Consider the following 53538-nt stretch of genomic DNA (forward strand, 5'->3'; position numbering starts at 1 on the left):
GCTGCGCAACATCCCCGTCGGTACGACGATCCACTCCGTGGAGCTTCGTCCGGGCGGCGGCGCCAAGTTCGCCCGCTCCGCCGGTGCCTCCGTGCAGCTGCTCGCGAAGGAGGGCCAGATGGCCCACCTCCGCATGCCCTCCGGTGAGATCCGCCTGGTCGACGTGCGCTGCCGCGCCACCGTCGGCGAGGTCGGCAACGCCGAGCAGAGCAACATCAACTGGGGCAAGGCCGGTCGCAAGCGCTGGCTGGGCGTCCGCCCGACCGTTCGCGGTGTGGCGATGAACCCGGTCGACCACCCCCACGGTGGTGGTGAGGGCAAGACCTCCGGTGGTCGCCACCCGGTCAGCCCCTGGGGTCAGAAGGAAGGTCGTACTCGTTCTCCCAAGAAGGCGAGCAACAAGTACATCGTCCGCCGCCGCAAGACGAACAAGAAGCGCTAAGGACGGGTTGAGATGCCTCGTAGCTTGAAGAAGGGGCCCTTCGTCGACGACCACCTCATGAAGAAGGTGGACGCCCAGAACGAAGCCGGCACCAAGAACGTCATCAAGACCTGGTCCCGCCGCTCCATGATCGTGCCGGCCATGCTGGGCCACACGCTGGCGGTGCACAACGGCAAGACCCACATCCCGGTGTTCGTCACCGAGTCGATGGTCGGCCACAAGCTCGGCGAGTTCTCGCCGACGCGCACCTTCCGGGGTCACGTCAAGGATGACCGGAAGTCGAAGCGCCGCTAACGCGGATCGCATTCAGACACGTAAGTAACTGAAGGGACAACCATGGAAGCCAGGGCCCAGGCGCGGTACATCCGCGTCACGCCCATGAAGGCCCGCCGCGTGGTGGACCTCATCCGTGGCATGAACGCCACGGAGGCCCAGGCAGTCCTGCGATTCGCTCCGCAGGCTGCTTCCGTGCCGGTCGGCAAGGTGCTCGACAGCGCCATCGCCAACGCCGCGCACAACTACGACCACACCGACGTCGACGACCTGTTCGTCTCCGAAGCGTTCGTCGACGAGGGCCCGACCCTGAAGCGGTTCCGTCCGCGTGCCCAGGGCCGTGCCTACCGGATCCGCAAGCGGACCAGCCACATCACCGTGGTCGTCGCCAGCAAGGAAGGAACCCGGTAATGGGCCAGAAGGTAAACCCGCACGGGTTCCGGCTCGGTGTCACCACCGACTTCAAGTCGCGGTGGTACGCCGACAAGCTGTACAAGGACTACGTCAAGGAAGACGTCGCCATCCGTCGGATGATGACGTCCGGCATGGAGCGCGCCGGCATCTCGAAGGTGGAGATCGAGCGCACCCGTGACCGCGTGCGTGTGGACATCCACACCGCTCGTCCGGGCATCGTCATCGGCCGCCGTGGTGCCGAGGCCGACCGCATCCGCGGCGACCTCGAGAAGCTCACGGGCAAGCAGGTCCAGCTGAACATCCTCGAGGTCAAGAACCCCGAGACCGACGCTCAGCTCGTGGCCCAGGCCGTCGCCGAGCAGCTCTCCTCCCGCGTCTCCTTCCGTCGGGCCATGCGCAAGAGCATGCAGTCCGCCATGAAGGCCGGCGCCAAGGGCATCAAGATCCAGTGCGGTGGCCGCCTCGGCGGCGCCGAGATGTCCCGCTCGGAGTTCTACCGCGAGGGCCGCGTGCCCCTGCACACGCTCCGCGCGAACGTGGACTACGGCTTCTTCGAGGCCCGTACGACCTTCGGCCGCATCGGTGTGAAGGTCTGGATCTACAAGGGCGACGTCAAGAACATCGCCGAGGTCCGCGCCGAGAACGCCGCCGCCCGTGCGGGCAACCGCCCGGCTCGCGGTGGCTCCGACCGCCCGGCCCGTGGTGGCCGCGGTGGCGAGCGGCGCGGTCGCAAGCCGCAGCAGGCTGCCGGTGCCGAGGCCCCCAAGGCCGAGGCCCCCAAGGCCGACGCTCCGGCTGAGAGCACCGGAACGGAGGCCTGACCGTCATGCTGATCCCCCGTAGGGTCAAGCACCGCAAGCAGCACCACCCGAAGCGCAACGGCATGTCCAAGGGTGGCACGCAGGTTGCTTTCGGTGAGTACGGCATCCAGGCGCTGACGCCGGCGTACGTCACGAACCGCCAGATCGAGGCGGCTCGTATCGCCATGACCCGTCACATCAAGCGTGGCGGCAAGGTCTGGATCAACATCTACCCGGACCGCCCGCTGACCAAGAAGCCCGCCGAGACCCGCATGGGTTCCGGTAAGGGTTCCCCGGAGTGGTGGGTCGCGAACGTCAAGCCCGGTCGGGTGATGTTCGAGCTGTCCTACCCGAACGAGAAGATCGCCCGTGAGGCGCTGACCCGTGCGGCCCACAAGCTGCCGATGAAGTGCCGGATCGTCAAGCGCGAGGCAGGTGAAGCGTGATGTCGGTCGGCACCAAGGCGTCCGAGCTGCGCGAGCTGGGCAACGAGGAGCTTCTGGGCAAGCTCCGCGAGGCCAAGGAAGAGCTGTTCAACCTCCGCTTCCAGGCGGCGACGGGTCAGCTCGAGAACCACGGCCGTCTCAGGGCGGTCCGCAAGGACATCGCCCGGATCTACACCCTCATGCGTGAGCGTGAGCTCGGCATCGAGACGGTGGAGAACGCCTGATGAGCGAGAGCAACGTGACTGAGAAGCAGGAAGACCGCGGATTCCGCAAGACCCGTGAGGGTCTGGTCGTCAGCGACAAGATGGACAAGACCGTCGTCGTCGCCGTCGAGGACCGTGTCAAGCACGCGCTGTACGGCAAGGTCATCCGCCGTACGAACAAGCTCAAGGCGCACGACGAGCAGAACAGCTGCGGCGTCGGCGACCGCGTCCTCCTGATGGAGACCCGGCCGCTGTCGGCGACCAAGCGCTGGCGCGTCGTCGAGATCCTCGAGAAGGCCAAGTAATTCCCGCGAGGGAGTTGCGCAGGCAAGCACATCCCTCCTAGGGGGACCCCCTAGGCATCGTTCCGCCAGGCTCGGGGCGGGGTCGCGTGTCCCACACCGACTCCGCCCCGGGAACCGGCAGACATCCAGGAGATAGACGTGATCCAGCAGGAGTCGCGACTGCGTGTCGCCGACAACACTGGTGCGAAGGAGATCCTTTGCATCCGTGTGCTCGGTGGCTCCGGTCGCCGCTACGCGGGTATCGGTGACGTCATCGTCGCCACCGTCAAGGACGCGATCCCCGGTGGCAACGTGAAGAAGGGTGACGTCGTCAAGGCGGTCATCGTTCGCACCGTCAAGGAGCGCCGCCGTCCCGACGGCTCGTACATCCGCTTCGACGAGAACGCCGCCGTCATTCTCAAGAACGACGGCGACCCTCGTGGCACCCGTATCTTCGGCCCGGTGGGCCGTGAGCTGCGCGAGAAGAAGTTCATGAAGATCATCTCCCTCGCGCCGGAGGTGCTGTGAGCATGAAGATCAAGAAGGGCGACCTGGTCCAGGTCATCACCGGCAAGGACAAGGGCAAGCAGGGCAAGGTCATTGCCGCTTTCCCGCGCGACGAGCGCGTCCTGGTCGAGGGTGTCAACCGGGTCAAGAAGCACACGAAGGCCGGGCCGACCGCTCAGGGTTCGCAGGCCGGCGGCATCGTGACCACCGAGGCCCCCATCCACGTCAGCAACGTCATGCTGGTCGTGGAGAAGGACGGCCAGAAGGTCCCGACCCGCGTCGGCTACCGCTTCGACGACGAGGGCAACAAGATCCGCGTTGCCAAGCGGACGGGTGAGGACATCTGATGACGACCACCACCGTGACCCCGCGTCTGAAGCAGAAGTACAGGGGCGAGATCGTCCAGAAGCTGCGTGACGAGTTCCAGTACGAGAACGTCATGCAGGTTCCGGGCCTCGTCAAGATCGTGGTCAACATGGGTGTCGGCGACGCCGCCCGTGACTCGAAGCTGATCGAGGGCGCGATCCGCGACCTGACCACGATCACCGGTCAGAAGCCGGCCGTCACCAAGGCCCGCAAGTCCATCGCGCAGTTCAAGCTGCGTGAGGGTCAGCCGATCGGTGCCCACGTCACGCTCCGTGGCGACCGCATGTGGGAGTTCCTGGACCGCACCCTGTCGCTCGCGCTGCCGCGCATCCGCGACTTCCGCGGCCTGTCCCCCAAGCAGTTCGACGGCCGTGGCAACTACACCTTCGGTCTCACGGAGCAGGTCATGTTCCACGAGATCGACCAGGACAAGATCGACCGCGTCCGGGGTATGGACATCACCGTGGTGACCACGGCGACCAACGACGAAGAGGGCCGTGCCCTTCTCCGTCACCTCGGCTTCCCGTTCAAGGAGGCGTGAGCGAGATGGCGAAGAAGGCTCTCATCGCGAAGGCTGCTCGCAAGCCCAAGTTCGGTGTGCGTGGCTACACCCGCTGCCAGCGCTGCGGCCGTCCGCACTCCGTGTACCGCAAGTTCGGCCTCTGCCGCGTGTGCCTTCGTGAGATGGCTCACCGTGGCGAGCTGCCGGGCGTGACCAAGAGCTCCTGGTAGTCCCGCCCAACCGTCGCCCGACCACCGCCCCTTGAGGGCGGCCCCTCGGGCCGGCCGGTTGGACCGGAACACCTGGACCTCTCGGTAAGCAACCGGGACGGCAGGGGCTCCCGCCCTCATGGCGTAGGCTGGGAGGGTTGGGCCTCTGCCGCCCCGAACGCACGCGGACTAGTCCGCCAGTAATTGCTTACTACGCCGTAGGTCCCCGCGCCGCACCCGTCCCGTCCCTGTACGGGGAGAGGGATGGCGCATATAGGAAACCCCGGCGAGAAAGGCCACAGGCCAATTCATGACCATGACTGATCCGATCGCAGACATGCTCACGCGTCTGCGGAACGCGAACTCGGCTTACCACGACTCGGTGTCGATGCCGCACTCCAAGATCAAGTCTCACATCGCGGAGATCCTCCAGCAGGAGGGCTTCATCACGGGCTGGAAGGTCGAGGACGCCGAGGTCGGCAAGAACCTCGTCCTGGACCTGAAGTTCGGTCCCAACCGTGAGCGCTCCATCGCGGGCATCAAGCGGATCTCCAAGCCCGGTCTCCGGGTCTACGCGAAGTCCACCAACCTGCCGAAGGTGCTCGGCGGCCTGGGCGTGGCGATCATCTCCACGTCGCACGGGCTCCTCACCGACAAGCAGGCCGGCAAGAAGGGCGTGGGTGGGGAAGTCCTCGCCTACGTCTGGTAGCAGAAGGGAACGGAGGAAACAGCTATGTCGCGCATCGGCAAGCTCCCCATCGCGGTTCCCGCCGGCGTGGACGTCACCATCGACGGCCGTACGGTCTCGGTCAAGGGCCCCAAGGGCGCTCTGACCCACACCGTCGCGGCGCCGATCGACATCGCCAAGGGCGAGGACGGCACCCTGGAGGTGACCCGCCCCAACGACGAGCGTCAGAGCAAGGCCCTGCACGGCCTGTCCCGCACGCTGGTGGCGAACATGATCACCGGCGTGACCCAGGGTTACGTGAAGAAGCTCGAGATCAGTGGTGTCGGTTACCGCGTGACCGCCAAGGGCTCGAACCTCGAGTTCGCGCTCGGCTACAGCCACCCGATCACGGTCGAGGCCCCCGAGGGCATCACCTTCAAGGTGGAGAACCCGACCCGTTTCTCGGTCGAGGGCATCGACAAGCAGAAGGTCGGCGAGGTTGCGGCCAACATCCGCAAGCTGCGCAAGCCCGACCCGTACAAGGCCAAGGGCGTCAAGTACGAGGGCGAAGTCATCCGCCGCAAGGTCGGAAAGGCGGGTAAGTAAGCCATGGCATACGGGCAGAAGATCCTCAAGGGCGACGCCTACAAGCGCGCCGCGATCAAGCGCCGCCACGTCCGGATCCGCAAGCGGATCTCCGGTACGGCGGAGCGTCCCCGTCTGGTCGTGACCCGCTCCAACCGCCACATCGTGGCGCAGGTGATCGACGACCTGAAGGGCCACACCCTGGCGTCGGCGTCCACGCTGGACGCGTCGATCCGTGGTGGCGAGTCCGACAAGTCCGCGCAGGCCAAGCAGGTCGGCGCCCTGGTCGCCGAGCGTGCCAAGGCCGCCGGTGTCGAGGCCGTCGTGTTCGACCGTGGTGGCAACCAGTACGCCGGGCGCATCGCCGCCCTGGCGGACGCCGCCCGCGAGGCCGGGCTCAGGTTCTGAGCCGCCGTAGCTAGCGGAAAAGAGAGAGGTAAATCCAATGGCTGGACCCCAGCGCCGCGGTGGCGGTGCCGGTGGCGGCGAGCGGCGGGACCGGAAGGGCCGTGACGGCGGCGCTGCTGCCGCCGAGAAGACCGCGTACGTTGAGCGCGTCGTCGCGATCAACCGCGTCGCCAAGGTTGTGAAGGGTGGTCGTCGCTTCAGCTTCACCGCGCTGGTCGTGGTGGGCGACGGTGACGGCACCGTGGGTGTCGGTTACGGCAAGGCCAAGGAGGTGCCGGCCGCCATCGCCAAGGGCGTTGAGGAGGCCAAGAAGCACTTCTTCAAGGTCCCCCGGATCCAGGGCACCATCCCGCACCCCATCCAGGGTGAGAAGGCTGCCGGCGTCGTGCTGCTCAAGCCGGCTTCCCCGGGTACCGGTGTGATCGCCGGTGGTCCGGTGCGCGCCGTGCTCGAGTGCGCCGGTATCCACGACGTGCTGTCGAAGTCGCTCGGCTCCGACAACGCCATCAACATCGTGCACGCGACCGTGGAGGCCCTGAAGGGCCTGCAGCGTCCCGAGGAGATCGCGGCCCGCCGTGGTCTGCCGCTGGAGGACGTCGCCCCCGCGGCTCTGCTGCGTGCGCGTGCCGGGGCGGGTGCGTAGTCGTGGCGCAGCTCAAGATCACGCAGGTGAAGTCCTACATCGGCAGCAAGCAGAACCACCGTGACACCCTGCGGTCGCTTGGTCTCAAGGGGATCAACACCGTGGTCGTCAAGGAGGACCGCCCCGAGTTCCGCGGCATGGTGCACACCGTCCGCCACCTCGTGACGGTCGAGGAGGTCGACTGATCATGGCGGAGCAGAACCCGCTCAAGATCCACAACCTCCGTCCCGCCCCCGGCGCCAAGACCGCCAAGACCCGTGTCGGTCGTGGTGAGGCGTCGAAGGGTAAGACGGCCGGTCGTGGTACCAAGGGCACCAAGGCCCGCTACCAGGTTCCGGAGCGCTTCGAGGGCGGCCAGATGCCGCTGCACATGCGCCTCCCGAAGCTGAAGGGCTTCAAGAACCCGTTCAAGACCGAGTACCAGGTCGTGAACCTCGACAAGCTGGCCGCGCTCTACCCCGAGGGTGGCGAGGTCACCGTCGAGGGTCTGGTGGCCAAGGGCGCCGTTCGCAAGAACGCGCTCGTCAAGGTCCTGGGTCAGGGCGAGATCTCCGTGGCGCTGCAGGTGACGGTCGACGCCGTCTCCGGCTCCGCCAAGGAGAAGATCACCGCCGCCGGCGGCACGGTCACCGAGCTCGTCTGACGCGCGAGACGCCCGCCGCTTCCGTGACGGGCGCTTGGCCGCACTCAGCCCCACTCCGCCACGGCGGAGTGGGGCTGAGGCCGTCTGTGGGGGCGTTCGGCTTCAACTGCCCGTGCGTGCGGGAGGCTTGGGGCCGGCCGGGTGGGTTTTGAGTTATCTTGAACATGACACCCGGGTGAACTGATGTTCCCACGCTCACCGCTGTGGAGGGAGATCCGCTGGAACGGCGGCGGTGAGTCCCGCGCGCTCTCGGCGTGGCGCAACGGGTGGCCGGCGCCACACCGGCACTCACCTCACCGTGCGGCCCCCCGTCCCCGACCGTTCACACGCATCGGTGACCCCGGGCCGCGGGCGCGGCGTACGACGACGGGGCCCCGGAAGGCGGCGGCGGGCCGGAGCCCCCTTCAGGGGCCCGTTGGCACGCGTCACCGGCCGCGTCCCGGGACGCCCGGCTCCCCGGGGCAGGGCGGGCATCCCGTTCCGTCCGCGATATGGGTAGGCTGTGCTGTCGGCGCCCGGCGCCGTGTCGCCATGCCGTAACCTCTTTCACCAACCCGTCAATCACCTTAGCCATCTACCTCACGTGCGCACGCGCGGGGGTCGCAGGAGGCACCGTGCTCACCGCGTTCGCCCGGGCGTTCAGGACGCCCGACCTGCGCAAGAAGCTGCTCTTCACGCTCGGCATCATCGTGGTCTACCGGGTCGGCACCCACGTCCCGATCCCGGGTGTCGACTACAAGTCCGTCCAGCAGTGCGTGGACGAGGCGTCCGGCAACCAGGGGCTCTTCGGCCTCGTCAACATGTTCAGCGGCGGTGCGCTGCTCCAGATCACGGTCTTCGCGCTGGGCATCATGCCGTACATCACGGCGAGCATCATCCTGCAGCTGCTGACCGTGGTGATCCCGCGTCTGGAAGCCCTGAAGAAGGAGGGCCAGGCCGGTACGGCGAAGATCACCCAGTACACCCGGTACCTGACGGTGGCGCTGGCCGTCCTCCAGGGCACGGGCCTGGTGGCCACCGCCCGCAGCGGCGCGCTCTTCTCCGGTTGCACGGTCGGATCGCAGATCGTCCCGGACCGCACGATCTTCAGCACGATCGTCATGGTCATCTGCATGACCGCCGGTACGGCCGTCGTGATGTGGCTCGGTGAGCTGATCACCGACCGCGGTATCGGCAACGGCATGTCGATCCTGATGTTCATCTCGATCGCCGCCACCTTCCCGTCCGCCCTCTGGGCCATCAAGAAGCAGGGCAACCTGGCGGACGGCTGGATCGAGTTCGGCACCGTCATCGCCGTCGGCCTGGCCATGGTCGGACTGGTGGTCTTCGTCGAGCAGGCACAGCGCCGCATCCCCGTGCAGTACGCGAAGCGGATGATCGGACGCCGTTCGTACGGCGGCACGTCCACGTACATCCCGCTGAAGGTGAACCAGGCGGGTGTGATCCCGGTCATCTTCGCCTCGTCGCTGCTCTACATCCCGGCGCTGGTCGCGCAGTTCTCCGGTGGCAACTCGGAGTGGAAGCAGTGGGTCACTGCCAACCTGACCAAGGGCAGCCACCCGATCTACATCACCCTGTACTTCTTGCTCATCGTTTTCTTCGCGTTCTTCTACGTGGCGATCTCCTTCAACCCCGAGGAAGTCGCCGACAACATGAAGAAGTATGGTGGCTTCATCCCGGGCATCCGGGCTGGCCGACCGACCGCTGAGTACCTCTCCTACGTGCTCAACCGGATCACCTGGCCGGGTTCGCTGTATCTGGGCCTGATCGCTCTCGTACCGACAATGGCGTTGGTCGGCTTCAACGCGAGCCAGAACTTCCCGTTCGGCGGGACCAGCATCCTGATCATCGTGGGTGTCGGCCTCGAGACGGTGAAGCAGATCGAGAGCCAGCTTCAGCAGCGCAATTACGAAGGGTTCCTCCGCTGATGCGAATCGTCCTCGTCGGGCCGCCCGGTGCCGGTAAGGGTACGCAGGCCACGCGCCTGGCCGAGAAGCTGCGCGTCCCGCACATCTCCACGGGCGACCTGTTCCGCGCCAACATCAGCCAGCAGACGGAGCTCGGGAAACTCGCGAAGTCCTACATGGACGCCGGCAACCTCGTCCCCGACGAGGTGACCATCGCGATGGCCAAGGACCGCATGGAGCAGCCCGACGCCGAGAACGGCTTCCTGCTCGACGGCTTCCCGCGCAACGTCTCGCAGGCGGAGGCGCTGGACGAGCTGCTGACCACCGAGCACATGAGGCTCGACGCGGTGCTCGACCTGGAGGCCCCCGAGGAGGAGGTCGTCAAGCGGATCGCCGGCCGGCGCATCTGCCGCAACGACGGCTCGCACGTCTTCCACGAGACGTACAAGAAGCCCACCGCGGCCGGCGTCTGCGACGTCTGCGGGGGTGAGCTCTACCAGCGCGACGACGACTCCGAGGAGACGGTCCGCAAGCGGCTGGAGGTCTACCACACGCAGACCGAGCCGATCATCGACTACTACAAGGCCCAGGGCCTCGTGGTGACGATCTCGGCGATGGGCCCGGTGGACGAGGTCACCGAGCGGGCTCTGGGGGCGCTGAAGCGCGAGGGCGACGGCAAGTAGGCAGTGGCCGCCGTCAGGCTTTCCGGCCGTGGCGTCCCCAGGGACGCCACGGCCGTAGTGTTGTGTGTGCACGCGTGTGCGTGCAGGTGACCGGTTGACGTGAGTGACGGAGAGCGCAGGCTTTTCATGGTGCAGATCAAGACGCCCGAGCAGATCGCGAAGATGCGGGCGGCGGGCCTGGTCGTCGCCGCCATCCACGCGGCCACGCGCGAGGCCGCGGTGCCCGGCGCCACGACCAAGGACCTGGACGAGGTCGCCCGCAAGGTCCTCGCCGAGCACGGCGCGAAGTCGAACTTCCTCGGCTACGGAGGCTTCCCCGCGACGATCTGCACCTCCGTGAACGAGGTGGTCGTCCACGGCATCCCGTCCGAGGACGTCGTGCTCAAGGACGGCGACGTCATCTCCATCGACTGCGGCGCGATCATCGACGGCTGGCACGGGGACGCCGCGTACACGGCCTTCGTCGGCTCCGGCCACGCCCCGGAGCTGGTCGAGCTCTCCCGGGTGACCGAGGAGTCGATGTGGGCCGGCATCGCCGCCATGAAGCAGGGCAACCGGCTGGTCGACATCTCCCGGGCGATCGAGACCTACATCCGCCGCCAGCCGAAGCCGGGTGGCGGCCGCTACGGCATCATCGAGGACTACGGCGGCCACGGCATCGGCACCGAGATGCACATGGACCCGCACCTGCTGAACTACGTGGAGCGCAGGAGGGGCAAGGGCCCGAAGCTGGTCCCCGGGTTCTGCCTGGCCATCGAGCCGATGGTCTCCCTCGGCACTCCGCGCACGGAGGTCCTGCAGGACGACTGGACGGTCATCACGACCGACGGCACCTGGTCCTCGCACTGGGAGCACTCCATCGCCCTCACGGAACAGGGCCCGCTGGTGCTGACCGCTCCCGACGGCGGCCGGGCGAAGCTCGCCGAGTACGGCATCACCGCGGCACCGGATCCCCTTGCGTGACGATCGGCATGACGATCTCGTCCGCTGGGCACACTTTCTCAATTCGTCTTTCCGGGTGTGCTGACGTAGACTGACTCGTCGGCTCTTGTGCACCCGCATGTCCGCATGCTCACCAACGGTGCACGCCAGAGTCGATCAAGGTAGTCGATTCGAAGGGCGAAGCGTGGCCAAGAAGCAAGGTGCCATCGAGATCGAGGGCACTGTCGTCGAGTCTCTGCCGAACGCCATGTTCAAGGTCGAGCTCCAGAACGGCCACCAGGTCCTGGCACACATCAGCGGCAAGATGCGTATGCACTACATCCGCATCCTCCCTGACGACCGGGTCGTGGTGGAGCTGTCTCCGTACGACCTGACGCGTGGCCGGATCGTCTACCGCTACAAGTAGATCTTGCCCACGTCCCGCGCCCGTCGCGGGGCCGCCGGCAACTGACCCGGAGAACCTCACATCCCATGAAGGTCAAGCCGAGCGTCAAGAAGATCTGCGACAAGTGCAGGGTGATCCGCCGCCACGGTCGGGTCATGGTCATCTGCGAGAACCCGCGCCACAAGCAGCGCCAGGGCTGACGCACGACCACACCCTCTGCACCTCTGTGGCAGAGACTTCGCGCGACGCGAGCTGAATATGTACATACGCAGGGCCCGAGCCGTCCCCGACGACTCGACACCCCCGGCTCGGAGGCCGGGGACCCAGTCCGTACCTGACACGGCGGCTGGGAACCGGCTCTGCGGAAGACCTCCGAAGATCACCAGGAGCCATTGAATGGCACGCGTTTCCGGTGTCGACATCCCGCGCGAAAAGCGCGTGGAGGTCGCCCTCACCTACGTGTTCGGCATCGGCCGGACCCTTTCCCAGCAGACGCTGGCTGCCACCGGCGTCGACCCGAACACCCGCGTGCGCGACCTCTCCGAGGAGCAGCTCGTCGCGATCCGCGAGTACGTCGACAACAACGTCAAGACCGAGGGTGACCTCCGTCGCGAGATCCAGGCCGACATCCGCCGCAAGGTCGAGATCGGCTGCTACCAGGGTCTGCGGCACCGCCGCGGTCTGCCCGTCCGCGGTCAGCGCACCAGCACCAACGCTCGTACCCGCAAGGGCCCGCGTCGCGCCATCGCCGGCAAGAAGAAGCCGGGCAAGAAGTAGTCCGCAGCGGACACCTGTCCACGGTCTTCGCTGTAGGACCGACCACCTCCTCAGGAGTTAAGACATGCCCCCCAAGGGACGTCAGGGCGCTGCCAAGAAGGTGCGCCGCAAGGAAAAGAAGAACGTCGCTCACGGCCACGCCCACATCAAGAGCACGTTCAACAACACCATCGTGTCGATCACGGACCCGTCCGGCAACGTGATCTCCTGGGCCTCCGCCGGCCACGTCGGCTTCAAGGGCTCCCGGAAGTCCACGCCGTTCGCCGCGCAGATGGCCGCCGAGTCGGCTGCCCGCCGCGCCCAGGAGCACGGCATGCGCAAGGTCGACGTGTTCGTCAAGGGTCCGGGCTCCGGCCGTGAGACCGCGATCCGCTCCCTGCAGGCCACGGGCCTCGAGGTCGGCTCCATCCAGGACGTCACCCCGACCCCGCACAACGGCTGCCGCCCGCCGAAGCGCCGCCGCGTCTGACGCACGGCTGCCTCAGGGCTTTTCCGGGCGGTACGTCCCCTCGTGGGCCGTACCGCCCGTACCCTTGCAGTACCCCCGTGCTTTCCGGGCGCGGGTTCCGTCGGGCGTCATATAGCGGGCGTCCACGACTGAAGGATCTGATCCACACATGCTGATCGCTCAGCGTCCCTCGTTGACCGAAGAGGTCGTCGACGAGTTCCGCTCCCGGTTCGTGATCGAGCCGCTGGAGCCGGGCTTCGGCTACACCCTCGGCAACTCCCTGCGTCGTACGCTCCTCTCCTCGATCCCGGGTGCGGCGGTCACGTCCATCCGCATCGACGGCGTTCTGCACGAGTTCACCACCGTGCCGGGTGTCAAGGAGGACGTCACCGACCTCATCCTCAACATCAAGCAGCTGGTCGTCTCCTCCGAGCACGACGAGCCGGTCGTGATGTACCTGCGCAAGCAGGGTCCGGGTCTCGTCACCGCCGCCGACATCGCGCCCCCGGCCGGTGTCGAGGTGCACAACCCCGACCTCGTCCTCGCCACGCTCAACGGCAAGGGCAAGCTGGAGATGGAGCTGACCGTCGAGCGCGGTCGCGGCTACGTCTCCGCCGTGCAGAACAAGCAGGTGGGTCAGGAGATCGGCCGCATCCCGGTCGACTCGATCTACTCGCCGGTTCTCAAGGTCACCTACAAGGTCGAGGCGACCCGTGTCGAGCAGCGCACCGACTTCGACAAGCTGATCGTCGACGTCGAGACCAAGCAGGCGATGCGTCCGCGTGACGCCATGGCCTCCGCCGGCAAGACCCTGGTCGAGCTGTTCGGTCTCGCCCGCGAGCTGAACATCGACGCCGAGGGCATCGACATGGGTCCGTCCCCGACGGACGCCGCACTCGCCGCCGACCTGGCACTGCCGATCGAGGAGCTGGAGCTCACGGTCCGCTCCTACAACTGCCTCAAGCGTGAGGGCATCCACTCCGTGGGTGAGCTCGTCGCCCGCTCCGAGGCCGACCTGCTGGACATCCGCAACTTCGGTGCGAAGTCCATCGACGAGGTCAAGGCGAAGCTGGCCGGCATGGGCCTGGCCCTGAAGGACAGCCCGCCCGGATTCGACCCGACCGCCGCCGCCGACGCCTTCGGCGCCGACGACGACGCGGACGCCGGGTTCGTGGAGACCGAGCAGTACTGACGGCTCGGGACCCACGGTCCGTACCCGGGGGCGCCGGGCGCAGAGCCCGGCGCGCCCACGTGGCGGAGCCGCACGATCGAGTGGCTCCGCACCCCTTCCGGGATCGCCCCTGCGGGGCGCTCCCGGATCTCCGACAGGCGACCGCCTGCTCGGATACTGACTCCGGTACCTGATACGGCCGGGGCAGACCCACAGGAGAAGAACCATGCCGAAGCCCACCAAGGGTGCCCGTCTGGGCGGCAGCGCCGCGCACGAGAAGCTGCTCCTCGCCAACCTGGCGAAGAGCCTCTTCGAGCACGGCCGCATCACCACCACCGAGGCGAAGGCCCGCCGCCTGCGCCCGTACGCCGAGCGTCTGATCACCAAGGCGAAGAAGGGCGACCTTCACAACCGCCGCCAGGTGCTCCAGGTCATCACGGACAAGGGCGTCGTCCACACGCTCTTCACCGAGATCGGCCCGCGCTACGAGAACCGTCCGGGTGGCTACACCCGCATCACCAAGATCGGCAACCGTCGTGGCGACAACGCGCCCATGGCGGTCATCGAGCTGGTCGAGGCGCTGACGGTGCAGCAGAAGGCCGTCGGCGAGGCCGAGGCCGCCACCAAGCGTGCGGTCAAGGAGGCCGAGGAGGTCAAGGCGGAGGAGACCACCGAGGCTCCGGCCGAGGAGGCCGCCGCCGAGGAGTCCAAGGACGCCTGAGGTCACGCCTCGCGCTGAGCGGGTCCGCCCTTTTGGGCGGGCCCGCTTTCGCGTACCTGAGAGGATTCCGGTGTGAGTGACGAAGTACAGCCCGGGCATGTCCGCATCCGCCTCGACCTGGCCTACGACGGCACCGGCTTCCACGGCTGGGCCAAGCAGGCCGGCGGGAAGCGGACCGTGCAGGGCGAGATCGAGGACGCGCTGCGCACGGTGACCCGGTCCCCGCGGACGTACGAGCTGACGGTCGCCGGGCGGACGGACGCCGGGGTGCACGCGCGGGGACAGGCGGCGCACGTCGATCTGCCGCGCGAGGTGTGGGCGGAGCACAAGGAGAAGCTGCTCAAGCGGCTCGCAGGGAGGCTCGACCGGGACGTGCGGGTGTGGGCGCTGCGCGAGGCGCCGGGCGGCTTCAACGCCCGGTTCTCGGCGATCTGGCGCCGCTACGCCTACCGGGTCACCGACAACCCGGGGGGCGTGGACCCGCTGCTGCGCAACCACGTGCTGTGGCACGACTGGCCGCTCGACGTGGACGCCATGAACGAGGCGGCCCGGCACCTGCTCGGCGAGCACGACTTCGCCGCGTACTGCAAGAAGCGGGAGGGCGCGACCACCATCCGCACGCTCCAGGAGCTGAGCCTGGAACGCGGCGACGACGGGATCGTCACCGCCACCGTGCGGGCCGACGCCTTCTGCCACAACATGGTCCGCTCGCTGATCGGCGCCCTGCTGTTCGTCGGCGACGGGCACCGGGGATCCGAGTGGCCGGGCAAGGTGCTCGCTGCGGGTGTGCGGGACTCGGCCGTGCATGTCGTACGGCCGCACGGGCTGACGCTGGAGGAGGTCGGTTACCCGGCCGACGAGCTGTTGGCCGCGCGCAGCCGGGAGGCCCGGAACAAGCGGTCGCTGCCGCCGCGCGGGGGCTGCTGCTGAGCGGTGCGCCGGGCGGCCCGCGCCGCTGCCCCGGCTTCCCGCGCGGGGCCGGCCGCCGCGCCCGCCCGACGGTGCCCGGGTGCGGTGCCGTCGGGCCGCGCGGGCGCCGGTCCCGGCACTACTGCTGGGCCGACGCCGACGCCTGGGCCTCGCCGCGGCGGTGGATCTGGCGGAAGGCGAAGTCGGCGAGGTCGTCGCCGGTGCCGAAGACCTTGGTGTCCTTCGCCGTCACGTCCTCGCCGCTGGTGAAGCCGGAGAGTGTGAAGTAGGCGTAGCGGCCGTAGGCGTTGGTGGTGGAACGGCACACGGCGCCGTTGCAGAAGTTCTTCACGCCCTTGCCGGACAGCGCCGTCACGATGCTCTTGGTGTCGGCCTGCTTCTTGGCCTTCAGGGCCTGTGCCTCGGTGTCGAACACGGCCACGCCGACGGTCGACGCGATGCCGTCGACGGAGTAGGTGACGCGTATCAGGCGGGTGCAGCCGTTGGCGGTGAGCACCCTCGGCAGGGTGCCTCCGGCGGCCGTGGCGCACTTCGTGGTGTCGGCCTCCGGGCCCTTCTTGTAGACCGTGGAGCCGACGGTCAGCTGCGTGCCCGGGAAGAGCAGGGCGGGGGAGAGCGGCGCGGTGTCCTTCTGCCTGCTGGAGACGAAGTCCTTCGGGTCCAGCGGCGGTGGCGCACTGGTCGGCTCGAAGGAGGGCGCGGTGGCGGTCTCGCTGGGCAGGGACGCGGTGGACGGCAGGGCGACGGGGCCGTCGGGGTCCGGGCTGCCGTTCGCCGACACCACGGCCACGGCGACGGCCGCGCCGACGGCCAGCGTGGCGGCCACGCCGCCCCCGACGAACAGCATCCGCCGCCGCTTGGTGCGGGCCTCGGACGCATCGGCGAGCGCCGCCCAGTCCGGTGTGTCGCCGGCGCCCTCGCCGCTCCAGCCCTGCTGGGACTGCGGTTTCCAGGGATCCCACTGGGACTGCTGAGGTCCCCCCTGCCCAAAGCTCATGGGGCGCATCCTAGACCGGTGTCCCGACGCGCCATGTCCGGGCTGGACGACGGGGCCGGCCCCGCGGTACCGGGGGCGGCCCGGGCGGGGCAGCAGCGGGGCGGGGCGCCGTGCGTGGTGAGGGGCCGTTTTGACCCCTCAGGGGCGCCCCGGTATTCTGCTTGTTCGTTGTGTATTGGCTTGCTCATTCTCACGGGACGGGCCCTTACACCGGTCCACCGGGCCGATGACCAGCGATCCCACGTTTGCGGTATGCGTCGCCGCCGTGCGATCGAGGCTGTCGTGATCGTTTCGGTGACCTGTTCAGGACCATTCACTCGAAGCGAAGGCTACGAACCGTGCGTACGTACAGCCCCAAGCCCGGCGATGTGACGCGCCAGTGGCACGTCATCGACGCTCAGGACGTCGTCCTGGGTCGTCTCGCCACCACCGCCGCCACCCTTCTGCGGGGCAAGCACAAGCCGATCTACGCGCCGCACGTCGACGCTGGTGACTTCGTCATCATCATCAACGCCGACAAGGTGCACCTCTCCGGCAACAAGCGGACCCAGAAGATGGCGTACCGCCACTCCGGTTACCCGGGTGGTCTGCGCTCCGTCCGTTACGACGAGCTGCTCGAGAAGAACCCCGAGAAGGCCATCGAGAAGGCCGTCAAGGGCATGCTCCCCAAGAACTCCCTGGGCCGTCAGATGCTCTCGAAGCTGAAGGTCTACAAGGGTGACCAGCACCCGCACGCTGCGCAGCAGCCGGTGCCGTTCGAGATCACCCAGGTCGCGCAGTAAGTCCGGCCACCCCCTAAGACTGAAGAGAATCTGAGGAGAATCGTGGCCGAGACCACTGCCGAGCAGCCGCTCGAAGAGCTTGACATCGACAGCTACACCACCGAGTCCGAGGTCCCCGTCGAGGGTGAGTACACCTCGGAGTCCCTCGCCTCCGCCTTCGGCGAGCCCCAGCCGGCCGCCGGCCTGGGCCGCCGCAAGAACGCCATCGCCCGCGTCCGGATCATTCCGGGCACCGGCAAGTGGAAGATCAACGGTCGCACCCTTGAGGACTACTTCCCGAACAAGGTGCACCAGCAGGAAGTGAACGAGCCCTTCAAGGTGCTCGAACTCGACGGCCGTTACGACGTCGTCGCCCGGATCTCCGGCGGCGGTGTCTCCGGCCAGGCCGGCGCGCTGCGTCTCGGTGTCGCCCGCGCCCTGAACGAGGCGGACGTGGACAACAACCGCGGCCCGCTGAAGAAGGCCGGCTTCCTGAAGCGCGACGACCGTGCGGTCGAGCGGAAGAAGGCCGGTCTGAAGAAGGCCCGCAAGGCTCCGCAGTACAGCAAGCGCTAAAGCTTCGCTGCCTGCTCGTACGTTCTCGGGGATCTGGAGCCGACACCTCGTATCCTGGTCCCCTTGCGTACTCCGAACGCCCCGGCGGCACGCCCATGTGCCGCCGGGGCGTTCGTCTATCACAGCCTTCGGGCGTATAACAGCACAAGACGTTGAGCTGCTTGTGCGATCGGATGTCCGGGCGGTGCAGGCCCGGAACGGGACCCCTGTGCACGGGCCGCACCCGCACGGGCGACCGTGACTGACGCTTCCTGTAGGAGGACACGTGGGACGACTCTTCGGCACGGACGGCGTGCGTGGTGTCGCCAACGCGGATCTGACGGCCGAGATGGCACTCGGACTGTCCGTCGCGGCGGCACACGTACTGGCCGAGGCGGGTACTTTCGAGGGCCACAGGCCGACCGCCGTGGTCGGACGGGACCCGCGTGCGTCCGGGGAGTTCCTGGAAGCCGCCGTGGTCGCGGGCCTGGCGAGCGCGGGCGTGGACGTCCTGCGGGTCGGGGTGCTGCCGACGCCCGCGGTCGCCTACCTGACCGGCGTGCTCGGCGCGGACCTCGGCGTCATGCTGTCCGCCAGCCACAACGCGATGCCCGACAACGGCGTCAAGTTCTTCGCCCGCGGCGGCCACAAGCTCGCCGACGAGCTGGAGGACAAGATCGAGTCCGTGTACGAGGAGCACCGCCGCGGCGAGCCGTGGGAGCGCCCGACCGGCGCCGGTGTGGGCCGCGTCCGCGACTACACCGAGGGCTTCGACCGGTACGTCGCCCACCTCGTCGGTGTCCTGCCGAACCGCCTCGACGGCCTGAAGATCGTCCTCGACGAGGCGCACGGAGCCGCGGCCCGGGTCTCCCCGGAGGCGTTCTCGCGGGCCGGTGCCGAGGTCATCACGATCGGTGCGGAGCCGGACGGGCTCAACATCAACGACGGCTGCGGATCGACCCACCTCGGCCAGCTGAAGGCCGCGGTCGTCGCGCACGGCGCCCACCTCGGCATCGCCCACGACGGCGACGCCGACCGCTGCCTCGCCGTGGACCACACCGGCGAGGAGATCGACGGTGACCAGATCCTCGCCGTCCTCGCGCTGGCGATGCGCGAGCGGTCCGCGCTGCGCGCAGGCACCGTCGTCGCGACCGTCATGTCCAACCTCGGCTTCAAGCTCGCCCTGGAGCGGGAGGGGCTGAGCCTCGTCCAGACCGGGGTCGGCGACCGGTACGTGCTGGAGGAGATGAAGCAGCACGGCTACGCCCTCGGCGGCGAGCAGTCCGGGCACGTCATCATCCTCGACCACGCCACGACCGGCGACGGCACCCTCACCGGCCTCATGCTGGCGGCACGGGTCGCGCAGACCGGACGGACGCTGCGCGAGCTGGCGTCCGTGATGGAGCGGCTGCCGCAGGTGCTGGTCAACGTTCCCGACGTGGACAAGGCGCGGGTCGGCGAGTCGGTCGACGTCGCCGCCGCCGTCGCCGAGGCGGAGCGCGAGCTGGGGGCGACCGGGCGGGTGCTGCTGCGTCCTTCCGGCACCGAGCCGCTGGTCCGGGTGATGGTCGAGGCCGCCGACATCGACCAGGCCCGGTCGGTGGCCGGGCGGCTGGCCGACGCGGTGAAGTCGGCGCTCGGCTGATCCACGCCCGCAGGCCGGCACCCGGCCGCCGCACAGCCGTACCGCACGGCGCCGCCGAGCCCCCAGGGGGGTGGGCGGCGCCGTGCGTGCTGTGGACGCGAACCGCCCGTGATCACCGGGAGACCCCCTAGTCTAGGGCGCCTGCCGCTGCGGGCGCCTCGCCGCCGCCCGGCGTACGCGGTGGGACCACAGCCACTTCTGCATCAGCAGCGTGAGGGTGCCCGCGAGCAGGATGCCCCCGAGGTTGGCCAGCAGTTCGCCCGCCGAGCCGTAGGTCTGGCCGAGGTCGCCGTAGCTCAGTGCCACGGCGGCGTTCCCGGCCGCGGGGACGGTCGTCACCGAGATCGCCACGCCGATCAGCGCGGTGGACTTCGCCGAGGTGAGGGACAGCGTGCCCGCGATGCCCGCGAGGAAGGCCACGACGAAGGACATCCGGTCGGGCTTCCAGATGAACGCGGTGTTCGACCGCGGCCGTTCCAGCATGATCTCCCGGAACAGCCCGGCCGCGTCCATCAGCACGCTGAACAGGACGGTCAGCGCGATCGCCAGGGCGAACCCGGCGAGCAGCGCGTACAGGGAGCGTCCGGCGAGGCGCGGGGCGCGTTGCACCACGGCGGTGCAGATGCCCGCGAGGGGCCCGAACTCCGGGCCCACGGCCATGGCGCCGACGATCAGGATGGCGTTGTCGAGCATCACACCGCAGGCGGCGAGTATCACCGCCAGCGTGATGAAGGCGACGTAGGTGATGCTGAACGTCGACTCCTCGTGGGTGACCTCCGTCAGCTGCTCCCACACCACCGCGTCCGCGCTCTCGCCGGGTGCCTCGTGCTCGGCCTGCTCGGCCCGCTGGGACAGCTCCAGGTCGACGGTCTCCACGGCGATGGAGCCGCGCTCCTGGATGCCGAGCGCACGCAGCTCCCGCAGTATCTCGTCGCCGGCCTCGCGCACGACGTCGCACAGGATCATGTCGCCCGCCGGTTCGCGGGCGGCGCCGGTCAGCACGGCCAGGTTGGCGGTGCCGACGCTGTTCTCCAGCAGGCCCACCACCGCTTCGGTGCGATCCGCGGGGGTGATCAGGCGCAGATGCAGCATGTGGCTGTTGTAGCAGGGCGGGCGTTCACAACTTGCGCAGGCTGAGCCTTTGCACCTTGTGGTCGGGGCCCTTGCGCAGGACCAGTGTGGCCCGGCCGCGGGTGGGGGCGATGTTCTCCACCAGGTTGGGCTTGTTGACGGTCCGCCACATGGTGCGGGCGTAGTCGAGGGCCTCTTCCTCGGAGACCTGGGTGTACTTGCGGAAGTACGACGACGGGTTCTGGAACGCGGTCTCGCGCAGCTTGCGGAAGCGGTTGAGGTACCAGTGCTCGATGTCCTCGGCGCGGGCGTCGACGTACACGCTGAAGTCGAAGTAGTCGGCGAGGCCGACCCGGGTCCGGCCGTCCTGGCCGGGCAGGGCGGGCTGGAGGACGTTCAGGCCCTCGACGATGAGGATGTCGGGGCGGCGCACGGAGAGCTTCTCGCCGGGGACGATGTCGTAGATGAGGTGGGAGTAGACGGGTGCGGTGACCTCGTCCTTGCCGGCTTTGATGTCGGCGACGAAGCGGGTCAGGGCGCGGCGGTCGTAGGACTCGGGGAAGCCCTTGCGGGACATCAGGCCGCGCGCCTGGAGTTCCCCGGTGGGCAGCAGGAAGCCGTCCGTCGTGACCAGTTCGACCCGCGGGTGCTCGGGCCAGCGGGAGAGCAGCGCCTGGAGCAGGCGTGCGACGGTGGACTTGCCGACGGCGACGGATCCGGCGACCCCTATCACGAACGGCGTGCCGGACTGGGTGCCCTGCTCCCCGAGGAAGGTGTTCAGCGCCCCGCGCAGGCCGTCGGTGGCGCCGACGTAGAGGTTGAGCAGGCGGGACAGGGGGAGGTAGATGTCACGCACCTCGTCGAGGTCGATGACGTCACCCAGACCGCGCAGCTTCTCCACCTCCTCGGCACTGAGTGGCAGCGGCGTCTTGTCGCGCAGGGCGCTCCACTCGGAGCGGGTGAGGTCGACGTAGGGAGTCGCCTCCGGGCGCTGCCGGTGGGCGCTCCGGGGCATCGAGGAGACCGGAGAGATCACAGTTCATTGTTAACGGACTTCGCACGGTCGGCGGGGTGGCCTCCGTCACGTGGTGCTCTCGGACAGGGGTGGTATGTCACGCGCATGTCACGGGTGGATACCAGCTCCGGTGCCTGTTGATCATGCGTGCCCTTGATGCGCGTAAAGTGCGGGCAAAGCCCCCGGCGGGTATGCGCCGCGGGCCCGACAGGAAGAGCCGTACCCCGTGACATCCACTGCCGTGCGCCGCACTGCCCTCGCTGCCTCCGCCGCCGCCCTCGCCCTGCTGGCCACTGCCTGCGGCGGCTCCTCGGACGACGCCGGCAAGTCGGGCGATGGCAAGACCGCCGAGGCCGGCGGGTCCGCCTCCGCGGCCGCTTCCGCCGATGCCTCCGCAGCCCCCTCGACCGCCGCCGCGAAGGCGCTCACCGCCGCCGAGCTGCAGAAGGCCGCGCTGACGCAGGCGGACGTCAAGAGCGGCACGATGATGGAGAAGCTCCCGGCGCAGGACCAGGTGGCCCAGGACAAGGTGAAGGCCGGCAAGGCGGAGTGCGCGCCGCTCGCCCAGCTCCAGGCCGGCTCCTACGTCGGCAAGCCCGCGGCCACCGTGTCGCGCAAGTGGATCGGCGACCCGAAGAAGCCCGCCGCGGGCGCGAGCGAGGAGGAGAAGTTCCTCGCCGGTCTCAACAAGTCGATGGTCGTGCTGACGCTGGCGTCCTACGCCGACGGCGGTGCCGAGAAGGCGATGAAGGAACTGACCACGGCCGCGACCCAGTGCGCCGGCGGCTTCGAGTTCTCCGTGAGCGGCGCCTCGACGAAGGACGTCAAGGTCGTCAAGACCGACGCGCCCCAGGGCGCCGACGAGGCCCTGGCCGTGACCATGACCATGGACGCGGAGGGCACCCGCGCCCCGGTCAAGGGGGTCGTCGTGCGCAAGGGCGCGACCCTGGCCTACCTCCCCGCCGTGAACATGGCCTCCGCGGCCAGCGGTGACGACTTCGACTTCCCCGCGGAGCTCGTCCAGGCGCAGCTCGCCAAGCTCGGCTGATCCACCGTCGCCTTTCCCACCGGGTCGTCGTCGCCCGGTGGGAGCCGCGCCGGCGCTGACGCCCGGTGGGAGTCACGCCGGGCTTCGGCGCACGGTGGTGGGCGTCCGGCGCCGGGTGGGTGACCGTCCGGTGCCGGTCGTGTGCCGAGTTCCGACACGCCGGGCCGCGGAAAGGCCCCCGGGTGGTGGGGGATGCGAGCCTGCCGTTCGTACGAGCGGGTCGCCGGCCTGCACCGCACGAGGCGACGACGGACGGTGAGCGAATGAGCCAGGCGGACGGTACGGAACTCCTCGACGCGCCCACGGGCCGCAGAGGTGGGGACGGGGGCGCCGCGCGGGCGGTCCTGCCGGCCCCGTCCCTCGCACCGGACGCCGACCGGACGAGCGGGCAGCGGCTGGCGGCGCTGGACGGACTGCGCTTCGCCGCGGCCCTGTCCGTGGCGCTCTTCCACTTCATCGGCCAGAGGCCGTCGACCGTGGTGCGGATCTGGGGCCGGCCCTATCAGAGCGTCTTCCCCGAGGCGCACGCCTACTTCGCCTACGGCCGGCTCGGTGTCGACCTGTTCTTCCTGATCAGCGGGTTCGTCATCTGCATGAGCGCATGGGGCCGCAGCCCGCGCTCCTTCTTCATCTCCCGTGTGACCCGCCTGTATCCGATGTACTGGATCGCGATCGGGGTCTCGGCGTGCGTGGTCTACGCCGTCGGCAGCCCGTTCGTGCGCCGCCCCGTGTGGGACCTGCTCGCCGACCTCACGATGCTTCAGAGACCGCTGGGTGCCGGCAACCTCGACCCGGTGTACTGGACGCTCTGGCCGGAACTGTGCTTCTACCTCGCCTTCGCGGTCCTGGTGTGGAAGGGGCTCACGCACCGGCGCGTGGTGGTCTTCTGCGGGATGTGGACGGTCGCCGTGGCGCTGGCCCGCTCCGCCGGCATCCCGCTGCTCCCACTGCTGGTCAATCCGCCGTCCGCGCCCTACTTCATCGCGGGCATGGCCTTCTATCTGATGTACCGGTTCCGCCCCACACCGCTGCTGTGGGGCATCGTCGGGATGTCGTGGCTCATGGCGCTGCACTTCCTGCTGGCCCCGGACGGAGGCCGCAACAGCTGGGCCGCCTGGGCTCCCTGGCGCGGCTGGCTGATCCTCGTGATCACGGTGTTCTTCCTGCTGGTCGCCGCGATCGCGCTCGGCTGGACCAGCGGGATCCGCTCACGGTGGCTGACCGTCGCCGGGACGCTGACCTTCCCGTTGTACCTGCTGCACGACGTCGCCGGGGTGGCCGTCCTGCACCACTACCGCGACCGGGTCGACCCCTGGACGCTGGTCACGCTCACGATCGGCGGACTCGTCCTGCTGTCCTACCTGGCCCACCGCTTCGTGGAGCGTCCCCTGGCCACCCGGATGCGGCGCTGGCTGACGTCGGCCGACTTCGGGCTCCCCGCACCGCCCCGGCGTCCCTGAACGCACAACAGGCTCCGCGGGGCGTTCGTACCCTCGTGGGAATTTCCGAATTCGGGCACGAGAGCGGGGATTCGGGCGACTGACGGGCCGTAGGCTGCCCGCCATGTGCGGAATCGTGGGATACGTGGGGGCGCAGCCGGCGCTCGATGTCGTGATGGCCGGACTGAGGCGCCTGGAGTACCGGGGGTACGACTCGGCCGGCGTCGCCGTCCTCGCGGACGGCGGGCTGGCGGCCGGCAAGAAGGCCGGAAAGCTCGTCAACCTGGAGAAGGAACTGGTCGACCGGCCGCTGCCGACGGGCACGACCGGGATCGGGCACACCCGCTGGGCCACCCACGGAGGCCCGACGGACGCCAACGCCCATCCCCACCTGGACAACACGGGCCGGGTGGCCGTCGTCCACAACGGCATCATCGAGAACTTCGCGGTGCTGCGGGCCGAACTCGCCGAGCGGGGCCACGACCTGACCTCGGACACGGACACCGAGGTGGTCGCGCACCTGCTGGCGGAGGAGTTCTCGGCCACCGCCGACCTCGCCGAGGCGATGCGGCTGGTGTGCCGGCGGCTGGAGGGCGCCTTCACGCTGGTCGCGGTGCACGCCGACGAGCCGGACGTGGTCGTGGGCGCCCGCCGCAACTCGCCGCTCGTGGTCGGTGTCGGCGACGGCGAGGCCTTCCTCGCCTCCGACGTCGCCGCCTTCATCGAGCACACCCGCTCCGCGGTCGAGCTGGGCCAGGACCAGGTCGTGGAAGTGCGCCGGGAGAGCGTGACGGTCACCGGCTTCGACGGCAGTCCGGCCGAGGTCCGCTCCTACCACGTCGACTGGGACGCCTCGGCCGCCGAGAAGGGCGGCTACGACTACTTCATGCTCAAGGAGATCGCCGAGCAGCCCAAGGCCGTCGCCGACACCCTGCTGGGCCGGATCGACGCCGCCGGCTCCCTGACCCTGGACGAGGTCCGCATCTCCCCGGCGGCGCTGCGCGAGATCGGCAAGGTCGTCATCGTCGCCTGCGGCACCGCCTTCCACGCCGGCCTGATCGCCAAGTACGCCATCGAGCACTGGACGCGCATCCCCTGCGAGGTGGAACTCGCCAGCGAGTTCCGCTACCGCGACCCCATCCTCGACCCGCAGACCCTCGTCGTCGCCATCTCGCAGTCCGGCGAGACGATGGACACCCTGATGGCCCTGCGGCACGCCCGCGAGCAGGGCTCCAAGGTGCTCGCCATCTGCAACACCAACGGCTCGACCATTCCGCGCGAGTCGGACGCGGTGCTCTACACGCACGCGGGCCCCGAGGTCGCCGTCGCGTCGACCAAGGCCTTCCTGACCCAGCTCGTGGCCTGCTACCTGGTCGCCCTCTACCTGGGCCAGGTGCGCGGCACCCAGTGGGGCGACGAGATCCGCGCCGTCATCCGGGACCTCGCGCAGATCTCCGGCGCGGTCGAGCGGGTGCTGGAGACCATGGAACCGGTGCGGGCGCTGGCCCGGTCCCTGGCCGGCAAGAACACCGTCCTCTTCCTCGGCCGGCACGTCGGCCACCCGGTGGCGCTGGAGGGTGCGCTGAAGCTCAAGGAACTCGCGTACATGCACGCCGAGGGCTTCGCGGCGGGCGAGCTCAAGCACGGGCCGATCGCGCTGATCGAGGACGACCTGCCGGTGGTGGTGGTCGCGCCGTCACCGCGGGGCCGGTCCGTCCTCCACGACAAGATCGTCTCCAACATCCAGGAGATCCGGGCCCGCGGTGCCCGCACCATCGTGATCGCCGAGGAGGGGGACGAGGCCGTGGTCGCCTACGCCGACCACCTCATCCGCATCCCGGCCACGCCGACGCTGCTCCAGCCCATGGTGGCGACGGTGCCGCTCCAGGTCTTCGCCTGCGAGCTGGCCACCGCGCGCGGCAACGAGGTGGATCAGCCCCGCAACCTGGCGAAGTCCGTCACGGTGGAGTGACCGTCCTTCAGGGCTCCCACGAAGCGGGCGAAGGCCCCGGCCGGAACAGTGAGAACGGCACCGGCCGGGGTTTTCGAGTCGCGGATGGCTATGTGGGCGTCGGCCTCGGCGACCTCGACACAGGCGTTGCCTTCGCCTCCGCCGGAGTAGGACGACTTCTTCCATGAGGTGGGGGTGTTCATGCCGGTCCTCACAGCTCCTTCGCCAGCCTGTGGATGAAGTCACGCGAACGGTCCGGTTCGAGTGACACTTCCCTTACTCTACGGAAAAGCGTTCGAAAGTGGCCGAGTTGGGCCTCGGCGTCGACGAACACCGTGCCGTGGGGTCCGTCGCGCACCACGGTGTCGAGCCGGGGGAGTGGACCTCCCGCGTACACCATGGCGCTCCCGGCCCCGGCGAACCCTTCCAGGGTGAAGGGGATGAGCCGGACGGTGACGTGGTCCGCTTCTGACAACTCCAGAACGCGGGTGAGCTGAGCGCGAGTTGCCTGGCGGCTGCCGACGTTGATGCGCAGTGCTGCCTCGTGGGTCACCGCCTCGTACGGGATCGGGTCCGTGCGCTCGATGATGACCCTGCGCCTCATGCGGTGTTCCACGCGCCGCTCCACCTCCTCCGCCGGGAACTCCGGGTTGACGTAGGAGAAGAGCGCCCGGGCGTACTCCTCGGTCTGGAGGAGTCCCGGGATGTGCAGGAAGTCCGCGTCCCATCGGTAGCTGGAGTGATGCTCCAACTCGGCCAGGTCCAGATAGGGCGTGGGCAGGAGGCCCCGGTACTCCTCCCACCAGCCCCGTGTGCGGCCGCTCGTCATGGCGGCCAGAGCGTCCACCAACTCCTCGTCCGTGCAGGTGTAGTGCGCGGTGATCCGGCGGAGGCGCTCCTCGCTCAGTCCTGCGAGGCCGGCCTCGATCTGGCTCACCTGGGCTGAGTCCGTCCCGAGCAGTGCGGCGGCATCGCGCCCCTTGAGTCCTGTCGCCTCGCGGAGTTTCCTCAGTTCGGCGCCGAGGCGCTGCTGGCGTGCGGTGGGCTGCTGCCTGCGTGGCATGGCTTCCTTCCCGGCCTCAACTTCCCTGAGCCAATGACTCGTTCGAGCGGGAGATTACGGCAACGGCTTGCACGGGACCAAGTTTGGTCCCTACTGTCGGTCACGCAAAGCGCACTCTGCGCATCTCCGGGTCATCGGAAGTGCACCGCTCCGTCCTGCCGTGACGGCTGCGGCAATGACACCGTCGGCCCGCTCAACCCCCCACCGACACAACGGAGTCACTCGCATGTCCGAGAACGAGCCGTGGGAGTACGCCCTCCACATCCCGAACGACCCGCGCGCCGTCACCGTCTGCCGCCGCACCCTCCGTCTGGTCCTCACCCTGCACGGACTGATCGGGCTCGTCGATGTCGCCGAACTGCTGGCGGCGGAGCTGGTCTCGAACGCCGTGCGCCACACCGCGGGCCCGGCCGCGCTGCGGGTGCGCTGGGTGCCGCCGGGGACGTTGCGCATCGGGGCCTGGGACGCGGACCCCGAGCCGCCGGAGCCCCCGGTGCCCTGGGAGGCGGGCGTCCATGCGGAGGAGGGCCGGGGGCTGGCCCTGGTACGGGCCTGCTCCGACCTGTGGGGGTGGCAGCCGCTGGCCCGCCACGGCACGCGGGGCAAGTACGTCTGGTGTGAACTGGCAGCGGCCTGAGGCCTTCCGCCCGGGTGCACCGCCGTCTCGCGGGTCGTCCGGCCGCCCCCGGCGCGGCGGGGGACGACGCGGAACGCCGCGCCGTTCCCGTGAAGTCGCCGCAGGCCGGCGACCTGTGGCGACGGTCGGCCCGGTCGTTCCTCCGCGGCCGTAGGGTGCACGGCATGAGCATCATCGGGGTCGGTATCGACGTGGCCGAGATCGAGCGTTTCGCGGCGTCGCTGGAACGCACGCCGGGGCTGGCGCGGCGGCTGTTCGTGGACGGAGAGCTGCTGCTTCCCGGAGGGGAGCGGCGCGGAGTCGCCTCCCTCGCCGCCCGGTTCGCCGCCAAGGAGGCCCTGGCCAAGGCGCTCGGCGCCCCGGCCGGACTGCACTGGACCGACGCGGAGGTGTACGTCGAGGACAGCGGGCAGCCCCGGCTGAGGGTGCGCGGCACGGTGGCGGCGCGCGCCGCTGAGCTGGGTGTGCGGTCCTGGCACGTCTCCCTCAGTCATGACGCCGGGGTGGCCTCGGCGGTGGTGGTCGCCGAGGGGTAGGGCCACCGGGCCGAGACGGGCGCCGTCGGCGGATGCGCGCGTCCCGGCACGCCGCGGGAGGGACGTGGGGAAGACTCGGTGCCATGCGGACTGCGTACAGCGTGGAGACGGTAAGGGCGGCCGAACGGGAGCTGATGGCCCGGCTTCCACAGGGCGCGTTGATGCAGCGGGCCGCCGCCGGGCTCGCCGCCGCGTGCGCCGACCTGCTCGGGCGGGTCTACGGCAGCCGTGTGGTGCTGCTCGTCGGCAGCGGTGACAACGGCGGCGACGCCCTGTACGCCGGTGCCCGGCTCGCCCGCCGCGGCGCCGGTGTCACGGCCGTCCTGCTGAACCCGGGGCACGTGCACGCCGCCGGGCTGGCCGCCCTGCGCCGGGCCGGAGGCACGGTCACCGGGACCGGGGACGCCCCGGCGGCCATCGACCGGGCCGACCTCGTCGTCGACGGCATCGTCGGGATCGGCGGAACGGGCGGGCTGCGCCCGGAGGCGGTGCCGCTGGCGGACGCCGCCGAGCGGTCGCGGGCCGCCGTCGTCGCGGTCGACCTGCCCAGCGGGGTCGACGCCGACACCGGGGAGGTACACGGCGCGGCGCTGCGGGCCGACCTGACGGTCACCTTCGGCACGCACAAGCCGGGCCTGATGATCGATCCGGCGCGGGATCACGCCGGGTCCGTCCGGCTCGTCGACATCGGCCTGGCGCTGCCCGGGGAGGCGGAGCTGGAGGCGTTGCAGCACGCGGACGTGGCCAGGCTGCTGCCGGTGCCGGGGGCGGAGAGCGACAAGTACCGCAGGGGCGTCGTCGGGGTCGCGGCCGGGTCCGCGCGCTATCCGGGTGCCGCCGTCCTCGCCGTCTCCGGGGCGCTGCGGGGCGGCGCCGGTGCCGTGCGGTACGTCGGGCCGGCGGGCGGCGCGGTCATCACGCGCTTCCCCGAGACCCTCGTCTCCGACAAGGGGCCGAAGGCCGCGGGGCGGGTGCAGGCCTGGGTGGTCGGGCCGGGGGCCGGGGACGACGCGGCCACCGTCGCCGAGGTACTGACGGCGGACGTCCCCGTGCTGGTCGACGCGGACGGACTGAGGCTGGCGGAACGGGACACGGTCCGCGCGCGTACGGCGCCGACGCTGATGACCCCGCACGCCGGGGAGGCCGCCGCGCTGCTCGGTGTCGCCCGGGAGGAGGTCGAGGGGGCCCGCCTGGATGCGGTGCGGGAGCTGGCGGGGCGGTACGGGGCGACGGTGCTGCTGAAGGGCTCGACGACGCTGGTCGCCTCCCCCGGGGGTCCGGAGCCGGTGCGGGTGAACGCCACCGGGACGTCGTGGCTGGCCACGGCCGGCAGCGGGGACGTCCTGTCCGGGCTGGCGGGGTCGCTCCTCGCGGCCGGGCTGGCGGCGCGCGACGCGGGGAGCGCGGCGGCGTATCTGCACGGGCTGGCCGGCAGGATCGCGGCCGTGGGGGCGCCGGTGGGCGCGCACGACATCGCCGAGGCGATTCCGCGGGCCTGGCGGGACGTGCGGGACGTGTGACGGGCCGCCCCGGCGGGGAAACGCCCGCGGCCGCCCGGACCGGGGTGGCCCGGCGGGGACCGTCCGCGGCGGCCCGCCGCCGTCGCCGGTGGCTGCTCCGGTGGGGTGACCTGCCAGCGTGGCCGCATCCGGCCCGGAGGAACGGCGCGTTTGTCTGACCTCATGATCAGCGCACGTGCCGCCCGGCGTCTCGCGTCCCGGCCCCACGCGCGGACGGCCCGGGGGCCCGCCGGGCCCCTCTGAGACACTGGGGGCGCTATGAGTGAGACAGACAGCCGGCGGACCGCGCCCCTGCGGGCCCGCGCCGAGATCGATCTGGCCGCCCTGCGGGCCAATGTGCGGGCCCTGCGCGCACGGACGCCCGGTGCGGCGTTCATGGCCGTGGTGAAGGCCGACGGGTACGGCCACGGTGCTCTCCCGTGCGCCCGCGCGGCGGTCGAGGCGGGGGCCACCTGGGTGGGCGCGGCCACGCCCGAGGAGGCCCTTGCGGTGCGCGCCGATCCCGGCGTACCCGCCGACGTGCGCGTCATGTGCTGGCTGTGGACGCCCGGCGGGCCCTGGCGGGAGGCGGTCGACGCCGGCATCGACGTCTCCGTCAGCGGCATGTGGGCGCTGCGGGAGCTCGTGGCGGCCGCACGCACCGCGTCCCGGCCCGCGCGCGTGCAGCTCAAGGCCGACACCGGCCTCGGGCGCAACGGCTGCCAGCCCGGGGACGACTGGACGGCACTCGTCGCCGAGGCGCTGCGGGCGCAGGCCGAGGGGCTGCTGACGGTCACCGGCCTGTGGTCCCACTTCGCCTGCGCCGACGAGCCGGGGCACCCCTCCATCGCCGCCCAGCTCTCCCGCTTCCGGGAGATGACCGCCTACGCCGAGCGGCAGGGGGCGCGCCCCGAGGTGCGGCACATCGCCAACTCCCCGGCCGCGCTGACCCTGCCCGAATCCCACTTCGACCTGGTCCGTCCGGGCATCGCGATGTACGGCATCTCGCCCAGCCCCGAGATCGGTGCCCCCGCCGACTTCGGACTGCGCCCGGCGATGACGCTGTCCGCCTCCCTCGCCCTGGTCAAGCACGTCCCGGGCGGCCACGGCGTCAGCTACGGTCACCACTACGTCACGCCCGGCCCGACCACCCTCGGTCTCGTCCCGCTCGGGTACGGCGACGGTGTGCCCCGGCACGCGTCCGGCGCCGGACCGGTGCTCGTCGAGGGCAAGTGGCGTACCGTCGCGGGACGCATCGCGATGGACCAGTTCGTCGTCGATCTGGGCGGCGACGCGCCGGAGCCGGGTGCCCGGGCCGTCCTGTTCGGGCCCGGCGACCAGGGGGAGCCCACCGCCGAGGACTGGGCCCAGGCCGCAGGAACGATCGCGTACGAGATCGTCACACGCATCGGCGCGCGCGTCCCGCGGGTCCACCGCGACGACGGAGGCCGTTGACACGGGCCGGGCACGGCGGCCGGCGGGCGGCGCGAGCCGGTGAACTCGGTTCGGCAACGGGCCGGATGAACGGTGAACGAAGCGGGTAACCGCCCGAGGGCAGGACGGCGAAGAGGAGCGGTACGTGAGCGAGAGCACTGCGGAGGCCGTCGCGGCCGCCGCCTCCGCCGTGGCGGTGCCCGGCGGCTGGCGCAGGGCGACCGGCCTCGCCGGCGCCGCGATAGGCGTGGTCGCCGCGGGCGCGGCCGCCGGCGTCGCCATAGAGCGGATGACCGTCGGCCGCGGCATGCGGCGCAAGGCCCGGCTGGCGCTGGACTCCGCGGGCCCCTTCGGGACCCTGCGCGGCACCCCCGGCAAGGCGGTCGCCGACGACGGCACCGAGCTGTACTACGAGGTCGACGACGTCGAGCCGGAGGGCGGGCCCGCGCCGCGCAGGCGCCGTCTGTTCGGGCGCAAGGCGCCGCTGCCGGTCACCGTCGTCTTCAGCCACGGCTACTGCCTCAACCAGGACTCCTGGCACTTCCAGCGCGCCGCGCTGCGCGGCGTCGTCCGCACCGTTCACTGGGACCAGCGCAGCCACGGCCGTTCCGGGCGCGGCGTGGCCCAGACGCAGGACCGGGTGCCGGTCGACATCGACCAGCTGGGCCGCGACCTGAAGGCCGTCATCGACGCGGCCGTGCCCGAGGGCCCGATCGTGCTGGTCGGTCATTCCATGGGCGGCATGACGATGATGGCGCTGGCCGCCCAGTACCCCGAGCTGATCCGGGACCGGGTCGTGGCCACCGCCTTCGTCGGGACGTCCTCCGGACGGCTCGGCGAGGTGAACTTCGGACTGCCCCTCGCCGGCGTGAACGCCGTGCGGCGCGTCCTCCCGGGCGTGCTCAGGGCGCTCGGCCAGCAGGCCGAGCTGGTGGAGAAGGGGCGGCGGGCCACCGCCGACCTGTTCGCCGGGATCATCAAGCGGTACTCCTTCGCCGGCCGGGACATCGACCCGGCCGTCGCCCGGTTCGCGGAGCGGATGATCGAGAGCACCCCGATCGACGTGGTCGCCGAGTACTACCCCGCCTTCGCCGACCACGACGAGACCGAGGCGCTGGCCCACTTCCGGCAGATGCCGGTGCTCGTCCTGGCCGGGCTCGACGACCTGGTGACGCCCAGCGGGCACAGCGAGGTCATCGCCGACCTGCTGCCCGACGCCGAGCTGGTCCTCGTCCCGGACGCCGGGCACCTGGTGATGCTGGAACACCCGGAGGTGGTCACCGACCGCCTCGCCGACCTGCTCACCCGCGCGGGTGCCGTGCCCGCAGGGGCTACGGTGGGTGGCTATGGAAGCACCAGCAGCGCCGCATCCTCACGCTGAGATCCGGCTGACCGTCACCTCCCCCGAGCAGATGCGCGACCTCGGTCGCCGACTCGCCAAGCTGCTGCGCGCCGGTGACCTGGTGATGCTCAGCGGGGAGCTCGGTGCCGGCAAGACGACCCTGACCCGCGGGCTCGGCGAGGGTCTCGGTGTGCGCGGTGCCGTCACCTCCCCGACCTTCGTGATCGCCCGCGTGCACCCGTCCCTCGGCGACGGCCCGCCGCTCGTCCACGTCGACGCCTACCGCCTGTCCGGCGGGCTGGACGAGATGGAGGACCTGGACCTGGACGTGTCGCTGCCGGACTCCGTGGTCGTCGTGGAGTGGGGCGAGGGCAAGGTCGAGGAGCTGACCGAGGACCGGCTCCAGGTCGTCATCCACCGGGCCGTCGGCGACACCACCGACGAGGTGCGCCGGGTGACGCTGACAGGGCTGGGAGAGCGGTGGACGGCCGCCGACCTCGGCGCCCTGTCGGCCTGACACCGCCCGTACGGTCCCGACAGGTCCCGACAGGCTGTCGGCAAGATGTTGCGCAGGGCGTGCCCGGCGTGGTCACATGGTATCCCGTTCGTACTTAGGTGTACCTAAGTACGTCCGCCCCCATGTTGAGGAGGCGTTCATGCCGGCCACCGACAGCACGCCCCCGCCGCACCGCCCCCACCCGGTCGCGGGACCGTCCATGCAGGACCTGCTGGCCGCCTGCGCGGCGGCCGACGCCGTCTCCCGGCCGCCACGGGACGCCGACGCCCGGCAGCCCCGGGAAGCCGCCGGCAGGCAGCCGCGGGAGACCGCCCCGCACCGCACGGGGCGGACCGGACGACAGCGCAGAGTGGCCTGACCCCGCGCCCCCGCCCCGACGCGCTACGGCGAACGGGGCACGCCGCGCCGAAGGGTCCCCGGATCCGTGGTCCAGGCGGTGGAGTGCGCCGTCGCCGGGCCGGAGGCCCGCCGGTACCGCGCCGGGCCCGCGAGCGCCCCTAGCGGATCACCACGACGCGCCGCCCGATCGTCGCGAAGCTCCACATCGCGTCGCCGTCCGCGCGCTTCTCGCGGATGCCGCCGGTGCGCAGCGTGCGGTCCGGAGCCCGGGTCGGCTCGCGCACCGCCGCGCTGAACCCGATGGTCACGCCCCCCACGCTGGTGAAGCGCACGACGTGCTCGACGGGCAGGCCGTCGGTGCCGGTGATCGCGTTCGAGCGGGAGGTGACGGCGTAGGTGCCGGGTTCCGGGTCCACGGTGCCGGGCTGCACGGTGAACGTGCGCCGCACCGTGCCGTCGCTCCCGACGAGCCACACCCGGTTGTCGTCCACCGAGTACACGACGCGCTGACCGGTACCCGAACCGGCGGGCAGCGCCGTGGAGTTCCGGGTGTCGCGGGGCGCCTGGGACGCGGCGGGCGGGATGCTCGGCCGTGCTCCGCCCGGCCGGGCGGGGACGGTCGCGGAGGCCTGCCAGGCGAGGAAACCGACCGTCGCGACGGCCGCCGCGGTGAGCCCGGCGACGATTCCGGAGCTGCTGCTTGCCACCGTTGCCCACCTCAGTGATCGCGTCGTACCTGGTGCCTGCGCCGACCGTAGCAGCAGGGGCCGGTCCCACCGGGACGTCCGACACGGAGCCCGCGGCGCCGTAGGCTGTTCGCGTGCTCTTGCTCGCTCTGGATACCGCCACCCCAGCCGTCACCGTCGCCCTGCACGACGGGACGGACGTCATCGCCTCGTCGAGCCTGGTGGACGCGCGCCGGCACGGAGAGCTGCTGCTGCCGGCCGTGGACCGCGTGCTCACCGACTCCGGGCTCGCGCTGGACGCCGTCACCGCGATCGTCGTCGGTGTCGGCCCCGGCCCCTACACCGGGCTGCGGGTCGGACTGATGACCGCCGACACCTTCGGACTCGCGCTCGGCGTCCCCGTGCACGGCGTGTGCACGCTGGACGGGCTCGCCTACGCCGCGGACATCGACCGGGGCCCCTTCGTCGTGGCGACCGACGCCCGGCGCAAGGAGGTCTACTGGGCGACGTACGCGGACTCCCGCACCCGCCTGACCGACCCGGCCGTGGACCGGCCCGCCGCCATCGCCGCACAGGTCGAGGGCCTGCCCGCGGTCGGCGCGGGTGCGCTCCTGTACCCGGAGGTCTTCCCGCGCGTGCACGAGCCCGAGCACGTCTCCGCCGCCGCCCTCGCCCGCCTGGCCGCCGAGCGGCTCGCCGCGGGCGAGGAACTGCCCGCGCCCCGGCCGCTGTACCTGCGCCGGCCCGACGCCCAGGTCCCCAAGAACTACAAGGTGGTCACCCCCAAGTGACCGGACCCGACACCGTCGTCCTGCGCGAGATGCGCTGGTGGGACATCGACGCCGTGCTGGAGCTGGAGAAGAACCTCTTCCCCGAGGACGCCTGGTCGCGGGGGATGTTCTGGTCCGAGCTGGCCCACTCCCGGGGCCCGGAGGCGACCCGGCGGTACCTGGTGGCCGAGAGCGCCGACGGCCGGATCGCCGGATACGCGGGGCTCGCCTCCTCCGGCGACGTGGCCGACGTGCAGACCATCGCCGTCGCCCGCGACCACTGGGGCACCGGTCTCGGCGCCCGCCTCCTCACCGAGCTGCTGCGCGCGGCGACCGCCTTCGAGTGCGCCGAAGTGATGCTGGAGTGCCGCGTCGACAACGTGCGCGCGCAGAAGTTGTACGAGCGCTTCGGCTTCGAACCCATCGGCTTCCGGCGCGGCTACTACCAGCCGGGCAACGTGGACGCCCTGGTGATGCGCCTCACCGACCCAGCAACCTCCGTACAAGGAACCGAGATCAATGGCTGACCAACCCCTGGTCCTGGGGATCGAGACCTCCTGCGACGAGACCGGCGTCGGCATCGTCCACGGCACCACGCTCCTCGCCGACGCCGTCGCCTCCAGCGTCGACGAGCACGCCCGCTTCGGCGGCGTCGTGCCCGAGGTCGCCTCCCGCGCCCATCTGGAGGCGATGGTCCCGACCATCGACCGCGCACTGAAGGAGGCCGGGGTCGGCGCGAAGGACCTGGACGGCATCGCGGTCACCGCCGGACCGGGGCTGGCGGGCGCACTGCTGGTCGGCGTCTCCGCGGCCAAGGCGTACGCCTACGCCCTCGGCAAGCCGCTCTACGGGGTCAACCACCTCGCCTCGCACATCTGCGTCGACCAGCTGGAGCACGGACCGCTGCCGGAGCCGACGATGGCGCTGCTCGTCTCCGGAGGCCACTCCTCGCTGCTGCTCTCGTCGGACATCACCTCCGACGTCCGCCCCATGGGCGCGACCATCGACGACGCGGCCGGCGAGGCCTTCGACAAGATCGCCCGGGTGCTGAACCTGGGCTTCCCCGGCGGTCCCGTCATCGACCGCTACGCCCGCGAGGGCGACGCGGCCGCGATCGCCTTCCCACGGGGTCTGACCGGGCCGCGCGACCCGGCGTACGACTTCTCCTTCTCCGGCCTGAAGACGGCCGTGGCCCGCTGGATCGAGGCCAGGCGGGCGGCGGGCGAGGAGGTGCCGGTCCGGGACGTGGCCGCCTCCTTCCAGGAGGCCGTCGTCGACGTACTGACCCGCAAGGCCGTGCGCGCCTGCAAGGACGAGGGCGTCGACCACCTGATGATCGGCGGCGGTGTCGCCGCCAACTCCCGGCTGCGCGCGCTGGCCCGGGAGCGCTGCGAGCAGGCCGGTATCCGGTTGCGGGTGCCGCGGCCCAAGCTGTGCACCGACAACGGCGCGATGGTGGCCGCGCTCGGCGCGGAGATGGTCGCACGCAACCGCTCGGCCTCCGACTGGGACCTGTCGGCCGACTCCTCGCTGCCGGTGACCGACACCCATGTCCCCGGCGGCGACCACGACCACGTGCACGAGGTCAGCAAGGAGAACCTCTACCCGTGACGGTCGCGCTGATGTGGGAGGCCCGGGCCGTGCAGGGGCGCGGCCCCGAGCTGCTGGCCTGGGCCCGCGCCCAGGAACTCGGCGGCACGCCACTGCGCCGCGAGTCCCTCCGCGCGCCGCAGGACCGGGTCCTCGTGATCACCTGGTGGGACGCGCCGTACGACGCCGAGCTGCCCGAACTGCCGGAGCCGGACGGGGACCTGGTGACCCGGGCGGTGCACCGGTGGCGGTTCGAGTCGCTGGGCGAGGACTGAGCCCCGCCCGGCCCCGGCACCCGCCGAAAAAACTTCCCGGAAGAATCCGCGGCACGTGTCGATCGGGCCGCCCCCCGTTCGACGCAAGGGGTGAGAGGCCGGGACGGACCCGGCCCCGCACCCCACGAGGAGGCCACCATGCCCCGCTACCTGTCGCTCGTGCGCATCGACGAGAACAACGCCCCTGCCGCGGGCCCCAGCCCCGAACTGATGCAGCGCATGGGCGAGCTGATCGAGGAGATGACCAAGGCGGGCGTCCTGCTCGACACCGCCGGGCTCACCCCGACCGCCCAGGGCACCCGGGTCCGCTACGAGGGCGGGCAGCTGTCCGTCACCGACGGACCGTTCACCGAGACCAAGGAGGTCGTCGGCGGCTACGCGCTGATGCAGGCCAAGGACATGGCCGAGGCGGTCGAGTGGACCAAGCGGTTCCTGCGGACCCACGAGGAGCACTGGACGGTGACCTGCGAGGTCCGGGAGGTCGCGGAGGCCTGAGCCGCCCTTGGCCGGCAGCCCGACCCGGTGTTGGATGGTGGGCTGTGACACCGCAGCCCACCACCGGCCCCGACGGCGCCATCGAGACCGTCTTCCGGCTCGAGTCCCCCCGCGTCATCGCCGCCGTCGCCCGCGTCGTCCGTGACGTCGGCATCGCCGAGGAACTCGTCCAGGACGCCCTGGTCGCCGCTCTGGAGCAGTGGCCGCGCGACGGAGTGCCCGGCAACCCGGGGGCCTGGCTCATGACCGCCGCCCGGCGCCGGGCCGTCGACCTGATCCGCCGCCGGGAGACCTACGCCCGCAAGCTCCGGGAGATGGGCCGGGACCTGCCCGGGTCGGTCCCGCCGCAGGAGCCCGCCGACCCCGACGACATCGACGACGACCTGCTCCGCCTGGTCTTCACCGCCTGCCACCCGGTCCTGTCCGCCGACGCCCGCATCGCCCTGACCCTGCGGCTGCTCGGCGGGCTGACCACCGCCGAGATCGCCCGCGCCGTCCTGACGCCGGAGACGACCGTCGCCCAGCGCATCGTCCGCGCCAAACGGACCCTCGCCACGAAGAACGTGCCCTTCGAGGTCCCCCGCGGCCCCGACCGCACCGCCCGCCTCGGCTCCGTCCTCGACGTCATCTACCTGATCTTCAACGAGGGCTACGCGGCCACCGCCGGCGACGACTGGCTGCGCCCGGCGCTGTGCGAGGACGCGTTGCGGCTGGCCCGGCAGCTCGCCCAGCTCATGCCCGGCGAGCCGGAGGTGCACGCCCTGGCCGCGCTGCTGGAGTTCCAGGCCTCACGCATCGCCGCCCGCACCGGCCCCAACGGCGAGCCCGTCCTGCTGCGGGACCAGGACCGCGGCCGCTTCAACCGCATGCTCATCGCCCGCGGCGTGGCCGCGCTGGAACGCGCCGGCGTCACGGCCACCGGCGCCCCCGGCCCGTACGCCCTCCAGGCCGCCATCGCCGCCTGCCACGCGCGCGCGTACACCTACGAGGAGACCGACTGGGCGGCCATCGCCACCCTCTACGGCCTGCTCGCCGCCCGCACTCCCTCCCCGGTCGTCGAGTTGAACCGCGCGGTCGCCGTGTCCATGGCCGAGGGCCCGGCCGCTGGCCTGGAGGTCGTCGACGCCGTCGCGGACCAGCTGGGCGGGTACCACCTGCTGCCCAGCGTCCGCGGCGACCTCCTGCTGCGCCTGGGCCGCGCGGCGGAGGCGCGCACCGAGTTCGAACGCGCCGCGTCCCTGACCGGCAACGCGCGGGAACGGCACCTGTTGCTGCTCAGGGCGGCCCAGGCGGCGGGGAGCACCCCGTAGCGCTGTCGCCCGGCCCGGCCGCCCCAGGGCCCCGCGGAGGACGGCATGAGCGCGGCTGCGGGGCCCAGGCGGGATCCAGGCGGGGCTCAGGCGGGGTGCCCCAGCAGCATCGACGGCGCGCCGGCGACCCGGGTGAGGAAGACGGTCACAGCGCGCCGGCCGTGCGCCTTGGGCAGCACCTTGCGCCGCAGTTCCTCCGGTTCGACGGCCGACCCCCGCTTCTTCACCGTCAGCACGCCCACCTCCCGCTCCCGCAGCAGCGCCTTCAACTTCTTGACGTTGAAGGGGAGCCGGTCGGTGATCTCGTACGCCGTGGCGTACGGCGTCGGTCTCAGGGCGTCGGCCGTGACGTACGCGATGGTCGCGTCGAGCAGCCCGCCGCCGACCTCCTCGGCCACCTCGGCGACCAGATGGGCGCGGATCACGGCACCGTCGGGTTCGTACAGGTACCGGCCGACGGGACGTACGGCCGGGTCGGGCAGCCCGCGTCCGGCCAGACCGCGCGGCCCGGGCAGCAGCGTCGCCCGCACCCCGCCCGCCCGGCCGGCGCCGAACCACAGCACCGCCTCCTTCACGTCCCCGCCGTCCGAGATCCACTCCGCCTCCGCGTCACCGGGAACCGCCTCGTGCGGGATGCCGGGCGCGACCTTCAGCGCGGCGTGCGGACGCTGCCGGGCCGCCTCGACGGCCCATGAGAGCGGGGGCGAGTAGGCCTCGGGGTCGAAGATACGGCCCCGCCCGCCGCGCCGGGCCGGGTCGACGAAGACCGCGTCCCAGGAGGAGGTGTCGACCTCCGTCACGTCCGCCTCCCGCACCTCGATCAGGCCGGACAGTCCCAGCGCCCCGGCGTTGGCGCGTGCCGCGGCGGCCGTCAGGGGATCCCGGTCCACCGCCAGCACCCGGATCCCGGCCCGGGCGAGCGCGATCGCGTCCCCGCCGATGCCGCAGCACAGGTCGGCGACGGACCTCACGCCCATTTCCCGGAACCGCTCGGCCCGGTGGGCGGCGACACTCGCCCGCGTCGACTGCTCCACCCCGTTCGGTGTGAAGAACATCCGCCCGGCGTCCCCGGGCCCGAACTTGGCCGCCGCCCGCTGCCGCAGCCGCGCCTGGCCCAGTGCCGCCGACACCAGCCCGGCCGGGTGGCTGCGGCGCAGACGGGTGGCGACGGCGAGTTCGTCGGCGGGGTCAGTGCCGCGCACCTCGTCGAGGAGGGCGCGGCCTTCGGGGGTCAGGAGCGGGGCGAGGTCGTTCACGGGCTCATTGTGGGCCAGTCGGTGGACGGTGTGCTGCCCGGCGGCGCGGCCGGGCCGGGTGCGGCGCGGCGACCTGCGAGGATCCGGCGCCATGCGATCAGTCGTACAAAATGATGAAAAGGGGTCGCGTCGGTGCGGAGCGGTCAGAGCCGGGCTCGCCGCACTCACCGTCGCCGCCATCGCCTCCGGCTGCGCCCAGGGCGACGCCTCCGGCACCCGCCCCGCACCGGGCCAGCAGCAGGCGCAGTCCGCGACACCGGCCCGCGCCGCCGACGCGAATGCCGCGAAGCAGCGCGCCGAGCGCGCCGAGCGCGCCGCCCGTGCCGCCGCCGCCAAGCGCTGGGGCCTGGCCGAGGTGCCGCTCGCCGCCCCGCCCCCGCCCGCGAGGAAACCGAGGATCACCACCCGGGACGGCTTCGAGGTCGACGACCACGAGGAACTGGGCCTGCCGCCCGTCTTCACCACCGTCCCCACCAAGAAGAAGATCGTCTTCCTGACCATCGACGACGGCGCCGAGAAGGACCCGGCGTTCCTGCGCATGATGAGCGACCTGAAGATCCCCTACACGGCCTTCCTCAGCGACTACCTCGTCAAGGAGGACTACGGCTACTTCAGGAAGATGCAGGCCAAGGGCGTGGTGCTGAACAACCACACCCTCCGCCACCGCTACCTGCCGGGCCTGTCGTACGCCGCCCAGAAGCGCGAGATCTGCGGCATGCAGGACGTGATCGAGAAGCAGTACGGCAAACGCCCCACCGTCTTCCGGCCGCCCTACGGCAACTACAACCAGGACACCCTGCGCGCCGCGAAGTCCTGCGGCATCAGGTACGCCCCGCTCTGGGACGAGGAGGTCTACGTCGACCACTGGGAGTACCGCGAGTGGGACCAGGACCTCCACCCCGGCGACATCGTCCTCACCCACTTCCGCGGTCGCGAGGAGTGGAAGGGCACGATGCCCGACATGGTCCGCCGGTTCCTGAAGAAGGTGACCGCCGAGGGGTACGCCGTGGCCCGCCTGGAGGACTACCTGTGAGCAGGAGGCGACGGTCGGCCCTCCTGCTGGCCGTGCTGGCGCTGCTGTGGGTGCCGGGGTGCGCGCGGTCCGTCGACCCGGCCCAACGGCTCGGCGGGAAGGCGGCGGGGCGGGTCCGCCCGCACGGCCCCACCGCCCGGCAGCCCTACCGCCGCTGGGGGCTGACGGCCCCTCTGCCCCCACCCCCGCAGCCGGCCCCGCGCCACCCGGCCCCCGCCGCCGGACCCGGCCTCCCCCCGGTCGTCCACCGCGTCCCGACCCGGGACAAGGTCGTCTTCCTCACCTACGACGACGGCGCCGAACGCGCCCCCCGGTTCGCCGGCATGGTCCGCGAACTGCGCCTGCCGGTGGCGGTGTTCCTCACCGACAGCGTGGTCGGCCCGGGCTACGGGTACTTCGCGGGCCTGCGCGCGGTCGGCGCGAGCATCCAGAACCACACCCTGGACCACTCGGCCCTGCGCGGCCTTCCCTACGCCGGCCAGCGCGCGGAGATCTGCGGTCAGCAGGACAAGCTGCGCGCCCGCTTCGGCCTGCGCCCCCGCCTCTTCCGCCCGCCCTACGGCACCTACGACGCCACGACCCTGCGGGCCGCCGCCGACTGCGGCATCTCCGCGGTGGTCCTGTGGCGGGCCGCCCTGGAAGGCGACGGGGCACTGTCCTGGACCGACGGCCCGCACCGGCTGGAGCCCGGCGACGTCATCGCCGTGGACCCCGACGAGGTGACCGGCCTCACCCTGGAGGAGCGGACGGCGCGCCTGCTGAGGAGGATCCAGGGCAGGGGCCTGACGGTGGGAAGGCTGGAGGACTACGTGTGAGGGCTGCGGGCGGGCGCCGCCGGGCCGGTCGGGCTGCGGACGGGCCCGGCCCGTCCGCAGCCCGCCGCCGGGCCCGGATCCCGCGCCGCGCCGCACGGAATTGGCACTCCGCTTGACCGAGTGCTAACCCCGGTCATAGTCTCGGCTCTGGCACTCCCCACTGGAGAGTGCCAAACACGCGACGGGCAGGTCCGGCACCCGCGACGACGGATCGACCTGGTCGCCACCTCAGACAGTTAACCCCGTGAGATCTCCGAAGGGGGAGGTCGGATCGTGACGACCGCCAGCTCCAAGGTTGCCATCAAGCCGCTCGAGGACCGCATCGTGGTCCAGCCGCTCGACGCCGAGCAGACCACGGCTTCGGGCCTGGTCATCCCGGACACCGCCAAGGAGAAGCCCCAGGAGGGCGTCGTCCTGGCCGTGGGCCCGGGCCGCTTCGAGGACGGCAACCGTCTGCCGCTCGACGTTCAGGTCGGGGACGTGGTCCTCTACAGCAAGTACGGCGGCACCGAGGTGAAGTACAACAACGAGGAGTACCTCGTCCTCTCGGCTCGCGACGTCCTCGCGATCATCGAGAAGTAAGCACACTTCACCCGAAGCTTTCGCTTTGAGCTGCGCCCCTGGCCCCCCGCGACTGTTGAGAAGCCGGGCGCCCGGGGCGCAGTAGTTTTTCACCCACAGATTTCGAGAGGGCTCCCGCTGTCATGGCGAAGATCCTGAAGTTCGACGAGGACGCCCGTCGCGCCCTCGAGCGCGGCGTCAACCAGCTTGCCGACACGGTCAAGGTGACGATCGGCCCCAAGGGCCGCAACGTCGTCATCGACAAGAAGTTCGGCGCTCCGACCATCACCAACGACGGCGTCACCATCGCCCGCGAGGTCGAGATCGAGGACCCGTACGAGAACCTCGGCGCCCAGCTGGTGAAGGAGGTGGCGACCAAGACCAACGACATCGCGGGTGACGGCACCACCACCGCCACCGTGCTGGCCCAGGCGCTCGTCCGCGAGGGCCTGAAGAACGTCGCCGCCGGTGCCTCGCCGGCCGCCCTGAAGAAGGGCATCGACGCCGCCGTCAAGGCCGTCTCCGAGGACCTGCTCGCCTCGGCCCGTCCGATCGAGGAGAAGACCGACATCGCGGCCGTCGCCGCGCTGTCCGCCCAGGACCAGCAGGTCGGCGAGCTCATCGCCGAGGCGATGGACAAGGTCGGCAAGGACGGTGTCATCACCGTCGAGGAGTCCAACACCTTCGGTCTGGAGCTGGACTTCACCGAGGGCATGGCCTTCGACAAGGGCTACCTGTCGCCGTACTTCGTGACGGACCAGGAGCGCATGGAGGCCGTCCTGGAGGACTCGTACATCCTCATCAACCAGGGCAAGATCTCCGCCATCGCCGACCTGCTGCCGCTGCTGGAGAAGGTCATCCAGGCCGGCTCCTCCAAGCCGCTGCTGATCATCGCCGAGGACATCGAGGGCGAGGCCCTGTCGACCCTGGTCGTCAACAAGATCCGCGGCACCTTCAACGCGGTCGCGGTCAAGGCCCCCGGCTTCGGTGACCGCCGCAAGGCGATGCTCCAGGACATGGCCGTCCTCACCGGCGCCACCGTCATCTCCGAGGAGGTCGGCCTCAAGCTCGACCAGGCCGGACTCGACGTGCTCGGCAGCGCCCGCCGCATCACCGTCACCAAGGACGACACCACGATCGTCGACGGCGCCGGCAAGAAGGACGACGTCGAGGGCCGCGTCGCGCAGATCAAGGCCGAGATCGAGAACACCGACTCCGACTGGGACCGCGAGAAGCTCCAGGAGCGCCTCGCGAAGCTGGCCGGCGGCGTGTGCGTGATCAAGGTCGGCGCCGCCACCGAGGTGGAGCTGAAGGAGAAGAAGCACCGTCTGGAGGACGCCATCTCCGCGACCCGCGCCGCGGTCGAGGAGGGCATCGTCTCCGGTGGTGGCTCCGCCCTGGTCCACGCCGTGAAGGTGCTGGAGGGCAACCTCGACAAGACCGGCGACGAGGCCACGGGTGTCGCGGTCGTCCGCCGCGCCGCCGTCGAGCCGCTGCGCTGGATCGCCGAGAACGCCGGCCTCGAGGGCTACGTCATCGTCTCCAAGGTGGCTGAGCTGGAGAAGGGCAACGGCTACAACGCCGCCACCGGCGAGTACGGCGACCTGGTCAAGGCCGGCGTCATCGACCCGGTGAAGGTCACCCGCTCCGCCCTGGAGAACGCCGCCTCCATCGCCTCCCTGCTGCTCACGACCGAGACCCTGGTCGTCGAGAAGAAGGAAGAGGAGGAGCCGGCCGCCGCGGGCCACGGCCACGCCCACTGAGCCCACCCGCTCCCGGAAGGGCCCCGCTCCGTCACCGCACGGAACGGGGCCCTTCCCGTCGGCCGGGGCGAAGACGTGCCCGCCGCAGCGGGGCCGCACCCGGCCCTTGCCGCACCGGCGCCCGCGCCACCGCGGGCAGGGCGGCTCACCGCCTCCGGTGGCCTCACCCGGCCCCGGGGCGGTGCACCGGCCCCCGCCCCGGCAGGGTCAGCCGCCGAGCACGCCCAGTTGTTCCATCAGGCCCGCGCGGTCGTAGCTCCACCAGCCCTCGCAGATCCTGCCGTCGCGGAACCGCTGCCAGGTCGTGCCCTCCATCGTCACGTCCTGGCCGGTCGCCGGGATGCCCATGAAGTCGCCCTTGTGCCGGCCGGCCCAGGTCCAGCGGGTGCACACCCGGTCGTCCTGTGCCATCTGGTCGTCGATGCGGAAACGGAAGTCGAAGGACGCGAGCCACTCGGCGTACTGCTCACGGACCGCGTCGACGCCCCGCATCGCCTCCGGGTAGGACGGGTCGTGGTCGACGTAGTCGCCCGTGACGTGCACGCCGATCCGGTCCGGCTCCATCGTGCCCATGGACGCGAAGAACGCCTGCGACGCCAACAGGTTCAGCTGCTGGTCCCGCACCACGTCCAGATCGGTGAAGACCGGCATCTCGTCGCAGAGCGCCACCATCTCCTGGAAGATCCGGTCGGTCTCGGGCAGGTTCGAGTTCCGCATCGCCTCCTCGTACGACGGGAACTCCACGATCTCGATCAGGTGCGAGGCGTCCGAACGGTCCTTGGCGACCATCGCGTGCGTCGCCGTCCGCTTGCCTTTGGTCTGTTCGACCCACGAGTCGAGCAGCCGGTTCATCTCGTCGAGCCGGCTCGTCCTGCAGTCGATGAGCTGTACGAACGTCATGGTGCCGCCTCCGGTCCTCCGTGGGTCCGGTATCCGCCACGCTCATTTTCGCACCGGACCCGCGCCCCCACCCGTCGGCGGCGGCCGGTCACCTGGGGCCGTACTTGCGCCCCGTCCTGGACGTGACCCCGCCGAGCAGGCCCCGCGGCGTGACCTTGACCAGGCCCATCAGCGCCTTGTACCGCGGATCCGGGATGGACAGCGACTTCCCCCGCGCCAGATCCGCCAGCGCCACCGACACCAGCTTGTCCGCGTCCAGCCACATCCAGCCCGGGATGTTGTCCGTGCCCATTCCGGCCCGCTGGTGGAACTCGGTGCGCACGAAGCCCGGGCACAGTGCCATCAGCCGTACGCCGGAGTCCGCGAGGTCGCGTGCCGCGCCCTGGGTGAACTGCACGACCCACGCCTTGGACGCGCCGTACGTCCCGCGCGGCACGAACGCGGCGACCGACGCCACGTTGACCACCCCGCCCCGGCCCCGCTCCCGCATCGCCTCCGCCGCGGCCGAGGTCAACCGGAGCACCGCCTCGCAGTGCACCTTCAGCATCCGCAGTTCGTCGGCCATGGGAACGTCCAGATAGCGGCCCTTGTTGCCGAAGCCGGCGTTGTTGACCAGCAGGTCGACCGGGTTGCGGCGGTCGGTGAGGCGTGCGGCGACCGCCTCGATCCCCTCGTCCCCGGACAGGTCGGCCGTCAGCACCTCCGCCTCGATGCCGTGCCGGTCGTGCAACTCGGTCGCCTGCTCGCGCAGCCGCTCGGTGTTCCGCGCCACCAGCACCAGGTCGTGCCCGTCCGCCGCGAGCCGCCGCGCGAACGCGGCACCGATCCCCGCGGTCGATCCCGTAATCAGAGCCGTTGTCATGAGCCAAGCGTAGTTACCCGGACTGATGGCGTCCGCCCCCGCTGAGCCCCTGTCAGCCGTCCTGTCCCAGACGCTGCTTCTGCGCCTTTCGCGCCTTCTCCAGATACGCCCTTGCCGCTTCCCGCGCCTCGGGGTGCAGCGCCTCGCCGGCCGCGAGCAGCCGCGGCAGCAGGGGACGCTCCGTCGTCCGCGCGCGGAAGACCAGGGCGACGGTCACGTCGTGCTCCGGCCGGTGCACGATCTCGACGCGGTCGCCGGCCCGGATCTCACCCGGCACCACCACGCGCAGGTACGCCCCCGGCGCGCCCTCCCGCGTGAACCGCTTCACCCAGCCCCGCTCGCCCAGGTGGCCCTGGAAGGTCCGGCAGGGGATGCGTCCGCAGGTCACCTCCAGGACGACCGTGTCCCCGATGCGCCACCGCTCGCCGATGAGCGCCCCGGACACGTCGACGCCCTCGGTGGTGAGGTTCTCGCCGAACGCGCCGTGCGCCAGCGGCCGGCCCAGTTCGCGCTCCCAGCCGTCCAGGTCCTCGCGGGCGACGGCGTAGACCGCCTGGTGATCACCGCCGTGGTGGCGCGTGTCGCACACCGCGTCCCCGGCCAGCCCGCTCGCGCCGACCCCCTTGGGTCCCGGCGCCGCCACCCGCACCGGCCCGTCCGCCGGGCGCTTGTCGATGCCGGTCAGGCCCTGCGGCTGATCGGTGTAGGGCACGGCCTTCGGGCGGCCCAGATTGACGGAGAGAAGCTTCATGGGCGCACGGTAGGCGACCGCAGGTCAAAGTGTCGACGCACTGACTGCCGCCCTGTCCAAGCTTCGCTTATGCTCAAGGCGTGATCGAGGCCCGCCATCTCCGCGTCCTGCGCGCCGTCGCCGCCACCGGGTCCTTCTCGGCGGCGGGGCGCGAACTGGGCTGCACCCAGCCCGCCGTCAGTCAGCAGATGAAGGCGCTGGAGGCCTCCGTCGGCACTCCGCTGCTGGTCCGCAGCGGCCGCGAGATGCGGCTGACACAGGCGGGCGAGGCGCTGGTGCGGCACGCCGCCGGGATCCTCGCCGGGCTCACCGCCGCCGAGGAGGAGGTCGCCGCCATCGCGGGCCTGCGTGCGGGCCGGGTGCGGCTGGTGTCCTTCCCGAGCGGCAGCTCCACCCTCGTGCCCACCGCGCTGGCCGCGCTGCGCGCCGCGCACCCCGGCACCCGGGTCTCCCTGGAGGAGGCCGAGCCGCCCCGGTCGGTCGATCTGCTCCGGGCCGGCGACTGCGACATCGCGCTCGCCTTCCGCTACGAGGGTGCCGCGCTCGCGGAGGAGTGGGACGACCTCGTCGTCAGACCCCTGCTGCGGGACCCGCTCATCGCCCTCGTCCCCGAGCGGCACCCCCTCGCGCGTGCCGGGTCCGAGGGGTCCGTCGCCATCGGCGCCCTCGCCGGGGAGCCGTGGATCGCCGGCTGCCCACGCTGTCGCGGCCAGCTGGTGGAGGTCTGCGCGGGCGCGGGTTTCACCCCGCGCATCGACTTCGCCACCGACGACTACCCGGCGGTGGTGGGCCTGGTGGGGGCGGGGCTCGGGGTGGCCGTGCTGCCCCAGCTCGCCGCGGATTCCGTTCGCCCGCGCGGCGTGCGCATGCTGCGGCTGGAGCCCTCGGTGCAGCGCGAGGTCGTGGCGCTCACCCTGCCCGACCTCGCCCAGGTGCCGGCCGTGGCGGCGACGCTGGAGCAGCTGGCCCGGGCTGCCGGCCGCTAGGGCGTGTCGCGCCCCGGCCGGCCCCGCCCATGCGCAGGGGGCACGCGTACGAGTGCCCCCTGCACACGGGAGAAACGTTCCTTCAATTGTTCGAGGCGCCGTCACCCGTAGGGGCCGACGCCGACACCAGGCGGTTGCGTGCCCGCCCCATCAGCTCCTCGCGCTCGTCCTCCGTCAACCCGCCCCACACGCCGTACGGTTCCCGCACAGCCAGTGCGTGTGCCGCGCACTGCGCGCGGACCGGGCACCTCATGCAGACCTCCTTGGCCGAGTTCTCGCGAGCACTCCGAGCCGCACCGCGCTCGCCCTCCGGGTGGAAGAAGAGCGAGCTGTCCACCCCGCGGCAGGCAGCCAGCAGCTGCCAGTCCCACAGGTCCGCGTTCGGTCCGGGAAGGCGGGAGAAATCTGCCATTGCGTGACCCCTTGCAGCCGTTTCAAGCGGATACGGTGCCCACGACCGTACATCTACGATCTAAGGAGATGAAAATATGACTCATTGCGAATCTAGCCTCAGACACTGGTAGATAGGAAGAAAAGGGGCCAAATGGGGCACGGTTGTGATGAAAGCGCGAGGGTCTGCCGCGTGCATCTCCGTTGTGTCTGCGCCCTCACGTAGAGTGCTCAAGATGGCACACGGCCCCGTAACTCTTTCGAGTGACCGTCGTTGAGAGTGCGGAGGCGGTTGAAAACACAAGCGCTCGGGCAGGCGTCCGAGACGGTCGACCGCACAGGTGACGATTTCGTACCAGCCTGGAGGCACAAGGTGACGCGCATCAGCTGCGGAGGGCGGCCATGACTTCCGTCCTCGTCTGCGACGACTCCCCGCTTGCCCGAGAGGCGCTCCGCCGCGCGGTCGCGACCGTGCCCGGCGTCGAGCGCGTGACGACGGCGGCCAACGGCGAGGAAGTCCTCCGCCGCTGGGGCGCCGACCGTTCCGACCTGATTCTCATGGACGTCCGCATGCCCGGCCTGGGCGGTGTGGAGACCGTCCGCCGGCTGCTGTCGGCCGACCCCGGCGCCCGCATCATCATGCTCACCGTCGCCGAGGACCTCGACGGCGTCGCCCTCGCCGTGGCCGCCGGTGCCCGCGGGTACCTGCACAAGGACGCCTCCCGCGCGGAGCTGCGGGCCACGGTCACCCAGGCGCTCGCCGACCCGACCTGGCGACTGGCCCCGCGCCGGCTGCGCTCGGCCGAGATGGGCGCCGCGCCCACCCTCACGGCCCGGGAGATCCAGGTCCTGGAGGGCATGAGCCACGGCCGCTCCAACGCCGAGATCGGCCGCGAGCTCTTCCTCTCCGAGGACACGGTCAAGACGCACGCCCGGCGCCTGTTCAAGAAGCTCGGCGCCTCGGACCGCGCGCACGCCGTGGCGCTCGGATTCCGGTGGGGCCTGGTGCGGTAGGGCCCGTCTTTCGGATCACGCCCCGGACACGGGGCCCGGCCCGCGCGTCCGCCGCGCCGCCCTCGGTCGTCGACGCGCCGAGTCGGCGCCCACCGCCGTCGTGCGGCTGTGCGCACCCGGCCCCGATCGCCGGACCCGGCGGGACGTGGCCGCCGGGCGGCGGCCCGATCCGAAGGACAGGCCCGGGGTATCCCCTGGCGCCGAGCCGGGCCGACGGTCCCCGGCCACCCTGCGGTGGGCGGGGCACACCGCCCCCGGCTCCGCGGCCGGCCACCCCCGAGCGGAGGCGCCTGGCGCCGCGGTTCCCCGTGACATCCGGTCGCGAAGCCGCGCGGACCCGCCTGCCCTCGGGCCGCCGGCCCGAGGGTGCCGGCACCAGCCTCCCCCCGCGCCGATGCCGCGGGACGGACGCGGACTTTGCCCACCGGACGGATCGGGGCCGGCGCCCGGATCACCGCCCGACCCCTGTTCGCCGTACCGCGGACGGGGCCGGTCGAGGGGTCCGGTGGGTGCCCGCTGCTCGTTTCGGCGCGGATGCCGCATCCTTGAGGTGTGGAGTTCCTCGGGGAGTCGGTCGAGCGGAAGGGGAGGGCGCAGCGGATGACTTCCGGCGCACCTGCTCATAACGCTTCGGTGCACAACGACGGTCGCGGTGCCGCGGACCTTACGGCCGCAGGGCACGATGGACCGATGCGTGACGACGAGGCGAGCACTCCTGCCCAGGGAGCGATCGGACCTCTCGTGCACCGCGCCGTCGACGGCGACGAGCAGGCCACGCACGACCTGCTCGCCCACGTCCACCCCTTGGCGCTGCGCTACTGCCGTACCCGCCTGTCCCGGTTGCCCGGCGACGCCCGCCACTTCGTCGAGGACCTCGCCCAGGAGGTCTGCGTCGCCGTCCTGCTCGCGCTGCCGCGCTACAAGGACACCGGCCGCCCGTTCGAGGCCTTCGTCTTCGCCATCGCCGCCCACAAGGTCGCCGACCTGCAACGGGCCGCCATGCGTCATCCAGGCTCGACGGCCGTGCCCTCCGACGAGATGCCCGAGCGGCCCGACGACTCCCTCGGCCCCGAGGAGCGCGCCCTGCTCAGCAGTGACGCCGAGTGGGCCAAGAAACTGCTGGCCAACCTGCCGGAGAACCAGCGGGAGCTGCTCCTGCTGCGCATCGCCGTCGGGCTCACCGCGGAGGAGACGGGGCAGATGTTGGGAATGTCACCCGGCGCCGTCCGCGTGGCCCAGCACCGGGCGCTCAGCAGACTGCGTGCCCTCGCCGAGCAGTAGCGGCGCCTTGGTTGAACAGGCAGGCACCCGGTTCCGTAGGAACATACGAAGCCGGGGTCGGCCCCTGGCCGTGGAATGAGACGGGTCCATCTCCCGTTAGCATGGACATCCGCACCGATCAAGGCCATTTGGGGAAGGTGTCATGACTGCCAACGTCGACGGAGTGCCCGACAAATTCGCGACACTCGGGCTGACCTACGACGACGTGCTGCTGCTGCCGGGTGCATCCGAGGTGCTCCCCAACGCGGTCGACACCTCGTCCCGCATTTCCCGCAATGTCCGTGTCAACATCCCGCTGCTGTCGGCGGCGATGGACAAGGTGACCGAGTCCCGTATGGCGATCGCGATGGCGCGCCAGGGCGGTGTCGGCGTCCTGCACCGCAACCTGTCCGTCGAGGACCAGGTCAACCAGGTCGACCTGGTCAAGCGCTCCGAGTCCGGCATGGTGGCCAACCCCATCACCATCCACCCGGACGCCACGCTCGCCGAGGCCGACGCGCTGTGCGCCAAGTTCCGCATCAGCGGCGTGCCCGTCACGGACGGCAACCGCAGGCTGCTCGGCATCGTCACCAACCGGGACATGGCCTTCGAGACCGACCGCTCCCGTCAGGTGCGCGAGGTCATGACGCCGATGCCCCTGGTCACCGGCAAGGTCGGCATCTCCGGCCCGGACGCCATGGAGCTGCTGCGCCGGCACAAGATCGAGAAGCTGCCGCTCGTCGACGACGAGGGCGTGCTCCAGGGCCTGATCACGGTCAAGGACTTCGTGAAGGCCGAGCAGTACCCGAACGCCGCCAAGGACGCCGAGGGCCGCCTGCTCGTCGGCGCCGCCGTGGGCGCCAGCCCCGAGGCGCTCGAACGGGCCCAGGCCCTCGCCGCGGCCGGCGTCGACTTCCTGGTCGTCGACACCTCGCACGGCCACAACAGCAACGCCCTCAGCTGGATGGCGAAGATCAAGTCCAGCGTGAACGTCGACGTGGTCGGCGGCAACGTCGCCACCCGCGACGGCGCGCAGGCACTGATCGACGCCGGCGTCGACGGCATCAAGGTCGGGGTGGGCCCCGGCTCCATCTGCACCACCCGCGTCGTCGCCGGTATCGGTGTCCCGCAGGTCACGGCCATCTACGAGGCGTCCCTCGCCGCCCGCCGGGCCGGCGTGCCGGTGATCGGCGACGGTGGTCTGCAGTACTCCGGCGACATCGGCAAGGCGCTCGCCGCCGGCGCCGACACGGTGATGCTCGGCAGCCTCCTTGCCGGTTGCGAGGAGTCGCCGGGCGAGCTGCTGTTCATCAACGGCAAGCAGTTCAAGTCGTACCGCGGCATGGGCTCGCTCGGTGCCATGCAGTCGCGCGGTCAGGGCACCTCGTACTCCAAGGACCGCTACTTCCAGGCCGAGGTCACCTCCGACGAGAAGCTCGTCCCCGAGGGCGTCGAGGGCCAGGTGCCCTACCGCGGCCCGCTCTCCAACGTGCTGCACCAGCTCGTCGGCGGTCTGCGCCAGACCATGGGCTACGTGGGCGCGGCCACCGTCGCGGAGATGGAGTCCAAGGGCCGCTTCGTGCGGATCACCTCGGCGGGGCTCAAGGAGAGCCACCCGCACGACATCCAGATGACGGTCGAGGCGCCGAACTACAGCAGGAAGTGATGCACGCGCGCGCGTGACGCACGGCCGAGGGCGGCCCCGGGGTGATCCGGGGCCGCCCTCGGCGTACCTGCGGGGGGCCGGCGCCGTGCCCGTCGGGGATACTGGGAGGCGCTGCAACGCATCAGGGAAAGGCCACAGACGTGACTGAGATCGAGATCGGGCGCGGCAAGCGCGGCCGCCGGGCGTACGCCTTCGACGACATCGCCGTCGTCCCCAGCCGCCGTACGCGGGACCCGAAGGAGGTCTCCATCGCCTGGCAGATCGACGCCTACCGCTTCGAGCTGCCCTTCCTTGCCGCCCCCATGGACTCCGTCGTCTCCCCGGCCACGGCGATCCGCATCGGCGAGCTGGGCGGCCTGGGCGTGCTGAACCTCGAAGGCCTGTGGACGCGGCACGCGGACCCGCAGCCGCTGCTCGACGAGATCGCGGAGCTGCCGGCCGAGGCGGCGACGCGCCGCCTCCAGGAGATCTACGCGGCCCCCGTCAAGGAGGAGCTGATCGGGCAGCGCATCAAGGAGGTGCGCGACTCGGGCGTGGTCACCGCGGCGGCGCTCTCCCCGCAGCGCACGGCCCAGTTCTCCAAGGCGGTCGTGGACGCGGGCGTGGACATCTTCGTCATCCGCGGCACGACGGTGTCCGCGGAACACGTCTCGCACTCCCACGAGCCGCTGAACCTGAAGCAGTTCATCTACGAGCTGGACGTCCCGGTGATCGTCGGCGGCTGCGCCACCTACACCGCGGCGCTGCACCTGATGCGCACCGGCGCGGCCGGTGTGCTGGTCGGCTTCGGCGGCGGCGCCGCCCACACCACGCGCAGTGTGCTCGGCATCCAGGTGCCCATGGCGACGGCGGTCGCCGACGTGGCCGCCGCCCGGCGCGACTACATGGACGAGTCCGGCGGCCGGTACGTGCACGTGATCGCGGACGGCGGGGTCGGCTGGTCCGGCGACCTGCCCAAGGCGATCGCCTGCGGCGCCGACGCGGTGATGATGGGCTCCCCGCTCGCCCGCGCCACCGACGCGCCCGGCCGGGGCCACCACTGGGGCATGGAGGCCGTCAACGACGAGCTGCCGCGCGGCAAGAAGGTCGACCTGGGCACGGTCGGCACGATCGAGGAGGTCCTCACCGGCCCCTCCCACACGCCCGACGGCTCGATGAACTTCTTCGGTGCGCTGCGGCGGGCCATGGCCACCACCGGCTACAGCGAGCTGAAGGAGTTCCAGCGTGTCGAGGTGACGGTGGCGGACTCGCAGAACCGGCGGTAGGCCGCCGGACCCGCCCGAAGGGCCGGTCGCCCCGTGTGGGGGACCGGCCCTTCGGCGTGTCCGGGGGCGTGTCCGGGAGCCCGCCGCGGGGCACGCCCGGGCGGGGGAGCCGGGGGAGCCGGGGGAGCGGGAGAGCGGGGGAGCGGGAGAGCGACGCGCGGCGGGGCGTGCCCGGGCGGGGGCGGAACCCGTGGGGGCGGGTCACCGGGTTGGGCGCGAGGTGGCGGGTGCGGGCGCGGACCTGCGGGTGCGGGCGCGGGGCTGAGGACTGGGCGCGGGGGGTGGTGGGAGGGACCGGTGGGTGCGGGCGGGCCTGTCCGCCCGCTTCCCGGGCGCCGGCCGTCACACCCGGTGGGCCGCCCCCGTCGGCGTGGCGCCTCGGGTGTCCAGGAGCAGCTGCGCCTTCACGGACAGGCCCTGGAGGTCGTACGTCCGGTGCTGCTGGAGCAGGATCGTCAGGTCGGCGTCGCCCACCGCCTCGTACAGCGAGTCCGCGCGGGGCACGGGCCGGTCCAGGACACTCCAGGACGGTACGTGGGGATCGTGGTAGCTGACCGAGGCGCCGAGCCGCATCAGCCCGGTCGTGATCTCCTCCGCCGGTGTGCCCTGCCGGTCGGCGACGTCGGCCTTGTAGGTGACGCCCAGGAGGAGGATGCGGGCACCGCGCGCGGACTTGCCGTGTTCG

The 53538-nt window shown here is 71.2% G+C and carries 67 protein-coding genes (2 of these 67 only partly in view); 55 read left to right on the forward strand and 12 right to left on the reverse strand.

What is annotated here, in order from left to right:
• The 27 genes from rplB to truA all read left to right on the forward strand — a co-directional run.
• Positions 1 to 442, forward strand: the 3' portion of a protein-coding gene (gene rplB, locus I3F54_RS08835) for a 50S ribosomal protein L2 (RefSeq protein ID WP_240118074.1). 395 nt of this gene lie to the left of the window's left edge; the window shows 442 of its 837 coding nt (coding positions 396-837); the start codon falls outside the window, past its left edge; it ends in the stop codon at positions 440 to 442.
• Between the two features lie 12 nt (positions 443 to 454).
• Positions 455 to 736: a 30S ribosomal protein S19 gene (rpsS, locus tag I3F54_RS08840; RefSeq protein WP_053759516.1), complete on the forward strand. Its 282-nt coding sequence runs from the start codon at positions 455 to 457 to the stop codon at positions 734 to 736.
• 42 nt (positions 737 to 778) lie between these two features.
• Complete coding sequence (gene rplV, locus I3F54_RS08845; protein WP_205382446.1) at positions 779 to 1126, forward strand: 50S ribosomal protein L22; 348 nt, start codon at positions 779 to 781, stop codon at positions 1124 to 1126.
• Positions 1126 to 1950, forward strand: coding sequence for a 30S ribosomal protein S3 (rpsC, locus tag I3F54_RS08850; protein WP_205382447.1), 825 nt, complete (start codon positions 1126 to 1128; stop codon positions 1948 to 1950). The genes rplV and rpsC overlap by 1 nt, the downstream gene beginning before the upstream one ends.
• 5 nt (positions 1951 to 1955) lie before the next feature.
• Positions 1956 to 2375, forward strand: a complete 420-nt coding sequence (rplP, locus tag I3F54_RS08855; RefSeq protein WP_029380975.1) for a 50S ribosomal protein L16 — start codon at positions 1956 to 1958, stop codon at positions 2373 to 2375.
• Positions 2375 to 2599 carry a 50S ribosomal protein L29 gene (gene rpmC / locus I3F54_RS08860; protein ID WP_240118075.1) on the forward strand — a complete coding sequence of 75 codons (225 nt, stop codon included), beginning with the start codon at positions 2375 to 2377 and terminating at the stop codon, positions 2597 to 2599. The genes rplP and rpmC overlap by 1 nt, the downstream gene beginning before the upstream one ends.
• Positions 2599 to 2883, forward strand: a complete 285-nt coding sequence (gene rpsQ, locus I3F54_RS08865) for a 30S ribosomal protein S17 (protein ID WP_240118076.1) — start codon at positions 2599 to 2601, stop codon at positions 2881 to 2883. Before rpmC ends, rpsQ begins: the two co-directional genes overlap by 1 nt.
• Positions 2884 to 3021: 138 nt before the next feature.
• Positions 3022 to 3390 carry a 50S ribosomal protein L14 gene (gene rplN, locus I3F54_RS08870; protein ID WP_003998823.1) on the forward strand — a complete coding sequence of 123 codons (369 nt, stop codon included), beginning with the start codon at positions 3022 to 3024 and terminating at the stop codon, positions 3388 to 3390.
• A gap of 2 nt (positions 3391 to 3392) precedes the next feature.
• Positions 3393 to 3716 (forward strand): 50S ribosomal protein L24, encoded by a 324-nt coding sequence (rplX, locus tag I3F54_RS08875; RefSeq protein ID WP_205382450.1) that lies wholly within the window; start codon positions 3393 to 3395, stop codon positions 3714 to 3716.
• Positions 3716 to 4276 carry a 50S ribosomal protein L5 gene (gene rplE / locus I3F54_RS08880; protein WP_240118077.1) on the forward strand — a complete coding sequence of 187 codons (561 nt, stop codon included), beginning with the start codon at positions 3716 to 3718 and terminating at the stop codon, positions 4274 to 4276. The genes rplX and rplE overlap by 1 nt, the downstream gene beginning before the upstream one ends.
• 5 nt (positions 4277 to 4281) lie before the next feature.
• The gene (locus tag I3F54_RS08885; protein WP_003948630.1) at positions 4282 to 4467 is read left to right on the forward strand and encodes a type Z 30S ribosomal protein S14; all 186 of its coding nucleotides are present in this window, start codon (positions 4282 to 4284) and stop codon (positions 4465 to 4467) included.
• 289 nt (positions 4468 to 4756) lie between these two features.
• Positions 4757 to 5155 carry a 30S ribosomal protein S8 gene (gene rpsH, locus I3F54_RS08890; protein ID WP_240118078.1) on the forward strand — a complete coding sequence of 133 codons (399 nt, stop codon included), beginning with the start codon at positions 4757 to 4759 and terminating at the stop codon, positions 5153 to 5155.
• A gap of 24 nt (positions 5156 to 5179) precedes the next feature.
• Positions 5180 to 5719 carry a 50S ribosomal protein L6 gene (gene rplF, locus I3F54_RS08895; protein WP_240118079.1) on the forward strand — a complete coding sequence of 180 codons (540 nt, stop codon included), beginning with the start codon at positions 5180 to 5182 and terminating at the stop codon, positions 5717 to 5719.
• A 3-nt stretch (positions 5720 to 5722) separates the two neighbouring features.
• Positions 5723 to 6106, forward strand: coding sequence for a 50S ribosomal protein L18 (gene rplR, locus I3F54_RS08900; RefSeq protein ID WP_240118080.1), 384 nt, complete (start codon positions 5723 to 5725; stop codon positions 6104 to 6106).
• 37 nt (positions 6107 to 6143) lie between these two features.
• Entirely contained in the window at positions 6144 to 6749 is a 606-nt protein-coding gene (gene rpsE, locus I3F54_RS08905; protein WP_009190144.1) for a 30S ribosomal protein S5, read from the forward strand.
• A 2-nt stretch (positions 6750 to 6751) separates the two neighbouring features.
• A complete protein-coding gene (gene rpmD, locus I3F54_RS08910) occupies positions 6752 to 6934 on the forward strand; it encodes a 50S ribosomal protein L30 (protein WP_003998814.1) in 183 nt (60 codons plus the stop codon).
• 2 nt (positions 6935 to 6936) lie between these two features.
• Positions 6937 to 7392 carry a 50S ribosomal protein L15 gene (gene rplO, locus I3F54_RS08915; RefSeq protein WP_059127184.1) on the forward strand — a complete coding sequence of 152 codons (456 nt, stop codon included), beginning with the start codon at positions 6937 to 6939 and terminating at the stop codon, positions 7390 to 7392.
• Positions 7393 to 8006: 614 nt separating this feature from the next.
• Positions 8007 to 9320 (forward strand): preprotein translocase subunit SecY, encoded by a 1314-nt coding sequence (gene secY, locus I3F54_RS08920; RefSeq protein ID WP_240118081.1) that lies wholly within the window; start codon positions 8007 to 8009, stop codon positions 9318 to 9320.
• Complete coding sequence (locus tag I3F54_RS08925; RefSeq protein ID WP_240118082.1) at positions 9320 to 9982, forward strand: adenylate kinase; 663 nt, start codon at positions 9320 to 9322, stop codon at positions 9980 to 9982. Before secY ends, I3F54_RS08925 begins: the two co-directional genes overlap by 1 nt.
• 126 nt (positions 9983 to 10108) lie before the next feature.
• The gene (map, locus tag I3F54_RS08930; protein WP_240118146.1) at positions 10109 to 10945 is read left to right on the forward strand and encodes a type I methionyl aminopeptidase; all 837 of its coding nucleotides are present in this window, start codon (positions 10109 to 10111) and stop codon (positions 10943 to 10945) included.
• A 163-nt stretch (positions 10946 to 11108) separates the two neighbouring features.
• Positions 11109 to 11330 (forward strand): translation initiation factor IF-1, encoded by a 222-nt coding sequence (gene infA / locus I3F54_RS08935; protein ID WP_003948620.1) that lies wholly within the window; start codon positions 11109 to 11111, stop codon positions 11328 to 11330.
• A 65-nt stretch (positions 11331 to 11395) separates the two neighbouring features.
• Positions 11396 to 11509 (forward strand): 50S ribosomal protein L36, encoded by a 114-nt coding sequence (gene rpmJ / locus I3F54_RS08940; RefSeq protein ID WP_003998809.1) that lies wholly within the window; start codon positions 11396 to 11398, stop codon positions 11507 to 11509.
• 196 nt (positions 11510 to 11705) lie between these two features.
• The gene (gene rpsM, locus I3F54_RS08945) at positions 11706 to 12086 is read left to right on the forward strand and encodes a 30S ribosomal protein S13 (RefSeq protein ID WP_240118083.1); all 381 of its coding nucleotides are present in this window, start codon (positions 11706 to 11708) and stop codon (positions 12084 to 12086) included.
• A gap of 64 nt (positions 12087 to 12150) precedes the next feature.
• The gene (gene rpsK / locus I3F54_RS08950; RefSeq protein ID WP_003956432.1) at positions 12151 to 12555 is read left to right on the forward strand and encodes a 30S ribosomal protein S11; all 405 of its coding nucleotides are present in this window, start codon (positions 12151 to 12153) and stop codon (positions 12553 to 12555) included.
• 148 nt (positions 12556 to 12703) lie between these two features.
• Complete coding sequence (locus I3F54_RS08955; RefSeq protein ID WP_003966937.1) at positions 12704 to 13726, forward strand: DNA-directed RNA polymerase subunit alpha; 1023 nt, start codon at positions 12704 to 12706, stop codon at positions 13724 to 13726.
• Positions 13727 to 13931: 205 nt separating this feature from the next.
• Positions 13932 to 14426: a 50S ribosomal protein L17 gene (gene rplQ, locus I3F54_RS08960; RefSeq protein ID WP_240118085.1), complete on the forward strand. Its 495-nt coding sequence runs from the start codon at positions 13932 to 13934 to the stop codon at positions 14424 to 14426.
• 72 nt (positions 14427 to 14498) lie between these two features.
• Positions 14499 to 15356 carry a tRNA pseudouridine(38-40) synthase TruA gene (gene truA, locus I3F54_RS08965; protein WP_240118086.1) on the forward strand — a complete coding sequence of 286 codons (858 nt, stop codon included), beginning with the start codon at positions 14499 to 14501 and terminating at the stop codon, positions 15354 to 15356.
• A 118-nt stretch (positions 15357 to 15474) separates the two neighbouring features.
• On the opposite strand, the gene I3F54_RS08970 is transcribed toward truA, so the two are convergent.
• Complete coding sequence (locus I3F54_RS08970; protein WP_240118088.1) at positions 15475 to 16353, reverse strand: hypothetical protein; 879 nt, start codon at positions 16351 to 16353, stop codon at positions 15475 to 15477.
• 338 nt (positions 16354 to 16691) lie between these two features.
• On the opposite strand from I3F54_RS08970, the gene rplM reads away from it, so the two are divergent.
• The 3 genes from rplM (at position 16692) to glmM (ending at position 19314) form a co-directional block, all read left to right on the forward strand.
• On the forward strand, positions 16692 to 17135 hold the full coding sequence (gene rplM / locus I3F54_RS08975; protein ID WP_240118089.1) for a 50S ribosomal protein L13: 444 nt from the start codon (positions 16692 to 16694) through the stop codon (positions 17133 to 17135).
• 42 nt (positions 17136 to 17177) lie between these two features.
• Positions 17178 to 17690 carry a 30S ribosomal protein S9 gene (gene rpsI, locus I3F54_RS08980; protein ID WP_240118090.1) on the forward strand — a complete coding sequence of 171 codons (513 nt, stop codon included), beginning with the start codon at positions 17178 to 17180 and terminating at the stop codon, positions 17688 to 17690.
• Between the two features lie 265 nt (positions 17691 to 17955).
• Positions 17956 to 19314: a phosphoglucosamine mutase gene (gene glmM / locus I3F54_RS08985; protein WP_240118091.1), complete on the forward strand. Its 1359-nt coding sequence runs from the start codon at positions 17956 to 17958 to the stop codon at positions 19312 to 19314.
• 132 nt (positions 19315 to 19446) lie between these two features.
• Here glmM and I3F54_RS08990 read toward each other — a convergent pair whose 3' ends face one another.
• Complete coding sequence (locus I3F54_RS08990) at positions 19447 to 20406, reverse strand: DUF389 domain-containing protein (RefSeq protein WP_240118092.1); 960 nt, start codon at positions 20404 to 20406, stop codon at positions 19447 to 19449.
• A gap of 25 nt (positions 20407 to 20431) precedes the next feature.
• On the reverse strand, positions 20432 to 21400 hold the full coding sequence (coaA, locus tag I3F54_RS08995) for a type I pantothenate kinase (protein ID WP_240118147.1): 969 nt from the start codon (positions 21398 to 21400) through the stop codon (positions 20432 to 20434).
• Positions 21401 to 21626: 226 nt separating this feature from the next.
• Between coaA and I3F54_RS09000 the strand changes: the two genes are divergently transcribed.
• From I3F54_RS09000 to glmS, 3 genes are all read left to right on the forward strand, one after another.
• Entirely contained in the window at positions 21627 to 22448 is an 822-nt protein-coding gene (locus I3F54_RS09000) for a hypothetical protein (RefSeq protein ID WP_240118093.1), read from the forward strand.
• Positions 22449 to 22711: 263 nt separating this feature from the next.
• Positions 22712 to 23908 (forward strand): acyltransferase, encoded by a 1197-nt coding sequence (locus I3F54_RS09005; protein WP_240118094.1) that lies wholly within the window; start codon positions 22712 to 22714, stop codon positions 23906 to 23908.
• A gap of 103 nt (positions 23909 to 24011) precedes the next feature.
• On the forward strand, positions 24012 to 25859 hold the full coding sequence (gene glmS / locus I3F54_RS09010) for a glutamine--fructose-6-phosphate transaminase (isomerizing) (RefSeq protein WP_240118095.1): 1848 nt from the start codon (positions 24012 to 24014) through the stop codon (positions 25857 to 25859).
• Here glmS and I3F54_RS09015 read toward each other — a convergent pair.
• Both I3F54_RS09015 and I3F54_RS09020 read right to left on the reverse strand, forming a co-directional pair.
• Positions 25820 to 26041: a DUF397 domain-containing protein gene (locus I3F54_RS09015; protein WP_240118096.1), complete on the reverse strand. Its 222-nt coding sequence runs from the start codon at positions 26039 to 26041 to the stop codon at positions 25820 to 25822. The two genes, glmS and I3F54_RS09015, sit on opposite strands and share 40 nt — an antisense overlap.
• 8 nt (positions 26042 to 26049) lie before the next feature.
• On the reverse strand, positions 26050 to 26901 hold the full coding sequence (locus I3F54_RS09020) for a helix-turn-helix transcriptional regulator (protein WP_240118097.1): 852 nt from the start codon (positions 26899 to 26901) through the stop codon (positions 26050 to 26052).
• A gap of 226 nt (positions 26902 to 27127) precedes the next feature.
• Between I3F54_RS09020 and I3F54_RS09025 the strand changes: the two genes are divergently transcribed.
• The 7 genes from I3F54_RS09025 (at position 27128) to I3F54_RS09055 (ending at position 33224) form a co-directional block, all read left to right on the forward strand.
• Positions 27128 to 27538, forward strand: a complete 411-nt coding sequence (locus I3F54_RS09025; RefSeq protein WP_240118098.1) for an ATP-binding protein — start codon at positions 27128 to 27130, stop codon at positions 27536 to 27538.
• A gap of 164 nt (positions 27539 to 27702) precedes the next feature.
• Positions 27703 to 28074, forward strand: a complete 372-nt coding sequence (locus tag I3F54_RS09030; protein ID WP_205382471.1) for a holo-ACP synthase — start codon at positions 27703 to 27705, stop codon at positions 28072 to 28074.
• 83 nt (positions 28075 to 28157) lie between these two features.
• Positions 28158 to 29594 (forward strand): NAD(P)H-hydrate dehydratase, encoded by a 1437-nt coding sequence (locus I3F54_RS09035; RefSeq protein ID WP_240118099.1) that lies wholly within the window; start codon positions 28158 to 28160, stop codon positions 29592 to 29594.
• 258 nt (positions 29595 to 29852) lie between these two features.
• On the forward strand, positions 29853 to 31028 hold the full coding sequence (gene alr, locus I3F54_RS09040; RefSeq protein WP_240118100.1) for an alanine racemase: 1176 nt from the start codon (positions 29853 to 29855) through the stop codon (positions 31026 to 31028).
• A 124-nt stretch (positions 31029 to 31152) separates the two neighbouring features.
• Positions 31153 to 32388 (forward strand): alpha/beta fold hydrolase, encoded by a 1236-nt coding sequence (locus tag I3F54_RS09045; protein ID WP_240118101.1) that lies wholly within the window; start codon positions 31153 to 31155, stop codon positions 32386 to 32388.
• Complete coding sequence (gene tsaE, locus I3F54_RS09050) at positions 32354 to 32866, forward strand: tRNA (adenosine(37)-N6)-threonylcarbamoyltransferase complex ATPase subunit type 1 TsaE (RefSeq protein WP_240118102.1); 513 nt, start codon at positions 32354 to 32356, stop codon at positions 32864 to 32866. Before I3F54_RS09045 ends, tsaE begins: the two co-directional genes overlap by 35 nt.
• A gap of 139 nt (positions 32867 to 33005) precedes the next feature.
• The gene (locus I3F54_RS09055; protein ID WP_240118103.1) at positions 33006 to 33224 is read left to right on the forward strand and encodes a hypothetical protein; all 219 of its coding nucleotides are present in this window, start codon (positions 33006 to 33008) and stop codon (positions 33222 to 33224) included.
• A gap of 139 nt (positions 33225 to 33363) precedes the next feature.
• On the opposite strand, the gene I3F54_RS09060 is transcribed toward I3F54_RS09055, so the two are convergent.
• The gene (locus I3F54_RS09060) at positions 33364 to 33912 is read right to left on the reverse strand and encodes a hypothetical protein (RefSeq protein ID WP_240118104.1); all 549 of its coding nucleotides are present in this window, start codon (positions 33910 to 33912) and stop codon (positions 33364 to 33366) included.
• Between the two features lie 113 nt (positions 33913 to 34025).
• Between I3F54_RS09060 and tsaB the strand changes: the two genes are divergently transcribed.
• From tsaB to I3F54_RS09090, 6 genes are all read left to right on the forward strand, one after another.
• Positions 34026 to 34682, forward strand: a complete 657-nt coding sequence (tsaB, locus tag I3F54_RS09065; protein ID WP_240118105.1) for a tRNA (adenosine(37)-N6)-threonylcarbamoyltransferase complex dimerization subunit type 1 TsaB — start codon at positions 34026 to 34028, stop codon at positions 34680 to 34682.
• A 29-nt stretch (positions 34683 to 34711) separates the two neighbouring features.
• Positions 34712 to 35188, forward strand: a complete 477-nt coding sequence (rimI, locus tag I3F54_RS09070; RefSeq protein WP_240118148.1) for a ribosomal protein S18-alanine N-acetyltransferase — start codon at positions 34712 to 34714, stop codon at positions 35186 to 35188.
• Positions 35181 to 36272 carry a tRNA (adenosine(37)-N6)-threonylcarbamoyltransferase complex transferase subunit TsaD gene (gene tsaD, locus I3F54_RS09075; RefSeq protein ID WP_240118106.1) on the forward strand — a complete coding sequence of 364 codons (1092 nt, stop codon included), beginning with the start codon at positions 35181 to 35183 and terminating at the stop codon, positions 36270 to 36272. The genes rimI and tsaD overlap by 8 nt, the downstream gene beginning before the upstream one ends.
• A complete protein-coding gene (locus tag I3F54_RS09080; RefSeq protein WP_240118107.1) occupies positions 36269 to 36526 on the forward strand; it encodes a hypothetical protein in 258 nt (85 codons plus the stop codon). Before tsaD ends, I3F54_RS09080 begins: the two co-directional genes overlap by 4 nt.
• A 138-nt stretch (positions 36527 to 36664) precedes the next feature.
• Entirely contained in the window at positions 36665 to 37021 is a 357-nt protein-coding gene (locus I3F54_RS09085) for a YciI family protein (RefSeq protein WP_240118108.1), read from the forward strand.
• Between the two features lie 44 nt (positions 37022 to 37065).
• The gene (locus I3F54_RS09090; RefSeq protein ID WP_240118109.1) at positions 37066 to 38331 is read left to right on the forward strand and encodes an RNA polymerase sigma factor; all 1266 of its coding nucleotides are present in this window, start codon (positions 37066 to 37068) and stop codon (positions 38329 to 38331) included.
• Positions 38332 to 38417: 86 nt separating this feature from the next.
• Here I3F54_RS09090 and I3F54_RS09095 read toward each other — a convergent pair whose 3' ends face one another.
• Positions 38418 to 39587: a methyltransferase domain-containing protein gene (locus tag I3F54_RS09095; protein ID WP_240118110.1), complete on the reverse strand. Its 1170-nt coding sequence runs from the start codon at positions 39585 to 39587 to the stop codon at positions 38418 to 38420.
• Between the two features lie 91 nt (positions 39588 to 39678).
• Between I3F54_RS09095 and I3F54_RS09100 the strand changes: the two genes are divergently transcribed.
• The 4 genes from I3F54_RS09100 (at position 39679) to groL (ending at position 43759) form a co-directional block, all read left to right on the forward strand.
• Positions 39679 to 40620 carry a polysaccharide deacetylase family protein gene (locus tag I3F54_RS09100; RefSeq protein ID WP_240118111.1) on the forward strand — a complete coding sequence of 314 codons (942 nt, stop codon included), beginning with the start codon at positions 39679 to 39681 and terminating at the stop codon, positions 40618 to 40620.
• Positions 40617 to 41435 carry a polysaccharide deacetylase family protein gene (locus tag I3F54_RS09105; RefSeq protein ID WP_240118112.1) on the forward strand — a complete coding sequence of 273 codons (819 nt, stop codon included), beginning with the start codon at positions 40617 to 40619 and terminating at the stop codon, positions 41433 to 41435. The genes I3F54_RS09100 and I3F54_RS09105 overlap by 4 nt, the downstream gene beginning before the upstream one ends.
• A 273-nt stretch (positions 41436 to 41708) precedes the next feature.
• Entirely contained in the window at positions 41709 to 42017 is a 309-nt protein-coding gene (gene groES / locus I3F54_RS09110) for a co-chaperone GroES (RefSeq protein ID WP_086729066.1), read from the forward strand.
• Between the two features lie 122 nt (positions 42018 to 42139).
• Positions 42140 to 43759: a chaperonin GroEL gene (groL, locus tag I3F54_RS09115; RefSeq protein WP_240118113.1), complete on the forward strand. Its 1620-nt coding sequence runs from the start codon at positions 42140 to 42142 to the stop codon at positions 43757 to 43759.
• Between the two features lie 207 nt (positions 43760 to 43966).
• Here the strand turns inward: groL and I3F54_RS09120 are convergent, their stop codons facing one another.
• The 3 genes from I3F54_RS09120 to I3F54_RS09130 all read right to left on the reverse strand — a co-directional run bounded on the left by I3F54_RS09120 (position 43967) and on the right by I3F54_RS09130 (position 46272).
• A complete protein-coding gene (locus I3F54_RS09120) occupies positions 43967 to 44659 on the reverse strand; it encodes an ester cyclase (protein ID WP_240118114.1) in 693 nt (230 codons plus the stop codon).
• 88 nt (positions 44660 to 44747) lie between these two features.
• Positions 44748 to 45521, reverse strand: a complete 774-nt coding sequence (locus tag I3F54_RS09125; protein WP_240118115.1) for an SDR family oxidoreductase — start codon at positions 45519 to 45521, stop codon at positions 44748 to 44750.
• Between the two features lie 52 nt (positions 45522 to 45573).
• The gene (locus tag I3F54_RS09130; RefSeq protein ID WP_240118116.1) at positions 45574 to 46272 is read right to left on the reverse strand and encodes an MOSC domain-containing protein; all 699 of its coding nucleotides are present in this window, start codon (positions 46270 to 46272) and stop codon (positions 45574 to 45576) included.
• 80 nt (positions 46273 to 46352) lie between these two features.
• On the opposite strand from I3F54_RS09130, the gene I3F54_RS09135 reads away from it, so the two are divergent.
• The gene (locus I3F54_RS09135; RefSeq protein ID WP_240118117.1) at positions 46353 to 47258 is read left to right on the forward strand and encodes a LysR family transcriptional regulator; all 906 of its coding nucleotides are present in this window, start codon (positions 46353 to 46355) and stop codon (positions 47256 to 47258) included.
• Between the two features lie 82 nt (positions 47259 to 47340).
• Here I3F54_RS09135 and I3F54_RS09140 read toward each other — a convergent pair whose 3' ends face one another.
• Positions 47341 to 47670, reverse strand: a complete 330-nt coding sequence (locus I3F54_RS09140) for a WhiB family transcriptional regulator (RefSeq protein ID WP_240118119.1) — start codon at positions 47668 to 47670, stop codon at positions 47341 to 47343.
• Between the two features lie 380 nt (positions 47671 to 48050).
• Between I3F54_RS09140 and I3F54_RS09145 the strand changes: the two genes are divergently transcribed.
• From I3F54_RS09145 to I3F54_RS09160, 4 genes are all read left to right on the forward strand, one after another.
• Positions 48051 to 48662, forward strand: a complete 612-nt coding sequence (locus tag I3F54_RS09145) for a response regulator transcription factor (RefSeq protein WP_003948568.1) — start codon at positions 48051 to 48053, stop codon at positions 48660 to 48662.
• 690 nt (positions 48663 to 49352) lie between these two features.
• Complete coding sequence (locus I3F54_RS09150; RefSeq protein WP_240118120.1) at positions 49353 to 49943, forward strand: sigma-70 family RNA polymerase sigma factor; 591 nt, start codon at positions 49353 to 49355, stop codon at positions 49941 to 49943.
• A gap of 142 nt (positions 49944 to 50085) precedes the next feature.
• Positions 50086 to 51588 (forward strand): IMP dehydrogenase, encoded by a 1503-nt coding sequence (gene guaB, locus I3F54_RS09155; protein ID WP_240118121.1) that lies wholly within the window; start codon positions 50086 to 50088, stop codon positions 51586 to 51588.
• Between the two features lie 140 nt (positions 51589 to 51728).
• A complete protein-coding gene (locus I3F54_RS09160; RefSeq protein ID WP_240118122.1) occupies positions 51729 to 52853 on the forward strand; it encodes a GuaB3 family IMP dehydrogenase-related protein in 1125 nt (374 codons plus the stop codon).
• Between the two features lie 342 nt (positions 52854 to 53195).
• Here the strand turns inward: I3F54_RS09160 and I3F54_RS09165 are convergent, their stop codons facing one another.
• Positions 53196 to 53538: the final stretch of a nucleotide sugar dehydrogenase gene (locus I3F54_RS09165; RefSeq protein WP_240118123.1), read on the reverse strand. Its footprint extends 869 nt past the window's final position; 343 of the gene's 1212 nt are visible here — the last part of the coding sequence; the start codon falls outside the window, past its right edge; the stop codon is at positions 53196 to 53198.

The organism is Streptomyces sp. MUM 2J (genome assembly GCF_022414535.1).
Classification (GTDB): domain Bacteria; phylum Actinomycetota; class Actinomycetes; order Streptomycetales; family Streptomycetaceae; genus Streptomyces.

What these genes read in the sequence shown, in the direction of transcription:
- I3F54_RS09005 (WP_240118094.1), top strand. Translation starts at nt 22,712, where the DNA reads ATGAGCCAGGCGGACGGTACGGAACTCCTCGACGCGCCCACGGGCCGC.
- coaA (WP_240118147.1), bottom strand. Translation starts at nt 21,400, where the DNA reads ATGCCCCGGAGCGCCCACCGGCAGCGCCCGGAGGCGACTCCCTACGTC.
- rimI (WP_240118148.1), top strand. Translation starts at nt 34,712, where the DNA reads ATGCGCTGGTGGGACATCGACGCCGTGCTGGAGCTGGAGAAGAACCTC.
- I3F54_RS08970 (WP_240118088.1), bottom strand. Translation starts at nt 16,353, where the DNA reads ATGAGCTTTGGGCAGGGGGGACCTCAGCAGTCCCAGTGGGATCCCTGG.
- groL (WP_240118113.1), top strand. Translation starts at nt 42,140, where the DNA reads ATGGCGAAGATCCTGAAGTTCGACGAGGACGCCCGTCGCGCCCTCGAG.
- rpmJ (WP_003998809.1), top strand. Translation starts at nt 11,396, where the DNA reads ATGAAGGTCAAGCCGAGCGTCAAGAAGATCTGCGACAAGTGCAGGGTG.
- rpsE (WP_009190144.1), top strand. Translation starts at nt 6,144, where the DNA reads ATGGCTGGACCCCAGCGCCGCGGTGGCGGTGCCGGTGGCGGCGAGCGG.
- rpsC (WP_205382447.1), top strand. Translation starts at nt 1,126, where the DNA reads ATGGGCCAGAAGGTAAACCCGCACGGGTTCCGGCTCGGTGTCACCACC.
- rpsS (WP_053759516.1), top strand. Translation starts at nt 455, where the DNA reads ATGCCTCGTAGCTTGAAGAAGGGGCCCTTCGTCGACGACCACCTCATG.
- I3F54_RS09125 (WP_240118115.1), bottom strand. Translation starts at nt 45,521, where the DNA reads ATGACAACGGCTCTGATTACGGGATCGACCGCGGGGATCGGTGCCGCG.
- tsaE (WP_240118102.1), top strand. Translation starts at nt 32,354, where the DNA reads ATGGAAGCACCAGCAGCGCCGCATCCTCACGCTGAGATCCGGCTGACC.
- rplF (WP_240118079.1), top strand. Translation starts at nt 5,180, where the DNA reads ATGTCGCGCATCGGCAAGCTCCCCATCGCGGTTCCCGCCGGCGTGGAC.
- map (WP_240118146.1), top strand. Translation starts at nt 10,109, where the DNA reads ATGGTGCAGATCAAGACGCCCGAGCAGATCGCGAAGATGCGGGCGGCG.
- I3F54_RS09150 (WP_240118120.1), top strand. Translation starts at nt 49,353, where the DNA reads ATGCGTGACGACGAGGCGAGCACTCCTGCCCAGGGAGCGATCGGACCT.
- I3F54_RS09100 (WP_240118111.1), top strand. Translation starts at nt 39,679, where the DNA reads ATGCGATCAGTCGTACAAAATGATGAAAAGGGGTCGCGTCGGTGCGGA.
- I3F54_RS09140 (WP_240118119.1), bottom strand. Translation starts at nt 47,670, where the DNA reads ATGGCAGATTTCTCCCGCCTTCCCGGACCGAACGCGGACCTGTGGGAC.
- rpsK (WP_003956432.1), top strand. Translation starts at nt 12,151, where the DNA reads ATGCCCCCCAAGGGACGTCAGGGCGCTGCCAAGAAGGTGCGCCGCAAG.
- rplE (WP_240118077.1), top strand. Translation starts at nt 3,716, where the DNA reads ATGACGACCACCACCGTGACCCCGCGTCTGAAGCAGAAGTACAGGGGC.
- guaB (WP_240118121.1), top strand. Translation starts at nt 50,086, where the DNA reads ATGACTGCCAACGTCGACGGAGTGCCCGACAAATTCGCGACACTCGGG.
- rpmC (WP_240118075.1), top strand. Translation starts at nt 2,375, where the DNA reads ATGTCGGTCGGCACCAAGGCGTCCGAGCTGCGCGAGCTGGGCAACGAG.
- rplP (WP_029380975.1), top strand. Translation starts at nt 1,956, where the DNA reads ATGCTGATCCCCCGTAGGGTCAAGCACCGCAAGCAGCACCACCCGAAG.
- I3F54_RS09085 (WP_240118108.1), top strand. Translation starts at nt 36,665, where the DNA reads ATGCCCCGCTACCTGTCGCTCGTGCGCATCGACGAGAACAACGCCCCT.
- I3F54_RS09025 (WP_240118098.1), top strand. Translation starts at nt 27,128, where the DNA reads ATGTCCGAGAACGAGCCGTGGGAGTACGCCCTCCACATCCCGAACGAC.
- rplV (WP_205382446.1), top strand. Translation starts at nt 779, where the DNA reads ATGGAAGCCAGGGCCCAGGCGCGGTACATCCGCGTCACGCCCATGAAG.
- rplX (WP_205382450.1), top strand. Translation starts at nt 3,393, where the DNA reads ATGAAGATCAAGAAGGGCGACCTGGTCCAGGTCATCACCGGCAAGGAC.
- I3F54_RS08885 (WP_003948630.1), top strand. Translation starts at nt 4,282, where the DNA reads ATGGCGAAGAAGGCTCTCATCGCGAAGGCTGCTCGCAAGCCCAAGTTC.
- I3F54_RS09055 (WP_240118103.1), top strand. Translation starts at nt 33,006, where the DNA reads ATGCCGGCCACCGACAGCACGCCCCCGCCGCACCGCCCCCACCCGGTC.
- I3F54_RS09035 (WP_240118099.1), top strand. Translation starts at nt 28,158, where the DNA reads ATGCGGACTGCGTACAGCGTGGAGACGGTAAGGGCGGCCGAACGGGAG.
- I3F54_RS09020 (WP_240118097.1), bottom strand. Translation starts at nt 26,901, where the DNA reads ATGCCACGCAGGCAGCAGCCCACCGCACGCCAGCAGCGCCTCGGCGCC.
- rpsM (WP_240118083.1), top strand. Translation starts at nt 11,706, where the DNA reads ATGGCACGCGTTTCCGGTGTCGACATCCCGCGCGAAAAGCGCGTGGAG.
- I3F54_RS08955 (WP_003966937.1), top strand. Translation starts at nt 12,704, where the DNA reads ATGCTGATCGCTCAGCGTCCCTCGTTGACCGAAGAGGTCGTCGACGAG.
- rpsQ (WP_240118076.1), top strand. Translation starts at nt 2,599, where the DNA reads ATGAGCGAGAGCAACGTGACTGAGAAGCAGGAAGACCGCGGATTCCGC.
- rplO (WP_059127184.1), top strand. Translation starts at nt 6,937, where the DNA reads ATGGCGGAGCAGAACCCGCTCAAGATCCACAACCTCCGTCCCGCCCCC.
- rpsH (WP_240118078.1), top strand. Translation starts at nt 4,757, where the DNA reads ATGACCATGACTGATCCGATCGCAGACATGCTCACGCGTCTGCGGAAC.
- glmS (WP_240118095.1), top strand. Translation starts at nt 24,012, where the DNA reads ATGTGCGGAATCGTGGGATACGTGGGGGCGCAGCCGGCGCTCGATGTC.
- I3F54_RS09120 (WP_240118114.1), bottom strand. Translation starts at nt 44,659, where the DNA reads ATGACGTTCGTACAGCTCATCGACTGCAGGACGAGCCGGCTCGACGAG.
- I3F54_RS09130 (WP_240118116.1), bottom strand. Translation starts at nt 46,272, where the DNA reads ATGAAGCTTCTCTCCGTCAATCTGGGCCGCCCGAAGGCCGTGCCCTAC.
- alr (WP_240118100.1), top strand. Translation starts at nt 29,853, where the DNA reads ATGAGTGAGACAGACAGCCGGCGGACCGCGCCCCTGCGGGCCCGCGCC.
- I3F54_RS08990 (WP_240118092.1), bottom strand. Translation starts at nt 20,406, where the DNA reads ATGCTGCATCTGCGCCTGATCACCCCCGCGGATCGCACCGAAGCGGTG.
- rplQ (WP_240118085.1), top strand. Translation starts at nt 13,932, where the DNA reads ATGCCGAAGCCCACCAAGGGTGCCCGTCTGGGCGGCAGCGCCGCGCAC.
- rplR (WP_240118080.1), top strand. Translation starts at nt 5,723, where the DNA reads ATGGCATACGGGCAGAAGATCCTCAAGGGCGACGCCTACAAGCGCGCC.
- I3F54_RS08925 (WP_240118082.1), top strand. Translation starts at nt 9,320, where the DNA reads ATGCGAATCGTCCTCGTCGGGCCGCCCGGTGCCGGTAAGGGTACGCAG.
- I3F54_RS09145 (WP_003948568.1), top strand. Translation starts at nt 48,051, where the DNA reads ATGACTTCCGTCCTCGTCTGCGACGACTCCCCGCTTGCCCGAGAGGCG.
- tsaD (WP_240118106.1), top strand. Translation starts at nt 35,181, where the DNA reads ATGGCTGACCAACCCCTGGTCCTGGGGATCGAGACCTCCTGCGACGAG.
- I3F54_RS09015 (WP_240118096.1), bottom strand. Translation starts at nt 26,041, where the DNA reads ATGAACACCCCCACCTCATGGAAGAAGTCGTCCTACTCCGGCGGAGGC.
- I3F54_RS09030 (WP_205382471.1), top strand. Translation starts at nt 27,703, where the DNA reads ATGAGCATCATCGGGGTCGGTATCGACGTGGCCGAGATCGAGCGTTTC.